The sequence below is a fragment of the Nocardioides solisilvae genome (assembly GCF_003194625.1).
Classification (GTDB): Bacteria; Actinomycetota; Actinomycetes; order Propionibacteriales; family Nocardioidaceae; genus Nocardioides; species Nocardioides solisilvae.
On the sequence record NZ_QHKX01000001.1, the window covers coordinates 1 to 55,286 of the forward strand.

Sequence of the window (55,286 nt, forward strand, 5' to 3'; positions counted from 1 at the left end):
CCACCCCCACCGCCGTCGTGGCCACCGTCGCCGCCTCCGTCGCATTCTTCGCGATCTCCCGGATGCTCGCCGTCATCTCCTCCGCAGCCGTCGCCACCGTCTGGATCGACGCCGACACCTGCACCGACGCCCCCGACGCCGACCCCGCCCGCTCCGAGGTCAGCAACGCCCCCTCACCCATCCCCTGCGACAACGCCGACAGCTGCTCGGCCGCCACCGCCAACGAGTCGGCCGTCCCCCCGATGTCACCCAACGACCCACGCAACGTCCGCAGCACCTCCCCCAGACCCTGCGCCAGCTCACCGATCGCGTCATCCCCCGAGACCGGCATCTCCCGCGTCAGATCCCCCTCACCAGCAGCCCGCACCACCTCCAGCACCAGGTCCACCTTCGACGCCAGATCCGCCGCCGCCGCCCGCTCCGCCTCGTCACGCTGGATCCGCGCCACCGCCTGCGACACCAGGTCACCGATGTTGCGCAGGGTGCCGAGCCGCTGCTCGTTGAGGAGCATGCGCTCTCCGGAGAAGAACTCCATGACCGCGACGACGTCCTTGCCAGCGCGGACGGGGAAGCCGACCGCGGAGGGGGTCTTCATCTCGGGCCAGTGCTTCCGCACGCCGGCGGGGATGTCGGTGTACTCCATCACCTCGAGCAGGCCGGCGCTGGCCCAGACCTTGCCGCCCATCCCCTCACCCCTGGCGAGGGTCTGGTCGGCGAAGTGCACCAACATCTCCTCGGGGACGCCGAGCGAGTGGGCCATCCGCAGCCGCTCGATCTCGGGGTCCACCCGCCAGGCGACGCCCGAGTCCCACTGGAACTTCTCGCAGACCGCCTCGAGGGTCCGATCGATGACCTCGTCGACCGAGGTCGCCGCGCCCAGCAGGCCGAGCACGTGGTTCATCGCGGCGGTGTCGGCCAGGGCCTGCTCGCGGTCGCGCTCGATCTGCAGCTTCTCGGTGACGATCTCCCAGGTCAGCAGGAAGCCGATCCGGTGACCCTCGTCGTCGAACATCTCGGTGATCGTGCCGTCGAGGGTCTCCGGGCCGATCTGGTGCTGCAGGGAGCTCAGCTTCCGCAGCTTCTCCTCGGAGCGGGCCAGCGTGCCCTGGGGGTCCAGGAGACCCGCGCGCTGGGCGTCCTGCTCCTCGTAGATCATCGCCAGCGGCACGCCCACCAGCTCCTCGGGACGCACCACGATGTGCTCGGCGAGCCCCTCGAGCGCCCGGAGCGAGGCCGGGTTGAGGTAGGTGATGATCCCCTCGGCATTGGCGAACATCATCTTGGTCGGCGAGTTCTCCAGCATCGCGTGGACCCGGGCGAGCTTCCGCTGCTCGCGCACCTGCGAGGTCTTCTTGATCCAGGAGAGCATGACGCCGCCGAACTGGCCGTCGGAGGTGACGCCGGTGATGCTCAGGTCGGCGACCTCGTCACCGACCTCGACCACGGTCTCGAACGGCAGCAGGCTCGGGTCGCCCCAGACCCGCTCGAAACGGCCGACGTCGCCGAGCAGGCCGAAGAGCGGGCGCACGTCGGCACCCACCCACTGGTCGAGGGGCAGCGGCAGGAACGCCTCGAGGGGCCGCAGGTCCTCCAGCGCCTTCTCGTTGACGTAGGCGACCCGCTGGTGGGAGTCGGCGAGCAGCACCGAGGCGGGGAAGCCGTCGAGCACGTGCCGCACGATGGCCGGGACGCCGGGGGCGGGCAGCCCGTCGGTCTCGACGAGAGCGGTGGGCTCGAGCGGGACGGACGGCTCGGCGAGCAGGTCGGTCATGGGGTTCCTCCAGCGGGGTTCTCGAGGGGAACGCCGACGGTGCGGTCGACGTCGAGGACGAGCAGGATGGCCTCGGGCAGGGCGACGACGCCCTGCAGCAGGTCGCGGACCGGGGCCGGCAGGTTGGCGGGGGCGGGGAGCAGCTCGTGGCCGGCGGTGTCGACCACGTCGCCGACCTCGTCGACGAGCAGGCTGACCGCCTCCCCCGCCGAACGGACGACGACGTTGAGCGGCGGGTCGCCGTCATCCGGGAACGGTCGACCCAGGCAGCGCCGCAGGCACACGGCGGTGACGATCTGCCCCCGCAGGTTGAGCAGGCCGCGCACCTGCTCCGAGGCCAGCGGCACGGGGGTGAGCGGCTGCCAGCGCAGCACCTCCTGCACCTGGGTGATCGGCACGCCGAAGAGCAGGCCGTCGACGGCGAAGGTGCAGTACTGGGTCTGGACGTCGACCGGGACCCACGGGGTCGGGGACGCGTGCAGGTGGGTCGTCGGTGTCATCACGCCACCCCCGCGGCCGTCACGACGGCGTCCAGATCGAGCAGATCGGTGACGCGACCGTCGATTACGGCCGAGCCGAGGACGCCGTCACGCCGACCCACCTCGCTGCGCCGCAGCACGGTGTCGACGACGTCGACGACGCGGTCGATCACCAGTCCGACCCGGTGCTCGCCGTCCTCGTGGACGACGACCGAGAGCGTCGCGCGCTCCTCCTCGCCGTCGGGGGCGGGCGGCAGCCCGATCAGCGACGAGAGCCGGACCAGGGGCAGGATGCCGTCGCGGTACTGCACCGCCTCGGCGCGACCCGCGCCCTCCAGACGGCCGACCTCGATCTCCTCCAGGCGCGAGACCTCGTGCAGCGGGAGCGCCGCGCGGCGCCCCGGGACGACCTCCAGCACGAGCATCGGGGTGGTCTCCTGCCGCTTGACGGCGACCTCCACCTTGGAGACCGGCACCGGCACGATGCCGTGCGCGTGGGCGAGCCCGGCCACGTCGAGGATCAGCGCCACCCGGCCGTCGCCCATGATCGTGGCGCCGGCGTACGTGCCCAGTGCCTTGAGCTGGCGGCCCAGCGGCTTGACGACGATCTCCTGGGTGTCGTGGACCTCGGCGACGCAGAGCCCGTAGCGGACCCCGTCGGCCTGCACCACGACGACGGTGACGCCGTCGCGCTCGTCGAGCGGGAGGGTCGGCGCGGCCACGTCGACGCCGAGCGCCGTCCCGAGCGGCAGCAGCGGCAACAGCTCGCCGCGCAGGCGGAGCACCGGGGCCCCGGCCACGACCTCGACGTCGGTGGCGAGCGACTCGCCCTCGACCCGGACCAGCTCGACCAGGTTGACCTGGGGCAGGGCGTAGCGCTCCGCGCCCTCCTGGACCAGCAGCGCTGGGATGATCGCGAGCGTGAGCGGGATCCGCACCCGGCAGGTGGTGCCCTCGCCGACCACGCTCTGCACGTCGACGGTGCCGCCGATCCGCTCGATGTTGGTGCGGACGACGTCCATCCCGACGCCACGGCCCGAGACGTTGGTGACCACGGCGGCGGTGGAGAAGCCGGGCTCGAAGACGAGGGCGAGCACGTCGCGGGGCTCCATCCGGGCCAGCTCCTCGCGCGTCACGACCCCACGGGCGAGGGCCGCGGCGGCGATCGCCTCGGGGTCGATGCCCTTGCCGTCGTCGGTGATCTCGACGACCACCTGGCCGCTCTCGTGGCGGGCGCGCAGCAGCAGCCGGCCGGTGGCGGGCTTGCCGGCGGCCAGGCGCGCGGCCGGGGTCTCGATGCCGTGGTCGATGGCGTTGCGCACGAGGTGGGTCAGCGGGTCCCTGAGCGCCTCGAGCAGCGAGCGGTCGAGCTCGGTCTCGTGGCCCTCGAGGTCGAGCTGCACCTGCCGCTCGAGCTGGTGGGCGAGGTCGCGCACGATCCGCGGCATCTTCGACCAGACGTGGCCGATCGGCTGCATGCGGGTGCGCATCACCCCCTCCTGCAGCTCGCTGGCGACCTGGTCGAGGCGCTGGGCCGCGCGGACCAGCTCGAGGTCCTCCTCGCGGGCCTCGGTGCGGCGCAGGATCTGGTTGCGGGTGAGCACCAGCTCCCCGACCAGCTGGACGAGGCTGTCGAGCAGGTCGACGTCGACCCGCACGGTGGAGTCGACCGCCGAGCGGGCGGCCGGCTCGAACGGCGCGTCGGGCGCGGCGGCGGACGGCGCCGCCGCGACGGGTGCGAGCAGGGACTCGGGCGCCGCCGGGACCGGTGCCGGCGCCGCCACGTCCAGCGGGACGGCGGGCGCGACGGTGACGACGGGACCGGCCGGAGCGGCGAGCACGACGGGGGCGGCCGGTACGGCGTCGGGGACTCCCTCGGCAGGCGCCGGCGCCTCGGGGGCAGACGCGGCGGCGACCTCGGTGGCCTCGGGCTCGCTCCCGGGCGCGGGCTCGGGGGAGGCTGCCGGCGTCGGGGGCGTCTCCTCCAGGACCGCCCGGAGCGAGGCGACGACGCTGTCGACGTCGACGTCCCCGGCCACGTCGGACCCGGTCGCCTCGACGGCGGCGAGCAGCCGGCGTACGGCGTCGACCATGGCGAGCAGCACCTCGGCGACCTCGGTCGTCATCGTCCGCTCGCCGTCGCGCAGCGTGGCGAGCAGGTTCTCGCCCACGTGGGTCAGCGCCTCGAGCCGGTGCAGCGCGAGGAACCCGCTGGTCCCCTTGATCGTGTGGATGGTCCGGAAGATGCTCGAGAGCAGCTCGGGCGAGCCCGGGTCGCCCTCCAGCTCCACCAGGTCGCGGTCGAGCTGGTCCAGGTTCTCGTGGCTCTCGACCAGGAACTCGGCGATGATCTCGGCATCGTCGTCCACGTGGCGACCTCCTCTCCGGACGGCTCGGGGGCGCCGCGGCACGGCGCCTCACCCGCCACATCGGCCACGGAGGAGGAGAACTGAGGAGAACGGGGCGGCCGAGAGGCCGCGGAGGCGCCTACTCCTGGCGCTTGCGCATCGCCTCGGCCAGGGACGCGACGGCGTCCTCGGGCGGCGAGGCGGCCGACTGGTTGCTGGAGGCCAGCTCGGCGAGCAGCTCGGCGCGGTGCACCTTGACCGAGCGTGGCGCGTCGATGCCGACGCGGACGACGTCCCCGCGGACCTCGAGGATCGTCACGGTGATGTCGTCGCCCAGGACGACGCTCTCCCCCGTACGACGGCTCAGCACCAGCATGGGGGTGACCCTACGGCACGGCGCGCGACCGCGCCGGGGAGTCAGGCGACGAGCGGCGTGGCGACCGAGAGCGACGGGTCGTCCAGGATCACCTGGCTGGCCCGGCGGCTCTGGGTGTTGACCAGGATCGGGGCCAGCAGGTTGGCGGTGGTCTCGGCGAGCGACGAGCCGGCGGTCAGCACGACGAGCACCAGCACCTCGGCGGCGTCGACGATGCCGAGCTGGTCGACGACGTCGTCCTCGACGAGCGGGGCGTAGTCGGGGAAGAAGCTGATCGGGCTGGTGACCAGGAAGCGCAGGTCGGGGTCCTCCAGCGAGCGCAGCGCGCAGAGCATCCCGTCGTCGTCGAGGCGGACCAGGGCGAACCGGCGGTGCTCGGGGAAGCCCGGCATCGGGTTGACCAGCTCGATCACCGGGATCTCGTCCACGACGCTCCGCTCCTCCTGACTCCTGCGCACGGCTTCGCTGTCCGGGCCGATCATGACAGATGTGGTCACCGCAGGAAGTCCATGAGGCTGGGCTGCATGACGCGGCTCGTGGCGGACAGGGCGGCCTGGTAGGCCATCTCCTGGGTCTTGAGCTCCATGACGGCCTTGGTGAGGTCGACGTTCTCGACGCCGGTGAGCGACTTGGTGAGCGCGAACTCGCGCTCGTCGGCGGCCTCCACCGCCCGGTCCAGGGCGACGGTGCGGTTGCCCACGTCGATCACCGCGACGCCGAGCCTGTCGAGGTCGCCGGCCACCGCGTCCAGGCTGGTCCGCAGCCCGGCGGTGTCGCCGGTGCGGACGGCCTCGGCCATGGCGGTGAGGTTGTCGAAGAGGGTGGCGCCCTCGGGGCCCAGCGTGGCCCGGGCGTCGAGGTCGACGCGGACCGTCTGCCCCTCGGCGATCGTCCGGGTGACCTCGCCGGGGACGCCTCGGTAGACGACCTCGGTGCCGACCTTCTCGAAGGCGATGCTCCCGGCCGTCACCCCGCCCATCACCGGGCGGTCCTGGTGCCGGGTGTTGGCCAGCGTGATCAGCGAGTCGCGGATCTGCTCGATGTCGGCGGCCAGCACCTGGCGCGAGCTGGGGCTCACCGCGCCGGGGTTGGCGGCCTGGACGCCGATCTCGCGCGCGCTGCGGGTCCGGGTGATCATCGACTGCAGCACGGTGTCGACCTGGGCCAGCCAGCCCTGCCCGTCCTCGGCGTTGCGCTTGTGCTGCGCGGCCTCGGAGAGCTGGGAGCGCAGCCGCATCGCGGTGGTGGTGTCGGCGGGGTTGTCCGACGGGCGGTTGATCGCCCGTCCCGAGGAGACCTGCTCCTGCAGCCGCGACAGCCGGGCGAGGCCGGTGTTGAGCTGCTCCAGCGACCGCGTCGCCATCATGTTCTGGGTGACCCGCGTGATGGTCATCGGCCGACCAGTCCTGTCCGGTTGATGAGGGTGTCGAGCATGGAGTCGAGGGTGCTCATCACCCGCGACGCCGCCTCGTAGCCGCGCTGGGCCGACATCAGGGTGACCATCTCCTCGTCGAGGCTGACGCCCGAGAGCTGGTCGCGCTGGCCGTCGACCTGGGCGAGCAGGGAGGCCTGGTTGGTGACCAGCCGACCGGCCGAGGAGACCTCGGTGCCGAGCCCGTTGACCAGCCGCTGGTAGGCCGTCTCGACCCCGCTGGCCGCGCCCTGGGAGGCGGCGACGTCGCCGAGCAGGGCGCCCGGCTGCGAGGAGGCGGCCAACCGGCCGGGGTCGGTGGAGACCAGGGCGAGCGAGGCCGCGCCCTGCGCGGGGTCGTAGGAGAGGAGGGGGCCGCCGGCGTTGCCGGCCCGGTCGAACCCCTGCGCCTGGCGGCCGTTGACCTCCTGCGCCAGCTGGGCGGCGACGGCGTCCAGCCCCGCGGCGTACGCCGGGAGGGTGACGCTGAGCAGGTCGGCCCCGGCGCCGACCTCGCCGCGGACGGCGGCGGTCACGGCGGCCGAGGAGCCGTCGGGCTGGCGCACCTCGAAGGTGACGGGGACGGCCCCGGGCGCGGAGACGACGAGCGTCCCGGCCTGCCGGCCCTGGACGAGGGGGACGTTGCCGACGGTGACGTCGAGGCCGCCGTCGGCGCGCTCGGTGGCGGTGCCGCCGGTCAGCCCGGCGAGCGTGGTGGCCACCTGGTCGCGGCGGTCGAGCAGCGTGTTGACGTCCACCCCCGCGGAGCCGTGCTGGGCGATCTGCCGGTTGAGCTCGGCGAGCTCGGCCGCCGCGGCGTTCACCTCGCCGACCGCGCCGTCGAGGCGGGTGCGGGCGTCGGTGGTCTCCCGGGCGACGTTGGCGGCCTGGGTGCGGACCGCGTCGACCAGGGTCCGAGCCTCGGTGAGGACCTGGGTGCGGGCGATGTCGGAGCCGGGCGCGTTGGAGAGGGCGTGCCAGCTGGACCGGAAGTCGGCCAGCGCGGCGGAGACGCCGTTCGGGCCGGGCTCGGCGACCCCGGTCTCCAGCCGCTCCAAGGTGGTGCGCCGGACGTCGAGGTAGGTGAGGGTGGCGGTCTCCTGGCGGACCCGCGTGTCGAGGAACTGGTCGGTCATCCGGCGCAGGTCGGCGACCCGGACGCCGTCGCCCGCGCCGTCGTACCGGGACCACATGGCGGGCTGCACCGGGGCGCCGACCGTCTCCCCCACCACCTGGCGGCGGGTGAAGCCGGGGGTGGCCGCGTTGGCGATGTTGCCGCTCGCGGTGTCCATCACCACGCGGTTGTAGCGCAGGGCGCTGAGCGCGGTGTTGAAGGAGGCGAAGGTCCCGCTCATGACGGCCTCAGAGGCTCGCGTCGAAGATCGGGCGACGGGCGTCGGTGCTGACCGCGGTGCCGTCGGCGCTGTAGCCGGCCGACCCGTCGCCCAGGGTGAGCAGGGTCTCCCGCGCCGAGCGGATGCCGGCGGTGACGAGCTCGCGGTTGGTCTCGGCCATCGCCGTCACCTCCCGGGTGATCGACTCGAAGGCGTCGCGGTGGTCGGCGAGGATCGAGGCCCACGGCTCGGCGACCGACTCGGCCAGGGCGCGGAGGCTGGGGTTGGGGGCGAGGCCCGCCTCGGCGGCGGACTCGTCGGCGGCGACGGCGCGGAGCACCTCGGTCTCGCGGATGCTCTGCAGCACCGCCTCGACCTCCTTGGCGGCGCGCAGCAGCCACTTGGTGCGGCCGGTCGCCATCACCAGCTGCTCGACCTCGAGCTTGAAGAGCAGGGTCTCCAGGAGCTCGCGCTCGCGCCACAGGATGAGCGAGAGCTTCTCCATGGCCGGGTCCCTTCGGTGTGTCGACGGCTGGGTGATCGGATGTCGCGGATGAACGGTGGCGAGGCCGGGCAGGGTCCTCGACCACTCCCATCGGCGGCCCCGGCGGGGACCTGAGCGTTTTTCCGTCAAGCGGTCCGGGACCTTTCCACCCACCTGCCCACGAGCGGCTGGCCGGAGTGGGCCATGCCGCCACGGGACCTTTGGCCCGACTTCTGCACACACGGAGGGTTGCTCCCCAATTGTGGGTACGCGGTGCGCTTCCCTGAACGACTCTCGTCCCCGTGAGCGAGATGAAGCAGGCCGGGCAGGCCACCGAGGAGCTGATCACGGCGACGATGCCGCTGGTCGGCCACATCGTCCGCGAGATGGCCAACCGCGTGCCGTCCCACGTCTCCCGCGACGACCTGACCTCCGCCGGCCTCGCCGCGCTGGTCCAGGCCGCCCACGCCTTCGAGGCGGACCGCGGGGTGCCGTTCGCCCGGTACGCCGCCACCCGGATCCGCGGCGCGCTCCTCGACGAGCTGCGCAGCGTCGACTGGGCGTCCCGGTCGGTCCGCCGCCGCGCCCGCGACCTCGACGAGTGCCGCCACCGGATGGCCGCGACCCTGGGCCGCGTGCCCACCAACGCCGAGGTCGCCAGCGCGCTGGGGATGAGCCTCGACGAGGTCGTCGCCAACGACGACGACATCGCCCGCGCCCAGGTCCTCTCCCTCCAGGGCGCGCCCGACGACGCCCTCGACGAGCTGCTGCCCGCCGACGGCGCGACCCCCGAGCAGCTGCTCGAGCACAAGGAGCGCCTCACCTACATGGTGGAGGCCGTCGCCGAGCTCCCCGAGCGCCTGCGCGTCGTCGTGAGCGGCTACTTCCTCGAGGAGCGGCCGATGGCCGAGATCGCCCTCGAGCTCGGGGTCAGCGAGTCCCGCGTCTCCCAGCTGCGCGCCGAGGCGCTCACCCTGCTCCGCGAGGCACTGCACCGCGAGCTCTCCCCCGAGATGGTCAAGCCGGCCGCCAAGCCCGACGGCTGCGCCGCCCGCCGCCGCGAGTCCTACTTCGCCGCCGTCTCGGCCAGGCACGCCGCCAACCTGGTGCGCCCCGCCGCCCGCCCGAGCCTGCGTCCCGCCCTGGACGCCACCGCCTGACCCTGGGCGTCCCCGTGGCAGCGGGAACCCGTCGAAAAAGTTTCGCGGGAATTCCTCAGGCCGGTCCGGCGGGGACCGATGAGAACGCCAACGGAGTCCACGGACGGACTCCAGCACGTGACTCCATTCCAGGAAGGAAACCATCATGAGTCTTCGCATCAACCAGAACATCGACGCGATGTCGGCCTACCGCAACCTCTCCACCACCTCGGGGCAGATGGCCAAGTCGCTCGAGAAGCTCTCGTCGGGCTTCCGGATCAACCGGGCCGGCGACGACGCCGCCGGCCTCGCGATCTCGGAGGGTCTCCGGTCGCAGATCGGCGGCCTGAAGATGGGTGCCCGCAACGCCCAGGACGGCATCTCGCTCGTCCAGACCGCGGAGGGTGCGCTCACCGAGGTCCACTCCATGCTGCAGCGCATGAACGACCTCGCGGTGCAGCACGCCAGCGGCACCGCCACCACCGATGTCCAGGCAAACCTGTCTGCCGAGTTCGACCAGCTCAAGGAGGAGATCTCCCGCATCGCGTTGAACAGCAAGTTCAACGGGCAGGCTCTCTTCCACGGCGGCGACGAGACCACCACCACCGCCACTGTTGGCGCGGCGGGCAACTCGGCTGATCGCGCGTTCCAGGTCGGGTTCGACTCGGCGGACGTCATCACGGTGGGCGGCGCCGACGCTCTGATGAACTTCGCCGCAGACGCCACGGCCGCCGATGACGGAAGCGTTGACTCTGCCGTCATCACGGACAGCAACACGGTCAAGGCTGCCATCGACACCGTGTCCACCCAGCGCGCGAACCTCGGTGCCATCCAGAACCGGTTCGAGCACACCATCAACAACGTCAACGTGACCGTGGAGAACCTTTCGGCCGCCGAGAGCCGGATCCGCGACACCGACATGGCGCAGGAGATGATGAACTTCACCCGTTCGCAGATCCTGTCCCAGGCCGGCACGGCGATGCTCGCGCAGGCGAACCAGGCGCCCCAGGGCGTCCTCTCCCTGCTCCGCTGATGGCTGACGGCGGTCGGTCGGACGCCCTGGTCTCCCCAGGGCCCCGGCCGGCCGCCGTCTCCACGTCCCCGCCCCGGCACGGCTGAGAGGAGGACCCCATGGCCAGCGTCTCCGGGCTGTCAGGCTTCGACAGCGCCAGCATCGTCGACCAGCTCATGCAGCTGGAGACGGTCGGCAGGACCCGCGTGCAGACCCGGGTCCGCTCGGAGGAGACCGCGCTGCGGTCCCTCCAGACCCTCAACACCAGGCTCGCCGCCCTCGCCACGAAGGCGGCCGACACCGGCCGGCCCGGCGCGTGGAGCACCCTCACCGCCACCTCCTCGGCCCCCGGCGTCGGCGCCACCGCCACGGCGGCCACCACCGCGTCGTCGTTCTCGGTCACGGTCGAGCGCCTCGCGCTCACCCACCAGCTCGCCTTCACCGCGCCGGCCGGCCTCGCCGACACCGTCACCTCGGGATCGACGACCGTCCGGCTCGACCGGCTCGACGGCACCACGCCCCTCGAGCTCGAGACCGACGGCACCCTCCAGGGGCTCGTCTCCGCGCTGAACGACCCCGCCAACGAGACCGGCGTCCGGGCCACCGCGGTCAGGGTCGCCGAGGGCTCCTACCGCCTCCTCGTCGAGTCGACGGCGACCGGCCAGGCCAGCGACTTCGCCCTCACCAACCTCGACGGCTCCGACCTGCTCGGCGGCGCGACCCCGCGCGTGGGCCAGGACGCCGCGGTCTCGCTCGGCGGCATCACCGCCACGTCGCCGACCAACACCTTCGCCGACCTCATGCCGGGCGTGACGGTCACGCTCGCTCCCCCGGCCACCGCCGGGACGGTCGCCGAGCTCACCGTCGCGCGCGACGCCAGCACGGTCAAGACCCAGGTCAAGGCCCTGGTCGACGACCTCAACGCCGCGCTCAAGGAGATCGACGCCCTCACCGCCTCCGGCGGCAGCGGCACGGCCAAGGGCCTGCTGGCCGGCGACAGTGGCGTCCGCTCGGTCCGCACGGCGCTGCTCGACGCCGTCTACCCCGGCGACGGCACCTCGCTCGCCTCGCTCGGCATCCAGACCGACCGCTACGGCAAGCTCGTCCTCGACGAAGCCGCCCTGGCGAAGGCCTACGAGGCCGACCCCGAGTCCGTCGCCGCCGCCCTCGGCTCCGGAGCCGGCGGGTTCGCAGCCCGCGTGCAGGACGTCGCCAAGCAGGCCAGCAGGTCCGTCGACGGCACGCTCACCTCGGCGATCAACGGTCGCCAGGAGGGCATCAAGCGCCTCAACGGCTCGATCGACCAGTGGGACACGCGGCTGGAGCTGCGTCGTACCACCCTCACCCGTCAGTTCACCGCCCTCGAGACCGCCCTGAACACCATGAACAGCCAGTCCACCTGGCTGGCCGGTCAGATCAGCGGCCTCCCGTCCTGGAACGGATGACCACCATGGTTCCCAGCAACGCGCGCGCCGCCTACCTCGGCGCCTCGGTGAGCACCGCCAGCCCCGAGCGCATGCTCGTCATGCTCTGCGAGCGGATGACCCTCGACCTCCGTCGCGCGGTCGATGCCCAGACCGCCGGCGACCACCTGGCCGCCCACACGCAGCTGCTGCACGCCCAGGACATCGTCGTCGAGCTCCGCTCCACCCTGCGCACCGACGCCTGGGACGGCGCCCTGCAGCTGGCCTCGCTCTACGACTGGATGTTCGGCCAGATGGTGCTGGCCAACACCCGCCGCGACGTCGAGGTGACCCGCCACGTGCTGGGCCTCGCCGAGCAGCTCGCCAACACCTGGCGCGAGGCCGCCCTGCAGACCGCGGCCGCCAGCTGATGGCCTCCCACGAGGGCGCCGCCGACCGGGCCAACGGCGTCATCGCCGCCGCCTGGGCCGCCGAGCTCGAGCGGCTCGAGGAGGACGTGCGGCGCACCGAGCAGCTGCTCGCCGACCCCGCCGAGGCGCTGCTCTCCTGGCACACCCGCCCCCCGTGGCACGCCCCCAACCTCGGGCCCGTCCCGGCCCACCTGGTCGAGCGCGCGCAGACGCTGCTCGCCCGCCAGGCCGAGGTCCGCGACCAGCTCACCCGGGCGCTCGCCGACCTGACCCGGCAGAAGGAGTACGCCGACCGCGTCAGCGACGCGACCTCCACGGGCCCTGCCACCCCGGCGTACCTCGACATCACCGCCTGAGCGCGCCCTCCACCTCCAGACAGTCCCCCACGATCTGACCACCCGGACCGGCGTGTCCTCGGTCAGACTGTGGGGGACTACCTGCATGGCCCGCGGGAGGGGCGGAGCGACGGCGCGGGTCAGCCGCGGACGAGCTCGGTGAGACGCGCGGCCAGCTTGTCGAGGGCGACGACGTCGTGGGCCAGCCCGGCCTGGACGACGGCGCCGGGCATCCCCCAGACGACCGAGGAGGCCCGGTCCTGGACGACGACGGTGCCCCCGCTGGCCTGGACGGCCCGGCAGCCCGCGGTGCCGTCGTGGCCCATGCCGGTGAGCACCACGCCGAGGGCGCCGGGCCCGTAGACGTGGGCGCCGGAGCGGAAGAGCACGTCGACCGACGGGCGGCAGAAGTTCTCCGGCGGCCCGGCGTCGATCCGGGTCAGCACCCGGTCGTCGCTGCGATGCACCGAGAGGTGGCGGTCGCCGGGGGCGACGTAGACGTGGCCCGCCTCCAGCGGCTCGCCGTCGACCGCCTCGGTCACGGTCAGGGCGCTGACCCGGTCGAGGCGGGAGGCGAACATCGCGGTGAAGACCGGCGGCATGTGCTGCACGACCACCACGGGCACGCGGAGGTTGAAGGGCAGGTCGCGCAGCAGCGCGGCGAGCGCGTCGGGGCCGCCGGTGGAGCAGCCGACCATCATCACCTCGGGCCGGGTGGCCTCCCCCGGTGCGAGCACCGGCCGCGGGGGCGGCAGCGGCTGGTCGACCGCCTGCAGCGCCTGCGCCGTCCCGACCAGGGCCGTGATCTTGGGGATCAGCTGGCCGGCGATCTCGCTCGCGCTCTCGGCCAGGCTCGCGGTGCCGGTGGGCTTGGTGACGTAGTCGGAGGCGCCCAGCGAGAGCGCCTCGAGCGTCTTGACCGCCCCGCGCTCGGTCAGGGTGCTGAACATGATGACGGGCATCCGCGGGTGCGCGGCCCGGAGCCGGCGCAGCGCGGCGAGCCCGTCGAGCACGGGCATCTCGATGTCGAGGACGACCGCGTCGGGCGCGAGCTCGTCGGCGAGCTCCAGCGCGTGCTGCCCGTCGACGGCCTGGCCGACCACGGCGATCCCCGGGTCGCTCTCCAGCGCGGCAGTCACGATGCGGCGGACCGCCGCGGAGTCGTCGACGACGAGGACACTGATCACGTCTCCCCCATCGGCAGGCAGCGCGCCGACGTGAGCAGGTCGCGCGGATTTTGCCCAGCGCCGAGGTTTCCCTCAGGAGCCCCGACCGCCGACCGATGGGGACGACGTGAGCCTCTCGTCCCTGGCCCTTGCCTACGTCTCCGACCTCGTGCGTCGTGAGACGGCGATGCTCTACCCCCCGGAGAAGGGGTACCTCGTCGAGTCGCGGCTCCAGCCGCTGGCCGCCGAGGCGGGCCTGAGCCTCGAGGCGTACGTCGGCCGCGTGCGGCGCGACGCCGGCGAGCAGGCCCGCGTCGTGGACGCGCTCACCATCAACGAGACCTCGTGGTTCCGCGACAACACGCCCTTCCGAGCCCTGGCCACGGGGATCGTGCCGGGGCTGCTGGAGCACCGCGCCGAGCGGCACGTGCGGGTCTGGTCGGCGGCCTGCTCGAGCGGGCAGGAGCCCTACAGCATCGCGATGACGCTGAAGGAGCACCTGCCGCACGACTGGACCGCCGAGATCTGGGCCTCCGACGTCTCCCCCACCATGGTGGCCCGCGTCGCCGAGGCCCGATACGGCCAGGTCGAGATGAACCGCGGGCTGCCCGCCACCTCGCTGGTCAAGTACTTCACCCGCGCCGGCTCCGACTGGGAGGTCGTCCCCGAGCTGCGCGAGATGGTGCGGCCGCAGGTGGTCAACCTGGTCCGCGAGCTGCCGCCGCTGCCCACCTTCGACGTGGTCATGCTGCGCAACGTGCTCATCTACTTCGACCTCGAGGTGCGCCGGCAGGTGCTCCACCGGGTCCGGGCCACCCTCGCGCCCGACGGCTACCTCGTCCTCGGCTCCTCCGAGACGGCGATGGACCTGGGTCCGGAGTGGGTCCGCGAGACCTGCGGCCGGCTCCAGCTGCACCGCCCGGCCTGCACGACGTCCGACCTCCTGTCCGCGAAGCAGTCCGCGGCCGCCCACGACCCGACCCTCACCGCGACGGGATCCTGACATGCACGCACTGATCATCGACGACTCCAGGGCCATGCGCCTGATCCTGCGCCGGATCCTCGCCGGCCTCGGCTTCGGCGCCACCGAGGCGGCCAACGGGCGGGAGGCGCTCGACCTGCTCGAGGTCGGCCTCCACCCCGACCTCTGTCTGGTGGACTGGAACATGCCCGTGATGGACGGCTACGACTTCGTCTCCGAGGTCCGCAAGGTCCGGGAGTGGCGCGACATCACCCTCATGATGGTGACGACCGAGAGCGAGCACGCGCAGATCGTCAAGGCGCTGGCCGCGGGGGCCCACGAGTACGTGATCAAGCCCTTCACCGCGGAGGCCATCGCCGACAAGCTCGAGCTGCTGGGACTCGTCCAGGACGGAGCGCTCGCGTGATCCTTGCGATGAACGGCGAGCAGGCACTCGTCGCAGCCAGCCCCAAGCCGACCGACGTGCGCAAGCTGACCCAGGAGGTGTGGGGCACCTTCCTCGGCGAGCACGGCCCGCTGGAGGTCGGCACCGACCTCGGCTTCGCCCCCGACTGGTCGGCCAGCGTGAGCGTGAAGGGCGAGTGGAACGGCGTCGTGGCGCTCGAGATGACCACCTCGGGCGCGCAGCGGCTCACCCGCAGCATGCTCGGGCTGGAGACCTCCGAGGAGCTCGTCGACGGAGACCTGGTCGACGCGATCGGCGAGATGGTCAACATGATCGGCGGCAACGTGAAGGGGCTCGTCCGCGGACCCTGCCGCCTCTCCCTGCCACTGGTGGCCGCCGGCCGGTTCGCCCACGGCTCGGGACAGCGCGAGGTGGTGCGGCTGGGCTGCACCTGGGCCGCGGAGCCCCTCGCGATCACCGTCCACGCCGGCCGACCGGCGAAGTCCCTGACGACGAGGCCCCTGGAGGCCCGGTGAAGATCCTCGTCGCCGACGACAGTCGCGTGATGCGGCAGATCGTCATCCGCACGCTGCGCCAGGCCGGTTTCGCGGGCCACGACGTCGTGGAGGCCGAGAACGGCCGCCAGGCGGTCGAGCTGGTCCGCTCCGAGGGGCCCGACCTGGTGCTCTCGGACTGGAACATGCCGGAGATGAGCGGGCTGGACGCGCTCTCGGTGATCCGGGCCTCCGGGTCGCGCGTCCCCTTCGGCTTCGTCACCTCGGAGGGCACCGAGGACATGCGCGCCCGTGCTGCCGCGGCGGGCGCGCAGTTCCTCATCGCCAAGCCGTTCACCCCCGAGGTCTTCGCCGCCCAGCTCTCGACGGTGCTCCCCCCGGCCCCATGAGCGTCCACCTCCCCGCCCCCAAGGAGGTCCGCGACCTGCTCGCCGAGCTGCTCGGCCGCCAGGTCGAGATCTCGTTCGCGGCGCCGCTGGCCCCCGGCCCGGAGAGCCCTGCGACGTTCGCGGTGTACGTCGACGACTACCTGCGGGTCTCCGCCCTCATGGTCCTCGACGTGCCGCTGTCGGCGTACGCCGGCGCGGCGATCGGTCTCGTGCCGCCCAACGTCGCCACCAACGCGATCCGGTGGAACGTGCTGCCGCCGCTGCTGGAGGAGAACCTCCGCGAGGTGCTCAACGTGATGGTCAACCTCTTCCACGCCGGGGACGCCGACCACCTGCGGCTGCACGTCGTCCACCCGGCCGGTGGCGCGGTCCCCCAGGACGTGCTGGCCCGCGCGCTCACGCTGGGCCAGCGCACCGACGTCTCGGTGGACGTCGCCGGCTACGGCCGCGGGACCCTCTCGGTGGTCCTCGTCGACCGCTGAGCGGCCCGGGAGCTGGCCCCTGTGGCCCCGGTGGGCCACCCCGCCTGGTCACTCCGGGTGGTCCGCGCGGTCCGAAGGTCCCGACCTCGGGCCGCGGGCCGATTTCCCCTCAGGTGGGGGGCCGGTGGGCCGAACTGACCCGCGAGCAAGGAACGCTCACCCCTCCCCGCCGAAGGACCGGCACCCCTCGAGAGAGGCATCTCCGTGTCCTTCGCCGTCACCGACGCAGTGTCGTCCGCGCTCGGCGCCGCCCTCGACGGGGTCGCGCTGCGCCAGCGCGTGATCGCCGACAACATCGCCAACGTCGACACCCCGGGCTTCCGCGCCACCTCCGTCGACTTCGAGTCCTCGCTCCGGGCGGCCATCGCCGACGGCGGGATCGCCCGCGGCGACGGCCAGGTGACGGCCTCGGCCGTCCCCACCGACACCCCGGTGGGCGTCAACGGCAACAACGTCGACCTCCGCAAGGAGTCCCTGGCGGCGCTGCAGTCCCAGTTCCAGTACCAGCTGCTGACCCGCGCGGTGAACGACCGCCTCAGCCTGGTCCGCACCGCGGCGACGGGCCAGTGATGGGCGCCTTCGACCAGCTCCGGATCGCGGGCTCCAGCCTGGGCATGCACCAGACCTGGCTGGACTCGCTCTCCCACAACATCGCCAACGCCAACACGGCCACCAGCACCGACGAGGACGCCTTCCAGGCGCGGATGGTCGTCGCCCGCTCCCGCCCCGACGGCGGCGTCGACGTCGCCGACATCGAGCTCGGCAGCGCCGAGGGCCGCCTCGTGCACGCCCCGGAGCACCCGCTGGCCGACGAGGACGGCTACGTGCGGCTGCCCGACATGGACATGGCGAGCCAGATGAGCCAGATGGTGATGGCCCAGCGCGGCTTCCAGGCCTCGGTCCAGGTCACCAAGAACGCCCAGGACTCCTACAACGCCGCCCTGCAGATCGGACGTGGCTGATGAGCATCTCCGGCATCGAGGGCATCGGCTTCACGCCGTTCGTCCCCCAGTCCTTCCCGGCCGCCGGCGCGGCCGGGGCCGTCGGCGGCGCCGGTGGCGCCGGTGGCGCCGCCGGGGTGCAGGGTCCCCAGGGCCCCCAGGGCGCCGGCGCGGCCGGCTCCGACTTCGGCGACCTGGTCCTCGACGGGCTGGAGCGGCTCGAGGGCGTCCAGGACCGCACCGACAAGCTCGCCGTCCAGGCCGCCACCGGTGACCTGGCTGCCATGCACGACTACACGATCGCGGCCACCGAGGCCGCGGTCACCACCCAGCTGACCGTCGCGGTGCGCAACAAGGCGCTCGAGGCGTTCAACGAGATCATGCGGATGCAGGTCTGATGAAGGACACGATGACGCGCAGCCTCGCGCGATTCCGGAGCACGTTCACCTCGTTCACGGCCGGCCAGAAGGCCGTGGCCGTGGTCGGCGGCCTCGCCCTGCTGATGGCCGGCTTCATGGTGTTCCGCTGGGCCGCCACCCCCAGCTACAGCCCGCTCTTCTCCAACATGGCCGCCGAGGACGCCGCCGCCGTGATCGACGAGCTCGAGGCCACCGGCGTGCCCTACGAGATCAGCAACGGCGGCGCGACCGTGATGGTCCCGAAGGACCAGGTCCACGAGACCCGGATCGCGCTGAGCGGCGAGGGCCTCCCGGCCAGCACCGACGGCGGCTACTCGCTGCTCGACGAGCAGAGCCTCTCCACCTCCCAGTTCCAGGAGCAGACCAGCTTCAAGCGGGCCATGGAGGGCGAGCTCGCCACCACCATCGAGGCGATCGACGGGGTGCGCACGGCCGTCGTCCACCTCGCGATGCCGCCCAAGCAGGTCTTCGCCAAGGAGCAGGACCCCGCCAAGGCCTCCGTGCTCGTCGCCACCGACCGCGGCGACGCCTTCCAGCCCGAGCAGGTCCAGGCCGTCGTCCACCTGGTCGCCTCCAGCATCGAGGGCCTCGACCCCGACAAGGTCACCGTCACCGACTCCACCGGCCGCGTGCTGTCGGCCGACGGCACCACCGGCGGCACCGGCTCCGGCACCCGCGCGCAGGCCGTCGAGGAGTACCAGGACGACCTGACCGCCAAGATCCAGCGGACCCTCGACACGGTCGTCGGCCCCAACAACTCCACCGTCGTGGTGACCGCCAACCTCGACTTCGACAAGTCGGTCAGCACCACCACCACCTACGAGTCCGACCCCGAGGCCAAGCCGCTGTCCCGCTCCCGCCAGCGCGAGAGCTACAACGGCGGCGCGGGCGACCAGGGCACGGCCGGCGGCGTCGTCGGCCCCGAGGGCCAGATGGAGAACCCCGGCGGCGGCGGCGACGGCTCCTACAGCAAGGAGACGACCACCGAGGACAACGCCGTCAACACCGTGGTGGAGACCCGCGAGGCCGCCCCCGGCGGCGTGGAGTCGCTGCACATCGGCGTCGCCCTCGACACCAACGCCCCGGTCAAGCCCGGCGCCGCCAACATGCGCAACCTCATCGCCGCCGCGATCGGCGAGGACCTCGAGCGCGGCGACACCATCGAGGTCACCGAGCTCCCCTTCGACCGCAGCGCCGAGGAGGCCGCCCAGAAGGAGCTCGAGGCCGCTGCCGCCGCCGACGCCAAGGCGGCGCGCAACGAGATGCTGCGCAACGGCGGGCTCGCCGCCCTCGTGGTGCTGATGCTGGTCCTGGCCTGGCTCAAGGGCCGCCGTCGGGCCAAGGCACGCGCCCAGGCCACGACGTACGTCGTCGAGCAGCTGCGCGCCGACCAGGCCGCCCGCACCCAGCAGCAGCCGCAGGTCGAGGCCGCGAGCGCCGCGATGATGGCGCTGGAGGCCGCGGAGAAGAGCGAGGCCGACGACCTCCGTGACGAGCTGGCCGCCCTCGTGGAGCGTCAGCCCGAGGACGTCGCGCAGCTGCTGCGCGGCTGGCTCGTGGAGCGTCCCTGATGACCGCCGTCGCGACCAAGGGCCTGCGCAAGACCGCGGTCCTCCTCATCCAGCTCGGCAAGGAGCGCGCCAGCGAGGTGCTCAGCCACCTCTCCCCGGAGGAGGTCGAGGCGATCTCCGCCGAGATCGCCCGGCTGCAGTACGTCAGCGGCGACGAGTCCGACCAGGTGATGGGCGAGTTCCGCGACCTGCTCACCGCCCGCGCCCACATCGCCAAGGGCGGCCTCGACTACGCCCGCCAGCTCCTCGAGGGCTCGCTCGGCGAGGAGAAGGCGGCCGAGGTGATCCAGCGGCTGCAGGCCGCCGCGGTGCAGATGCCGTTCCAGTTCCTGCTGCGCGCCGACCCGGCGCAGCTGCGCTCCTTCATCGCCGACGAGCACCCCCAGGTGATCGCCCTGGTGCTGGCCCACATGACCGCCGACAAGGCGTCGCTCGTGCTCTCCGGGCTGCCGCCGGAGCAGCAGGCCCAGATCGCCCACCGGATCGCGGTGATGGACCAGACGTCGCCCGAGATCGTGCACGTCGTCGAGACCACGCTGGAGCGCAAGCTCTCCTCGATGCTGCAGCCCGCCGAGATGTCGCGGGTCGGCGGCCTGGACCCGCTGGTCAACATCATCAACCGCTCCGACCGCTCCACCGAGCGCCAGATCGTCGAGGGCCTCGAGGCGCTCGACAACTCCCTGGCCGACGAGGTCAAGAGCCGGATGTTCATGTTCGAGGACATCGTCATGCTCGACGACCGGTCGGTGCAGCAGGTGCTGCGCGAGGTCGAGAGCTCCGACCTGGCGCTGGCCCTCAAGGGCATCGAGGACGGCCCGGTCCGCAGCAAGATCACCGGCAACCTCTCCGAGCGTGCCGCCGAGAACCTGCTCGAGGAGGTCGAGCTGCTCGGCCCGGTCCGCCTCACCCAGGTCGAGGAGGCCCGCCAGGGCATCATCCGCACGATCCGCAAGCTGGAGGAGTCCGGCCAGATCATGGTCCGCCGAGGGAGTGACGATGAGTTCGTCGACTGAGGCCGCCGTCGTGGCGCCCGTCGCCCAGGCCGGCCCCGCGGTGACCCGGATCCGCCCGCCCGAGCTGCGGCGCGGCGAGTGGACCCGGCTGGGTCCCGACAGCCTGCTCGGCGACCCCGTCGCCGAGCACACCCTCTCCGCCGTGGCGGAGCAGGCGCGGGCCGCCGCGCAGGCGCAGGGCTACACCGTGGGCTGGGCCCAGGGCCGCCGCGAGGCCGCCGAGGAGGCGACCGTCGCCGCGCAGGAGCAGAGCGAGCGCTGGGCCGAGGCCGAGCGTGAGCGGGCCGCCGAGCACGCCGCCGCCGTCGCCGCGCTGACCGCCGCCGCCGACCAGCTGCGCACGCAGGTGGCCTCGGTCGTCGAGCGGCTCGAGGTCCAGGGCACCGAGCTGGCCTGGGCACTCACCACCGAGCTGCTGGGCCGCGAGGTGGCCGCCGCCGACGGTGCCGACGTCGTACGCCGCGTGCTGGCGCTGGCGCCCGGCGGACCGGTCGCGCGGGTCCACCTGGCCCCCGGCCACCTGGGCCACCCGGCGGTCGCCGACCTCGCCGAGCGCGGCGTGGCCGTCGTCGCCGACCCCGCCCTCGGCCCCGTCGACGCGGTCGTCGAGGTCGAGGACCACGCCCTCGACCTGCGCCTCGAGCCGGCGCTGGCCCGGGTCCGGGAGGCGCTGCGATGAGCGCGCTGACCACCGCGGTGCACGAGGCCGCCCTGGCCGCCACCGCCACCCCGCGGCTGGGCCGGGTCACCGAGATCCTCGGGCTGCACCTGCTCGTCGGCGGGGTCCCCGCCGCCGTCGGCGACCTCGTGGAGATCGAGTCGACCACGGGCGTGCCCGTGCTGGCCGAGGTCGCGGCCTCCAGCACCGCCGGGCTCGTCTGCCTGCCGCTGGGCCCCACCACCGGCCTGCGCGCCGGCGCGCTGGTGCAGCACACCGGCGGGCCGCTGCGGATCCGGGTCGGCGAGGAGCTGCGCGGGCGGGTGCTCGACGGCCTCGGCCGCCCGATCGACGACGGACCGGCGCTCGACCACCTCGAGCTCGTCAGCGTCGACCACCCCACCCCGCCCGCGCTCTCCCGCCCGCGGATCACCGAGCAGCTCGGCCTCGGCGTCCGCGCCCTGGACTCGCTCACCCCCTGCGGACGCGGCCAGCGGATCGGGATCATGGCCGGCTCCGGCGTCGGCAAGTCGAGCCTGCTGTCGATGATCGCCCGCGGCACCGACGCCGAGGTCTGCGTCCTCGCGCTGGTCGGCGAGCGCGGCCGCGAGGTCCGGGAGTTCCTGGAGAACGACCTCGGCCCCGAGGGGCTGGCCCGCTCGGTCGTCGTGGTCGCCACCTCCGACGCCCCGCCCGTCGAGCGGCTCCGCGCCGCCTTCGTCGCCACCCGGATCGCGGAGTCCTTCCGCGACGCCGGCCGCGACGTGGTGCTGATGATGGACAGCCTGACCCGCGTCGCCATGGCCCAGCGCGAGATCGGCCTCAGCGCCGGCGAGCCGCCCGCCACCCGCGGCTACCCGCCGAGCGTCTTCGCCCTCCTCCCCCGGCTGCTCGAGCGCGCCGGGACCTCGGCCGCCGGCAGCATCACCGGCCTCTACACCGTGCTCGTCGAGGGCGACGACATGCAGGACCCGGTCGGCGACACCGCCCGCTCGATCCTCGACGGCCACGTCGTCCTCTCCCGCCGGCTCGCCACGTCGGGCCACTTCCCCAGCATCGACGTGCTGGAGTCGATCTCCCGGGTCACCGGCGCCGTCACCACCCCCGAGCAGCGCGCGGACGCCACCCGGCTGCGCCGGATGCTCGCGGCCCACCGCGACGTCCGCGAGCTGGTGGAGATCGGCGCCTACGTCCGCGGGGCCGACGCCGACGCCGACGCCGCGCTGGCGAAGATGCCGCAGATCGACGACTTCCTGCGCCAGCCGATGGACGAGAGCACGCCCACCTTCGCGACCTGGACGCGCCTGCACGAGCTGGTGGCGTCGTGAGCGCGCGTCCCGGCGGCCACGACCGCGGCATGCGCGCCGTCGAGCGGGTCCGCTCCGTCCGCGAGCGCGACAGCCGGCTCGGCCTGCAGGCGGCCGCCGTCGAGCGCGACCGCCAGCAGGACCGGCTCACCGAGCTGCAGGAGCGGCTCGCCGGCGCCCCCGCGTGGGGCGTGGGCGAGACGTGGTCCTACCTCGCGGAGCGCACCGCCCTGCTCTCGCTCGGCGACGCCTCGTCGCGGGCCGAGCAGGAGCTCGCCGCCGCCCAGCGGATCGCCGAGGCCGCGCACGCCCACTGGTCGCAGGACCGGACCCGGCTCGCCGCCGTCGAGAACCTGCTGGAGCGCCGGGCCGAGGCCCGCCGCGTCGAGCGCGCCCGCCGCGAGGCGCGCGAGCTCGACGACATCGCCGCCCAGCTGTGGAGCCGGCAGCAGGGGGGCGCGCGATGACCGTCGCCGACGTCACCGGGCGGATCGCCCAGATCCAGTCCCAGCTGGCCCTCCTCGCCCCGCCGCGCAGCACCGGCGGCGACTTCTCCTCCCTGCTCGGGCAGGCGCTCGGCGACTCGGCCGTCACGGCCGCCGGCTCGTCGTCCGGCCTCGGCGGGCTCGGTGGCCCCGTCCCGGTGACCGGCGCCGCGCCCGTGCCGAGCACGGCGACGCCCGGCTCGGTGAGCGGCGACGACGTGGTCGCCGAGGCCCGCAAGTACCTCGGCCTGCCCTACGTCTGGGGCGGCACCGACCCGACCAAGGGGATGGACTGCTCCGGCCTCGTCCAGGTCGTCTACAAGAACCTCGGCTACGACCTGCCCCGCGTCTCCTTCCAGCAGGCGGCCTCCGGGCGACCGGTGGAGAGCATGAGCCAGGCCCAGCCCGGCGACCTGATCGCCTGGGACAACTCGAGCCGCAACGACGGGGTCGACCACATCGCGATCTACATCGGCGGCGGCAAGATGATCGAGGCGCCGCGCACCGGGCTCGACATCCGCGTCATCGACGTGCCGAGCACCCCCGACGTGATCCGCCGGATCCTCCCCGACGCCGCGTCCGGCGACGCGGTGGCCGGCGGGGTCGGCGGGGCTGCCCCGGTGGCGGGTGCCGCGGCGGCGTACGGCGTCCCGGCGTACGGCGCCCCGGCCGCGACAGGCGGCACCCCCTTCGCCGACCTCTTCACCAGCGCCGGCTCCCGGTACGGCGTCTCCCCGACCCTGCTCGCGGCGATCGCCAAGCAGGAGTCGGGCTTCAACCCCACCGCGGTGAGCCCCGCGGGCGCCCAGGGCCTCATGCAGCTCATGCCCGCCACCGCCCAGGGCCTCGGTGTCACCGACTCCTTCGACCCGTCCCAGGCCGTCGACGGGGCCGCGCGCCTCGTCCGCGACCTGCTCGACCGGTTCGGGCGCACCGACCTCGCGCTCGCGGCGTACAACGCCGGTCCCGGCGCGGTGCTGCGCTACGACGGCGTCCCGCCCTACGCGGAGACCCAGAACTACGTCCGCTCCGTCATGGGCATGCTGGGAGGTGCCCGGTGAACGCGCTCCCCCAGCTGGGTGCCCGGGTGCCCGCGCCCCCCGCCGCGACCCCCGCCGCGACCCCCGCCGCGACCCAGGCCACCGCGGCCTCGGCCCCCTTCGGCACCACCCCGGCGACGCCCACCGGCGCACCGGTGCCCCCGGAGAACGCCGCCGGCTTCTTCGCGCTGCTGCTGGCGGCGCTGCCCGCCGCCCCCGGCACCGGCACCGTCGCCGGCGCCGGCGCCGGCGACGAAGGGACGCACGTGCACCCGAATGGCGCCGTCCTCGACGATCTCGCAGCAGTTCCGGTGCACGTGCACCGCTCCACCGAGGAGTCCGACGGGAGCACCCCGTCGGAAGACACGGAGGGCACCCTCGAGCACGAGGGCGCGGCAGGCCTGCCGCCCGAGGCCACCACGCCCGCGCCGGTGTCGGCCGAGCTCGCGCTGCTGGGGCCGTTCGGGCTCGACGCCGCCCGGGTCGCCAGCGAGAACGCCGCCGTCCACGCGGGTGGCACGGCCCCCGTCGTCGCACCGGCCACGCCGCTCACGCCCGAGACGTCATCAGGAGCGGCTGCCCCGACGACCCCGGCTGATGACGTCCGGCAGGGCGGCGCGGTGGCGGCGGACCCGATGACGGACCCGGTGGCGGACCCGGCGACAGACCCGGCGACGGGCGTGGCGGGGACGACCCCCGCCCCCTCGGCGACGTCATCAGGGCCGGTCGCCCCCGCGACCCCCGCTGACGACGTCCTGCGGGCAGGCCTCGAGACGTCATCGGGGGCGGCTGCCCCGACGACCCCGGCTGATGACGTCCCGCAGGGGGCGTCGGCTCCCTCGGCTGGCCAGGCTCCCGCGGCATCGCCTGCGCCCGCGGCTGCCCAGGTTCCCGGCGCTGCCGCGGCCGTCGGCGCCGCCGTGGCTCCCGCGACGCCCGTGGCTCCGCCCGCGGCGGCGCCCGCGGACCCGGGGACGGCGGCGCACGTGCGCGGCCAGGTCTTCCCCGAGGTGACCAGCATGGTCAGCCGCGGCGAGGGCACCCACCGGATCACGCTGACGCTCAACCCGGAGGCCCTCGGCGAGGTCAAGGTGACCCTGCTCGTGCGGGCCGGCGAGGTGACGGTCAGCTTCGCCGCGGGCGACCAGGCCCGCGGGGCCCTGCTCGAGGGCGCCCCCGAGCTCGCGCGGCTGCTCGAGCTCGCCGGGGCGCAGGAGAGCCGCGTGCTCGTCCGCGAGCCCGGCACCCCCGACCTGCTCGGCCAGCGCCAGGACGGCGCGGCGGGTCGCGACGGCCAGCCCGGCTCCCGGGCCGGCGCCGACACCCCCGGCGGAGACCGGGGGCCCATGAACCACCACGCAGGGACGCGTGAGGGAAAGCTCGCCACGGACGGCACCACCAGCGGAGCAGGGACGGTCCCTGCCCCGCACGACCCGGTCCGCCGTCCCCGTGCCACGGGGCTCGACGTGACCGTGTGAGGAGGAATCCGTGTCGATCCCGGCAACGGAGGCCGTGTCGGCCGGCATGTTCGGTCCGGCCACGACCAGCACGTCCACCCCGACGACCGCGGCTGACAAGGACATGTTCCTGCAGCTGATGGTCGCGCAGATGCGCTACCAGGACCCGCTGAACCCGGCGGACTCCGGGGAGTTCCTCGCCCAGACCGCGCAGTTCACGGCGCTGGAGAAGATGCAGGCCGTGGCCGACCAGACCGCGCTGCTGCTCTCGAGCCAGATGGCGTTCGGCGCCGCCGGGCTCGTCGGCCGCGAGGTGGCCTGGACCAACCCGGACGGCACGGCCGGCAGCGGCCTGGTCTCCGGCGTCGTCTTCGGCGCCCAGGGCCCGGTCCTCGACGTCGGCGGCACCGAGGTGCCGCTCGCGCTGGTCTCCTCGGTCACCGCAGCCACCAGCGGCGACACCCCTTCCTGACCCCCTTCCCGTCCCATCACTCGTGAGGTAACCACCATGCTTCGTTCGCTCTTCACCGGCATCTCCGGGCTCCGCGTCAACCAGACCATGCTCGACGTGACCGGCAACAACATCGCCAACGCCAACACCACCGGCTTCAAGTCCAGCACCACGGTCTTCCAGGACACGCTCAGCCAGATGATGACCGGCGCCGGCGGCCCCAACGACAACAACGGCGGCACCAACCCCGTCCAGGTCGGCCTCGGCGTGCAGCTCGCCGGCACCGTCACCAACCTCACCCAGGGCTCGGAGCAGACCACCGGTCGCGCCACCGACCTGATGCTCTCGGGCGACGGCATGTTCGTGGTCCGCAAGGGCGACGAACAGCTCTACACCCGCGCCGGGGCCTTCTCGTTCGACTCCGCCGGCACCCTCGTCACGCCCACCGGCAACCGCGTGCAGGGCTACGCCCTGGACGCCGACGGCAACGCCACCGGCGGGCTCGTCGACGTCACCCTCGACGTCGCGAACGCCGTCCCGGCCGTGCCCGCGGGCGTCGAGATGACGTCGTACACGATCGGCAGCGACGGCAAGGTCACCGGCCGCTTCTCCGACGGCATCCAGCGCGGGATGGCCCAGATCGCCGTCGCCGACTTCACCAACCCCAACGGCCTGGAGAAGGTCGGCGAGACCAGCTACCGGGTCTCGGCCAACTCCGGCGACGCCCAGCTGGGCGTCGCGGGCGAGGGCGGTCGCGGCACGGTCAAGGGCGGCTCGCTGGAGATGTCGAACGTCGACCTCGCCGCCGAGTTCACCAACCTGATCCTGGCCCAGCGCGGCTTCCAGGCCAGCTCGCGGGTGATCACCACCTCCGACCAGGTCCTGGAGGAGCTGGTGAACATCAAGCGCTGACGCGCGCGGGCGCCTCCGCGCCGGCCCGGCCGCACCTTCGTGCGGACGGGTCGGCCGGAAGGCCTCAGGTCGGGCCCCGCCCGGCCGAAGTGAAGGAACGAGGGCCACGGACGGCCCTCGGCTGGACGCACAAGGATGGTGCCGATCGTGATCATGCTGACCCGACTCTCAGGGACGCAGTTCGTCCTGAACTCCGACCTGATCGAGCGCATCGACGCCACCCCCGACACGGTCATCACGCTGACCGACGGGACGAAGTACGTCGTCGCGGACTCCATGACCCAGGTCGTCGCCGCGGTGCGGGGCTTCCGCTCCGAGATCGTCGCGCTCTCCGCGATGGTGCCGCCCGATCTGGAGCAGCTCTTCCCCACCCCGCACACGGCCCACCTGGCGCCGGTCACCAGCCTCCCGGGGCGCGAGGCCGCCGCCGAGCGGCGGGAGAGCTGACATGGATCCGGCCACCCTGATCGGCATCGTCCTGGCGTTCGGGATCATCATCCTGTCCAACATCCTCGAGGGCGGTAACCCCGCCTCGATGATCCTGCTGCCGCCGATGCTCCTCGTCTTCGGCGCGACCCTGGCCATCTGCTTCGCCGGCGGCACCCTGGCCGACGGCAAAGCGGTCCCCGGGTCGCTCAAGCGGGCGTTCACCGCGAAGGCGCCCTCCTCGGGCGACCTCGTCCCGGTGGTCGTCCAGCTCGCCGAGCGCGCCCGGCGCGACGGGCTGCTGGCCCTGGAGGACCAGCTGCGCGGCATCGACGACCCCTTCCTGGTCAAGGGCGTCACCCTGGCGATCGACGGCACCGACCCCGCCGAGGTGCGCGACATCCTCGAGGCGGAGGTCTACGCCAAGAAGTCGCAGGACAAGCACGCGGCCAAGTTCTTCGCCGACGCGGGCGCCTACGCGCCCACCATCGGCATCGTCGGCACCGTGATGGGCCTGGTGCACGTGCTGGAGAACCTCGCCCAGCCCGAGGAGCTCGGCCACCTGATCGCGGCGGCGTTCCTCGCCACCCTGTGGGGCGTCTGCTCCGCCAACGCCATCTGGCTGCCGATCGCCGCGCGGCTCAAGCGGCTCAGCGAGCTGGAGTGCCACCGGATGGAGGTGGCGATCGAGGGGGTCGCCGCGATCCAGGCCGGCGCCAACCCGCGGGTGATCGCGCAGAAGCTCAACTCGCTGCTCCCCGCCGCCGAGCAGGCGAAGGCCGCCTGATGGCCGGGAAGCGGCGCGAGCCGGAGGAGGAGCACGAGAACCACGAGCGGTGGCTCGTCACCTACGCCGACATGGTCACCCTCCTGATGGTGCTCTTCATCGTGATGTTCGCGATGAGCCAGGTCGACGAGAAGAAGTTCAGCGCCCTCAAGGAGGGCCTGGCCGCGGGCTTCGGCCAGTCGGCGCTGGTGATGGACGGCTCCGAGTCGATCCTCGACAACCCGGGCAGCGCCGCCGTCAAGACGGTCACCACCGAGCAGTACCGCGACCTCACCCCCGAGCAGCAGAAGGCCGTGGACGAGGCGGTCAGCCAGACGGTGGCCCAGCAGGAGCGGCTGCGGACGCAGCGCAGGTACGCCGAGGCGCAGGCCGAGGCGGACCGGCTCGCGGAGGTCCGGCGCCAGCTGCACCGGGCGCTGCGCGCCAAGGGGCTGCAGGACGACGTGGTCACCACGATCGACAACCGCGGGCTCGTGGTCAGCCTGGTCTCCCGGCACGTCGTCTTCGAGGCCAACCTGGCCGACCTGACGACCCGCGGCCGGCAGGTCGTGGACACCCTGGCCCCGGTGCTGGCCAGGATCCCCGACGCGCTCCAGATCGACGGCCACACCAACCAGGTCCCGGTGAAGCCGAAGTACTACCAGACCGACTGGGACCTCTCCGCCGCCCGCTCGATCACCGTGCTGCGGCACCTGAGCGAGCGACGCGGGATCCCGGGCGAGCGGCTGACCGCCTCGGCGTTCGGCCACGAGAAGCCGCTCGTGGACCCCGACCGCCCGGGGTCCCAGCAGATCAACAAGAGGGTCGACATCGTGGTGCTCTCCGCGCTGCCGGCCGAGACGCGCGAGCTCCTCGAGCAGGCGGCCCGCGAGGACGAAGGAGACCCGGCATGACCGTCACCGCGATGCAGCCCGTGGCCGCCCCCGCGACCCCCGAGGGGGGCGAGGAGCCGAAGAAGGGCGGCAAGAAGAAGCTCGTGGTCGTCCTGCTCCTGGTGCTCGCGCTGGGCGGCGGCGGGTGGTTCTTCTTCCTCAAGCCGTCGGGCCCCACCGAGCCGGTGCCCGGCGAGGTGGTGACGCTGGAGTCGATGCAGCTCAACCTCGCCGGCGGCCACTACCTGCGCCTGGGCATGGCCCTCCAGCTCGAGGAGGGTGCCCACGAGGCCGACGGGAGCAAGGCGCTGGACGCCGCGATCACCGTCTTCAGCGGCCTCGAGATGTCCAAGCTGGTCACCACGGAGCAGCGCGAGGAGCTGCGCGGCAAGCTGATGGAGAAGCTCGACCACGCCTACCACGGCGAGGTGCTGGAGGTGTACTTCACCGAGTTCGTCACCCAGTAGCGGCGGGGAGCCCCGACGGCTCCCGACCGGTCGGCAGACCGCCCGACGAATGGTCTAGTCCGAAATCCCTCAGGAGGGCACGGGTCGCGCCGATACGACCTACGTGACCCCTCCCGCGCCGTCCGCACCCGCGTCCCAGAACGGGACGTCGGGCGTGCGCGCGCGCCGTCGCAACCGCCGGGCCGAGCCGGTCGTCTACGACTTCCGCCGGCCGATCCAGCTGAGCCGCGAGCACTCGCGGATCCTGCAGCTCGGCTTCGACAGCTTCGCGCGGCAGGCCACCACCGTCTTCACCAGCTGGCTGCGCACCGTCTGCGCCGTCCAGCTGCTCTCCATCCACCAGCTCAGCTACGACGAGTACATCGACTCCCTCGCGGCCCCGACCTACATGGTCAAGCTCACCGCGGAGCCGATGCACGGCCTCGCCATGCTGGAGGTGCCGCTGCCGGCCACGATGGCCAGCATCGACCACATGCTCGGCGGCCCCGGCGGCGCGGTGCAGCCCGTGCGGCCGCTCACCGAGATCGAGTCGGGCGTGATCCGGGGCCTGGTCGACCGGCTGCTGAGCGAGATGCGCTACGGCCTGGCCGCGATCGCCGACTTCGAGCTGCTGCCGGCCGGCATCGAGTACAGCCCCCAGTTCGCCCAGATCGCCGGCGCCGCCGACGTCATGGTGGTGGTGGAGTTCGAGCTGCGGATCCTCGAGATCGCGCACCGGATGACGCTCTGCCTGCCCTTCAACGGGCTGCTCCCCCACCTCACCAAGGCCGCCGCCCCGGCCCCGGTCTCGGAGCGCGAGCTGGTCAAGCGCGAGGAGGCGGCCCGGCTGCTCCACGACCGCTTCGCCGACGTCCCGGTGGAGGCGAGCGTCCGGCTCCGGCCCACCGCGCTCCACCCCACGGCGCTCGCCGCGCTCAAGCCCGGCGACGTCCTCCGCCTCGCGCACCCGGCGTCCGCGCCGCTCGACGTCTGCGTCGACGACACCACGTTCGCCCACGCCACCGCCGGGGCCAAGGGCCCGCGGCTCGCCGCCCTCATCGTGGGCACCCCGAAGGAGAACGCATGATCCCCCAGCCGCAGACCGCGCCGGACCCGACCCTGGCCGTCACCGCCGCCACCGCCGCGGCCGGCCTGCTCCCGGCCGTGACCCCGCTCAGCGCGGTCACCGCGCAGCCGGGCAACGAGCACGTCACCGCGGCGTTCGCCGGGGCGGCCATCGCCAGCCTGGAGGGGCCCGACGGGCGCACCCACCGCGCCGCCGTCCTGGTCGGCGAGGAGTTCGTCCGCGCCCTGGTGGAGAGCCCGCTGGGCGGGCTCGACCTCGCCGCGGCCACCCAGCCCGCGATCGACGCCCTCGCCGCCGCGCTGGGCTGCACGGCCCGGGCGGCCGTCCCCGTCGACCTCTCGATGGTCGTCGCCGACCTCGGCGGCCCCTTCACCGCCGTGCCGCTCGTCGGGCAGGGCATCGAGGCCGCCGTCCTGCTCTGCGACTCCGCCCTGGTCCCCGCCACGGCCGTCCCCGCGCCCCCCGCGGCGGCCTTCGCCGCCACCCACGTGATCGCTGAGCCCGTCGCCGCGCCCGCCGCCGAGGCCGGCCCGCTCTCCTACGGCGCCCCGACGCCCCAGCCGGGCGACCACGTCGCCGCGCGGCGCGGCATCGAGATGCTGGCCGGCGTCGACATGGAGGTCACGGTCGAGCTGGGCCGGACCCGGATGGCGGTCCGCGACCTGCTGGCGCTCTCCCCCGGCACCGTGCTGGAGCTCGACCGCGCCGCCGACGGCCCGGCCGACCTGCTGGTCAACGGCCGTCTCATCGCCCGCGGCGAGGTCGTCGTGGTCGACGAGGACTTCGGCCTCCGGATCACCGAGATCGTGGACGAAGCGGGCGCCTGACCCGTGCTCGAGCTCACCCTCCGGCTGGTCTTCTCGCTGGCCGTCGTCGTCGGCCTGCTCCTGCTGCTGGCCCGTCTCGGGGCACGTCGGTTCAAGGGCGGCGCCGACGCGCTGGTCCGCGTGGTGCACCGCCAGCCGCTGAGCCGCACCACGGCGGTCGCCGTGGTGACGGTGGGCAGCCGCGTCCTCGTGCTGGGCACCACCGAGCACCAGGTCACCGTGCTGACCGAGCTGGACCCCGAGGAGCTGGTGGGCGAGGAGCTCGCCGACGCCGAGGACGACGGGGCCGCAGGCCCGGCCGGCACGGCGTACGCCGCCCCCGGCGACGCCGCCCCCGCGGGCGGCGCCCGGCGCCTCGAGCCGCAGGTCGCCCCGGAGACCACCCCGCTCGGCGGGTCGGTCCTCTCCCCGGCGACGTGGCGCCAGGCGCTGGCCGCCCTGCAGGACCGCGGCCGCGAGGGCCGCGACGACCGCGGCAGGCACCGGCCGTGAGGTGGCTGCCACGGGTGCTCGGGGCCGCGCTGGCAGGCCTGCTCCTCGCCCTTCTCCTCGGGTCGGTGGGCGGCGCCGCGCACGCCGTCGACCTCTCCCTCAACCCCGAGGGCCCCGGCGGGCCGTCGGGACCGTCCGGGCCCTCGGGCGGCAGCTCGGTCACGATCGAGCTCGACGGGCTGACCGAGACGCCGAGCAACTCGGTCGTCATCATCATCGCGCTCACGCTGCTCTCGCTGCTGCCCGCGATCCTGCTGACCTGCACCAGCTTCACCAAGATCCTCGTGGTACTCGGGCTGACCCGCAACGCCCTCGGCCTGCAGCAGACCCCCAACAACCAGGTCCTGGCCGGGCTCGCGCTCTTCCTCAGCCTGTTCATCATGGGACCGGTCCTCTCCCAGATCAACGACGTCGGCCTGCAGCCCTACCTCGACGGCGACAAGACCTCGACCGCCGCCTTCACCGACGGGATGGAGCCGCTGCGGGAGTTCATGCTCGACCAGTCGGGCGACGAGGAGCTGATCCTGCTCACCAACGTCGCCGGGCGGGACCTGCCCGAGGACCGCGACGACGTCGGGATGACGACGCTGGTGCCGGCGTTCGTGCTCAGCGAGCTCAAGCAGGCCTTCATCATCGGCTTCATCATCTTCATCCCCTTCCTGGTGATCGACATCGTGGTCAGCGGGGCGCTGATGGCGCTCGGCATGATGATGATGCCGCCGGTCATGGTGTCGCTCCCGTTCAAGCTGCTGCTCTTCGTCCTCGTGGACGGATGGGGGCTGGTGGTCACCTCCCTGGTCTCGAGCTACGGAGGGCCGGGATGACCGACACCGTCGTCATCGAGATCGCGCTGCGCACCATGGTGGTGGCGCTCAAGCTCTCCGCGCCGATCCTCGTCACCTCGCTGGTGATCGGCTTCGCGATCTCCCTCTTCCAGTCGATGACCCAGATCCAGGAGTTCACCCTCGCGTTCGTCCCCAAGCTGGTCGGCGTGGGCGTGGCCCTGCTGGTCAGCGGCAACTGGATGCTGCACACCCTGGTGACCTTCACCCTGGACCTCTTCGAGGCGCTGCCCTCGATGCTCGGCTAGGGGCCGTGCCGTGGTCCTCTCCCTCGCCGGGCCCGAGCTGCTCGCCTACCTGATGGCCTCGCTGAGGATCGGGGCCTGGCTGGCGGTGGTCCCGCCGTTCTCGTCCCGCTCGGTGCCGACCATGGCCAAGGTGGTGCTGGCGCTGGGGCTGGCGTTCACCGTCGCCCCCTCGCTGCGCGGCCAGGTGGCCACGGGCACGTGGGACCTCGTGGTCGTCGCGGTCACCCAGGTGCTCGTGGGCGTGGGGATGGGCTTCGTGACCTTCCTGCTCTTCCAGGCGATCTCGGCGGCCGGGGCCTTGGTCGACATCTTCGGCGGCTTCGCGCTGGCCGCCGCCTTCGACCCGCTGGCGATGAACATGAACACCGTCTTCGGCAAGTTCCACCAGATGCTGGCCACGATGCTGCTCTTCGCCACGGGCGGTCACCTGCTGGTGATCGGCGGGCTGCTCAGCACCTTCGAGCTGCTGCCCCTCGGCGAGGTGCCGGACACCGCGGGCGCGCCCGGCGTCCTCACGACGGCGTTCGGGATGTTCTTCGTCACCGCGGTGCAGATCGCGCTGCCGATGATCGCCGTGCTCTTCGTCGCCGACCTGGCGCTCGCCCTGCTCACCAAGGTGGCGCCCCAGCTCAACGCGATCAACGTGATGTTCCCGGCCAAGATCGGGCTCACCCTGCTGCTGCTCGGCCTCTCCTTCCCGGTGTTGCCCGAGGCGATGGAGCGGCTGGTCACCCTCGCAGGTGAGGCCATGGCCGCGATCGCGGGCGGGGGGTGAGGGGCCGGTGAGCGAGGAGAAGACAGAGAAGCCCACCCCGAAGAAGAAGAAGGAGAACCGCAAGGAGGGGCAGGTCCCGCGCACCCAGGAGCTGGGCGGCTGGGCGTCGATGCTGGCGGTGGGGATGGCCCTCCCGATGCTGCTGGGGCGCGAGCTCTCGGCGCTGCGCGACCTCATGACCGCCTCGCTGACGGCGGTCGAGGCCGCCGACCCCGCCCTGGCGATGGAGCTGCTCAGCCGGGGGCTGTGGCACGTCGCCCTGGCCCTGCTCCTGCTGGCCTCCGGCGTGATGGTGATCGGCGTCGCCGGGGCCCTCGCCCAGGGCGGCTTCTACCTCGCCACCAAGGCGGTCAAGCCCAACTTCAAGAAGCTCAACCTCATCCAGGGCGCCAAGCGGGTCTTCGGCCCCCAGGCCTTCTGGGAGGCCGCCAAGATGATCCTCAAGAGCTCGGCCGTCGGCCTGCTGGCCTACCTCGTCGTGAAGTCGATGATGCCGCTGCTCGGCGGGCTGATGCCGATCCCGCAGGTGCTCGACGTGATCGCCGAGGAGTCGCTCGGCCTGATCCGCAACGTCGCGCTCGCCGGCCTGGTGATGGCCGCCGCCGACTACGCCTTCCAGCGGCGCAAGATCGGCAAGCAGACCCGGATGACCAAGCAGGAGGTCAAGCAGGAGCACAAGAACTCCGAGGGCGACCCGCTGGTCAAGAGCGCCATCCGCTCCCGCCAGCTCGCCGCCGCCCGCAACCGGATGATGGCCGACGTGCCCACCGCCGACGTCGTCCTGGTCAACCCCACCCACGTCGCGGTGGCGCTGCGCTACGAGCCCGAGCGGGGCGCCCCCGTCGTGGTGGCCCGCGGCGCCGGGGCCGTCGCCGCCCGGATCCGCGAGGAGGCCACCGGCCACCGGGTGCCGCTCGTGCGCGACGTCCCGCTGGCCCGCGCCCTGCACTCCTCGACCCGGGTCGGGCAGGAGATCCCGCCGGAGCTCTTCGCGGCCGTCGCGCAGGTGCTGGCCTTCGTGATCAGCCGTCGCACCCGGGGCCACCGGGGCGGCGAGCACCGCAGCCCGCGCACCGAGGCCGAGCTGCCGAAGGTGCTGCCGGCAGGACGTCGCAGAAAGTCCTCAGAAGTCGTGGCCGAGGGCCGATAGGTCCTCCGAGGCACCAGGACGGTGCCCGTCGCGCCACGGAGGGCGCACCGGATGAGGTGACCCTTCGAGAGGATCCTGCGTGAAGCGCTTGACGCAGCTGGGCGTGCCGGTCGGCATCGTGCTGATCGTCGTGATGCTGGTGGTGCCGCTGCCCGCCGTCGTGCTCGACCTGCTCATCGCCCTCAACATCACCGGTGCGCTGCTCATCCTCATGGTGGCGATGTTCGTCCAGAAGCCGCTCGACTTCGCCGCGTTCCCGGCGGTCCTGCTGGTGATGACGCTCTTCCGGCTGGCGCTCAACGTGAGCGCCACCCGCCTCGTGCTGCTGGACGGGTACGCCGGCAAGGTGATCGACACGTTCGGCCACTTCGTCGTCGGCGGGTCGCTCGTGGTCGGCATCATCGTCTTCGCGATCCTCCTGGTGATCCAGTTCGTCGTCATCACGAACGGTGCCGGCCGGGTCGCCGAGGTCGGCGCCCGCTTCACCCTCGACGCGATGCCCGGCAAGCAGATGGCCATCGACGCCGACCTCAACTCGGGGCTGATCACCGAGGACCAGGCCCGACGGCGGCGCGCCGAGGTGCACGCCGAGGCCGACTTCTACGGTGCGATGGACGGCGCCTCCAAGTTCGTCAAGGGCGACGCGATCGCCGCCATCGTCATCACGCTGGTCAACCTGATCGGCGGCTTCGCGATCGGCGTGGCCCAGATGGGGATGCCCTTCGGCGAGGCGATCCAGACCTACAGCCTGCTCTCCATCGGCGACGGCCTCGTCTCCCAGATCCCCGCGCTCCTGCTCTCGGTCGCGACCGGCCTCGTGGTCACCCGGCACGCCGGCGACGACGACATGGGCAGCGACATCGTGCGGCAGATCACCGCCAACCAGATGCCGCTGCGGATCGCCGGCTTCGCGGCGTTCTCCCTCTGCCTGATCCCCGGCCTGCCCAAGCTGCCGTTCCTGGTCGCCGGCGGGGTGATGCTGCTGGCCTCGACCCGGGTCCCGGAGAAGGCGGACCCCGAGGAGGCCGCCCAGCTGGCCGCCGTCGAGGCCGCCCCCAACCCCGACTCCCCCGAGCTGCTGGCCGCCGAGATCCAGGTCGACCCGCTCGGCCTCGAGCTCGCCCCCGACATCATCGACCTGGTCGACCCCAGCGTCGGCGGCGACCTGCTCGACCGGGTCAAGGCGCTGCGCCGCAAGGTCGCCGGCGACATCGGCATCGTCGTGCCGCCGGTCCGCACCCGCGACAACATCGACCTGCCGTCGCGCACCTACGCCATCACGCTCTTCGGGATCGAGGTGGCCCGCGGCGAGGCCCCCTCGGGCCACGTCATGGCGATCGGCGACTACCTCGGCAACCTGCCCGGCCAGGTCGGCGTCGAGCCCGTCTTCGGGCTGGAGGCCAAGTGGATCCCCACCGAGCTGCGCAACCAGGCGGAGCTCACCGGCGCGACCGTCGTCGACCGGGCGTCGGTGATCACCACCCACCTGGCCGAGGTCGTCACCCAGCACGCGGCCCGCCTGCTCGGCCGCGAGGACGTGCGGCTGCTCACCGACGTGGTGAAGCGCAACCACCCCGTCGTGATCGAGGAGCTCACCCCCACCCAGCTCAGCCTCGGCGAGGTGCAGCGGGTGCTCCAGTCGCTGCTCGACGAGAAGATCTCCGTCCGCGACCTGGTCCGGATCTTCGAGGCGCTCTCGCTGCGGGCGGCGGCGTCGAAGGACCACGACGGGCTCGTCGAGGCGGCCCGCCAGGCGCTCGGCCCCGCCGTCGTGGCGCCGTACCTGCAGAACGGCGACGTCCACGTGATCAGCCTGGAGCCCCAGCTGGAGCACCGGATGCTCGAGTCGATGCGCGCCACCGACCACGGCGCCGTCCTCGCGCTCGACCCCGACGTCGGCCAGGCCGTGCTGATCCAGCTCACCGGGCTGACCCAGGAGTCCGAGAACCGCGGCGAGAGCCCCGTGCTGGTCTGCGCGCCCCAGATCCGCGCGGCGCTGCGCCGCCTGGTCCGGCCCACGCTGGACCGGCTGCCGGTCCTTTCCTACTCCGAGCTCGGCGGGAGCGGGCAGGTCCGGTCCGTCGGCGTCGTCACCGGTGACCGCGCCCTCACCCGCACGGGGGCGACCGGATGAGCATGGGTCCCCTGCACGGAGCTGTGCTGGGAGCGGCCGCGGTCGTCTCCTCCCCCGCCCTGTGGCTCAGCCTGGTCGAGGGGACGCTGCCGCTCGCCGACGCGCTCACCCGCTACCTGGTCTGCGTGGGGATCTGCTGGGCGCTGCTCAACGCCGTGGCAGCGCTCGTCATGGCGGGGCCGGTCCCGGCGACCGACCCGGGTGGCGCGGTCGACCCGAGCGACCCGGCCGTGGCCGCCGAGGCGGGGCGGGCGCACGACGTCGACTGACGGCGCCTAGCCCGAGCCCGGCAGCGGCACCCGCCACCGGGCGACGGTCCCGGTGCCTGCGCCGGGGACGTCGTCGCCGCTCGCCGGTCCCGCCTCGAAGGTGCCGCCGAGCAGCGACGCGCGCAGGCCCACGTTGTCCAGCCCGCTGCGCGGCTCGCCCGGGTCGAGGCCCCGGCCGTCGTCGGCGACGCGCACCTCCAGGCACCCGTCGCCCCGGCACAGCAGCACGTGGCAGCTGGTGGCCCCCGCGTGCCGGGCGACGTTGGAGAGCAGCTCGCGCAGCGTGGCCAGCAGGTGCTCGACGAGGACGGCGTCGTCGAGGGAGTCCAGGTCGCCCTCGCTGCGCAGCACGGGCGTGAACCCCAGCGTCGGGGCGTACTCGGCCAGCAGCGCGCGAGCATCCTCGCGCAGCCGCGGCGCCCGGTCGCGGTGCAGGTCGAAGATGGTGGAGCGGATGTCGCGGATCGTGAGGTCCAGGTCGCCCACGGCACCCTTGAGGCCCTTCCGCACGCGCTCGAGGTCGTCCTCCCGGAGCAGGTTGCGGATCTGCAGCCCCGAGGCGAAGATCCGCTGGATCACGACGTCGTGCAGGTCCCGCGCGATGCGCTCCCGCTCGCTGACCACCGCCAGCCGCTCCCGGTCCTGCACGGAACGCGCCCGGTCGAGCGCCACGCCCGCCTGCTCGGCGAAGGTGGCCACCACCTCGTGCTCCTCGGGGGTCACCGGTGCGGTCCGACCCGTCCACCAGACGCCCAGCAGGTGACGCTGCTCGACGCGCCAGTCCACCGGCTGCACCGCGATCACGTCGCGCCCGAAGACCAGGACCTGCGCCCGGCCGGTCGCCAGGACCTCGTCGAGCGCCGGACGGGCGGCCGCGAAGAGGGTGCGGCTGCGGGTCAGGTAGCCGCGCCGCACCTCGAGCGCCCGGACCTCGTGCATGCCGCCCGGGTCGGGGACCAGGACGCCCGCCCCCGTGGCCCCGAGCGCGTGGCGCACCGACCGGGTGACGAGGCCCAGCACCTCGTCGAGGGAGACCGGGTCCGGGGACCCGATCGCGTGGGCGACGCCGCTCGTCGCCTCCAGCACGACGCGGCGCCGCTCGCTCTGGGCGTGCATCCGGGCGTTGCGCAGGGCGGTCTCGGCGGTCCGCGCGACGGCCTCGACCTGGGAGGCGTCGAAGGGCCCGAACGCCGCCCCCGCGGGCTCGGAGACGGTGACCCGGGCGACCGGGGTGCCGCCCACGACCAGCTCCTGGCGCAGGACCGGGGCCTCCGGCCCGGGCGGCGCGACCGGGTGCCGGCTGCGGCCCCGCTCGGTGACGACGCCCTCCACCTCCCCGTCGTGGCCCAGCAGCTCGACCACCGCGCGGCCGGCGCCGGTGACCGTGCGGGCCCCCGCGGCGGTACGGCGCAGCACGCGCTCCTCGTCCAGGTCGGAGCCGAGCCGGATGATCGTCCACAGCAGCTGGGTCAGGTCCTCGAACATCTGCGGGGGCAGCTCCTCGACGGTGCGCGGCAGCCGGTCGGGCCGCGCCGCCGACGGCAGCGGCCCGTCCTCCGCCGGCCGTCCCCCCTGCTCCACCCGGCCAGCGTCTCACGCCGGGACGGGGCCGGGACGCAGGCGGACCGGGACGCAGGCGAGTCAGGACGCAGGCGACCCGCAGGCTGCTCGCGTGGAGCCTGGGCCGGTCGGACGTCCGGAGCCTGCGGGTCGGGTGACTGCGGTGGACTAGCTGCTAGCTCGCAGCCACCTCACGCATCCGGAAAGACTTCATCTCTCGGACCACCTCCTTTCCCGTGTGGTTCCACGGTAGGTCGGCGAACCGCCGCGGCCAAGGGGTTTTTCAGGCAGAGGGGTCTTCAGGCAGAGGGGTCTTCAGGGCGAGGGGTCTTCAGGGCGAGGGGTCGTTCAGGGGGCCAGCCGGCGGCGCACCCAGGCGGCGGGGTCCGTCCCGGGGCGGAGGTACTCGATCCGGTCGTGCATCCGCCCCGGCCGCCCCTGCCAGAACTCCCAGGCCAGGGGGCGCACCCGGTAGCCGCCCCAGCGCGGGGGCACGGGCACGTCGGAGCCGGCGAACCGGGCCTCGGCGTCGGCGTAGGCCGCGGCCAGCTCGTCGGCCGACGCCACCGGGTCCGACTGCTGCGAGGCCCAGGCGCCGAGCTGGGAGCCGCGGGGCCGGGAGGCGAAGTAGGCGGCCACCTCGTCGGGCGGCAGCGACCACGCCTCGCCGGTGACCCGGACCTGCCGCTCCAGCGGGTGCCAGTCGAAGAGCAGGGCGCACCGCGGGTTGCCGGCCAGCTCCACCCCCTTGCGGGAGCCGCGGTTGGTGTAGAAGACGAAGCCGCGCTGGTCGAACCCCTTGCACAGGACCGCCCGGGCCGAGGGCTGTCCGTCGGTGCTGACCGTGGCGACCACCATCGCGTTGGGCTCGTGCAGCCCCGAGGCGATCGCCTCGGCGAGCCAGCGGCGGAAGAGCGCGACGGGGTCGTCGCCCGCGTCGTCCTCGCCCAGCCCGCGGTCGCCGTACTCCCGGCGCAGCTCGGCCAGCGACGGGGTGGGCGGAGGACGCGGGGGCTGCGGGGGTTCCACGCAGGCGACCCTAGACCGGCCGGGTGCGCCGCCGGAACCGGCGCGGGTGCAGAATTGGTGTCCGGTGCCACACGCAGCGCAGCGCACCCCCCATCCCCCGACGAAGGAGTCGAAGCCGCATGACCGAGGTTCACCACGGACTGGAGGGCGTCGTCGCCTTCGAGAGCGAGATCGCCGAGCCCGACAAGGAGGGGTCGGCCCTGCGCTACCGCGGCGTCGACATCGAGGAGATCGTCGGCCGGGTGCCCTTCGAGAACGTGTGGGGGCTGCTGATCGACGGCAGCTACACCCCCGGTCTCCCGCCGGCCGAGGCCTACAACCTTCCCGTGCACACCGGTGACGTCCGCGTCGACGTGCAGGCCGCGATCGCCATGCTGGCCCCCGCGTTCGGCTTCGGCCAGACCTACGACATCAGCGACGAGCAGGCCCGCGAGGACCTCGCCCGGGTCGCCGTCATGGTGCTGTCGTACGCCGCCCAGTCGGCGCGCGGGCTGCACAAGCCGGTCGTGCCCCAGAAGCTGGTCGACGAGGGCGCCACCCTGGCCGAGAAGTTCCTGCTCCGCTGGAAGGGCGAGGCCGACCCGAAGCACGTCAAGGCGATCGACGCCTACTGGTCGTCGGCGGCCGAGCACGGCATGAACGCCTCCACCTTCACCGCCCGCGTCATCACCTCCACCGGTGCCGACGTCGCCGCGGCGTTCTCCGGGGCCATCGGCGCGATGAGCGGCCCGCTGCACGGCGGCGCCCCCTCCCGCGTGCTCGGGATGATCGAGGACGTCGAGAAGTCGGGCGACGCCCGCGCCTACGTCAAGCGGCTGCTCGACGACGGGGAGCGGCTCATGGGCTTCGGCCACCGCGTCTACCGCGCCGAGGACCCGCGGGCCCGCGTGCTGCGCCGGACCGCTCGCGAGCTCGACGCGCCCCGCTACCAGGTCGCCGAGGAGCTGGAGAAGGCCGCGCTGGCCGAGCTCCGCGAGCGCCGTCCCGACCGCGTGCTGGAGACCAACGTCGAGTTCTGGGCGGCCATCGTCCTCGACTTCGCCGAGGTGCCGGCCCACATGTTCACCTCGATGTTCACCTGCGCCCGGACCGGCGGCTGGTCGGCGCACATCCTCGAGCAGAAGCGCACCGGGCGCCTGATCCGTCCGTCGGCCGTCTACACCGGCCCCGCGACGCGTCCGGCGTCGGCGATCGAGGGCTGGAACCCCGACTGGTCGGCCTGAGCCACCCGCACCACCCCGCACCACCCCGCAGCACGCATCGCGCCCCGGGGATCGGGTACGTCGTCGCACGACACCGGAACGACACCGGCACGACAGCGAACCCGATCCCAGGAGCGACGATGACCGAGACGCCCGACAGCGAGTCCTACCACGGCTACAGCGTGGACGACGAGGACCAGCCGCAGGGGGACGGCGACAGCCTCGTCGACGACCGCGGGCTCGCCGAGCCCTTGGACGAGGGCTACTCGCCCCCCGAGAAGTGGTCGGCGGCGCAGGGCTACGGCAACACGCCCTACGAGGAGGCGACCGGCGAGAGCCTCGACCAGCGGATCGCCCAGGAGGTCCCCGAGCCGGACCCCTACGACGAGGCCGCCCGACGCGAGGCCGACGAGGAGCTGGACGACGGCGAGGTCGGCGACCGGCGGGCCGGCCGGCTGGTGGACCCCGACCGCGGCATCGGCGAGGACACCGAGAAGGACCTGGTCGGCGAGGACGTCGGCATCGACGGGGCCGGGGCCAGCGCCGAGGAGGCCGCGATCCACGTCGTGGAGGAGTAGCCCCCGCCCGGAGGCGGGCCTCAGCCCGCCCGGGCCGGCGGCCCGTAGCGGACGGTGTACCCGCCCGGGACGGCGTCGAAGACGGCGTACTCCAGTCCCTGGACCTCCCGCACGTCGTGCGGGAGGTCCTTCCCGTGGTGCAGCACCCGCCGGACCACGCCGTCGCGGGTGCGCAGCGGCATCATCGCGCGCAGCATCCCCGGACCGCCGACCTCCGCGGCCGAGGGCCCCCGCACGCGGAAGTGCACGTGGCGGTCGTCCCGCTGGGGGTGTCCGTACGTCGTGGCGGCCCGCGCGTCGGTCCACGCGAGCAGCTGTTCGGCGGAGACCACGGGGACCCGCAGCCCGCGGGCGACCGAGACCAGGTCGTCGGCGAACGAGTCGGTGAAGTCGACGTGGGTGCCGAAGGCGCCGACCCAGCCCTGCGGACCGCGGGCCCGGGAGACGAGCCGGCGCAGGGCGTCGGCGTCGCCGTGGAAGACCTCGTCGACGAGGTGCGTCTCCTGCTGGTGGACGTCGAGCAGGCCGCCGTCGAGGTCGCTGAACCGCATCGGGAGGCCGGAGCCGGTCATGAACCCCTCGCGGCGGTCCACCCACTCGGGGGGCCACCGGTAGTAGTTCATGTCCAGCCGGATCCCCCACGCGCGCTCCACCCGCGGCTGGGTGAGCGGGTCGGAGGTGACCACGCAGTGCAGGCGGCTGCCCCGCTGTGCCGGCAGCGCGGGGAACCGGGCGCGGAACGCCCGCAGGCCCCGGGCGTAGGCGAGGTCGAGCGAGCGCGGCGACCAGTTCTGGCAGCTCGTGGTGACGTGGGCCCCGAGGTCGAAGCCGGCCGCCACCAGCTCGTCGGCCTCGGCAGGCGTCAGCTCCGCCTCCGGGTAGATCCAGGAGGTGCCCCGGGCGCACTCCCAGCGGGCCACCACGCAGCCCGGCGGGTCGCCGGACACGAGCCGGCGGAAGTGCGCCAGCGTCCCGTCCTCGACGCCGTGGTCGTCGGCGGCCAGCACCACGGCGGCCGCGTGGTCCCGGGGCAGGTACCACCACCGCGGCAGCGGACGGCCCGCGTCGGCCGAGGCCTCGACCAGCTGGCGGGAGAGGAGACGCATCTGCTCGTCCGCGTGGGGCACCTCCGCGGTGCCGGGGTCCACCCAGTCCTCCCCCTCCCCCGGCGGGGCCTCGAAGAGCTCGTTGGGGCGCAGCGGCGGGTGGCCGTCGTGCTCCCGCCCGGCCCAGGCGGGGTTGCCCTGCCGGGTCAGCACCACGGCCCGGGCGAGGTCCCAGGTGAAGGCCGTGACCCGCCCGCCCCGCTCGCCCAGCCGTCGGACGGTCACGCCCGGCACGGCCCGGGCCCCGGCACCGGCTCCCGGCAGGACCTGCGCCACGACCTCGGCCCCGCGGCCGACGCGCACGACGTCGGCGGGCCCGTGCAGCGGGTGGGCGGCGGCCCACGCCGGCTGGCCGGTGCTCACACGCCCGTCCGGCACCGGCGCCCTGCCGGCCGGCACGTGGCCGGCGAGCCGGGCGAGGGCGCCCCGGGGACGGAAGAGCACGGCGTGGCCCCCGCGGCGCACCCACCCGGCGAGGGCGTCGGCCGCCGGCCCGGGCGGGGTCCGCGACAGCAGGACGGCCTCGTGGCGACGCAGGACGCCCGGGTCGAGGCCGGCGACGTCGACCGTGGTGAAGGCGGTGAGCCCCTCCGCCCGGAGCACCTCGGCGAGGAAGTCGTCGTACGGGTCCTCGGCGTCGAGCGCCAGCAGCACCGGACCGCCCGGGCCTCGGGTCAGGGGCGCGCGGGACGGCACGGTGAAGGACCACTCCACCGGCTCCACCACGCCCGGCACCTCCACCACCGCCCGGTGGCGTCCGGACGCGAGCGGCTCCCGCGGCTCGAACTCGACGCCGCGCATCGCCGGGTCGAGGTGGACGGCGCCGGGGACGGCCTCGCCGTGGGCGTCGACCAGCGAGAAGCGCAGCCGGTCGGCCACCCCCGAGAGCGAGCCGTTGAGCACGACGTCGAGCCGCGCCCGGGGCGAGACGTCCTCGGCCCCGTCGGGCGGGTAGTGGCCCAGCACCCGCGGGGCCGGCTCGTCGCGCAGCACGGCGCGGCCCACGCCCCACGCCGTCCCCGCCAGCAGGAGCAGCACGAGCACGCCCGCCGACCGGCGCCCCCACCGCGACCTCGTCCCCACGGGTCCACGCTAGGCGAGGTCTAGGCACCGGACCCGGGACGTCCGGCGGGATCCCCCAAGTGGGTTACGGCGTGGGGGTGGCGTCCGGCGGAAAGGTCTGGACCGGCAGGGCGGGCTGCTCGAGGTACCAGCTGGTCAGCCCGCGCGCGGCGCGCCGGGTCAGCGAGACGTGCACGTGGTCGCGGTGGCGCAGGGTGGGCGAGCAGCGCCGCCTCGTGCGGCAGGACGAGCTGAGGTAGGGGCGCGGCACGAAGCCGTGGTACGCCGACCAGATGGTGTCGTCCCAGATCACGTACATGATCCCCATCCGGCGGGCCAGGGCGTGCGGGTTGCCGAGGTGGTCGGGGGCCAGCACCTCGGCGAGGAACTGGGTGGCGAGCGCCTCCTGGGCGGGGTCGCGCACGTCGAGCATCCAGTCGAAGGCGCGGGCCTCGTGGTGCTCGGAGCTCGCCGCGCCCGAGCAGCTGCGGCCGATCGGGCCCTGGCCGCCGCCCCGGGCGACGAGCACCTCGGCCAGCAGCAGCACGCCGGGCCTGGACCGCGGCCGGCAGCGCCGGGGCGGCTGGTAGCGCGCGTAGGGCTCCAGCGCCGAGGCGTAGACCAGGGCGGCGCTGAGCACCGGCACCCGCGCGGCGACGGCGGGGCGGCCGGCGCGGTCCGCGCGGTCGGGTCCGGGATCGGACGCCGGGCCGGCCTGGGCCGGGCCCGGCGTCGTCACCGCCGTGGCCAGCAGGAGCACCATGAGCGCCCCGACGATCCCTCGCCGAGCCGCCGTCCTGTCCGCCCTGCGGCGCCCTCCCCGAGTCCCTCCAGTCACGTCCGTGACGCTACGTCGGGGTGGCCCCGCGTGTCCGGCGTACCCCCGAGAAAGTGCGAGAAGATCGTGCTGCTACGGCGTGTCGGCTGGACTCGGGGCCAGATCCTTGCCGAAGCACCGGGAGAGCTCGGCCTCGGCGTAGTAGCCGTACCCCGGGATCACGTGGTAGCCGGACGACTCGTAGAGGGCGATCGCCTCGGGCTGCCGCAGCCCCGTCTCCAGCACCAGCGTCCGCACGCCGGCCGCGGCCGCGGCCTCCTCGAGCTGGGCCAGCACCTGCCGGGCAAGGCCGAGGCGCCGGTGCGACGCCGCGACGTACATCCGCTTCACCTCGGCGACCGGTCCCGGGCCGGTGCCCGGCGGCGGCGCGACCTGCCGCCAGGCGCCGGTCGCGACCGGCACCCCGTCGAGGTAGCCGACGTAGAAGCCGCCCCGCTCCCCCTCGAACTGCGACGGGTCGATCGGCGCCTCGTCGGGCCCGCCGTAGCGCTGGACGTACTCCGCCTGCACCTCCTCCACCAGCCGCACGGAGTCGGGGTGCGTGATCGGCCTCCGGGCCAGCCGCAGGGCGGGTCGGAGGTCGTCGGGTGCTGCGGTCGTCATGGGGCGGAATCCGTTTCGCTGCGCGCGTGGCCGGGTGACAGACTAGACGCCGTGACCTCCACGTCCCCCGACGCGCTGACCATCCCGGCCGACCTGCTCCCCGCCGACGGGCGCTTCGGCTCCGGGCCGTCGAAGATCCAGCCGGGGCACGTCGAGGCGCTCGCCGCCACCGGCACCTCCCTGCTCGGCACCTCGCACCGGCAGGCGCCCGTGCGGGACGTCGTCCGCCGGGTCCGCGACGGGCTCCGCGACCTCTTCTCCCTGCCCGAGGGCCACGAGGTGGTGCTGGGCAACGGCGGCGCGACGGCGTTCTGGGACGTGGCCGCGTTCGGCCTGGTCCGGCAGCGCAGCCAGCACCTCGTCTTCGGCGAGTTCGGCGCCAAGTTTGCCGGCTCGGTCGCGGCGGCCCCGTGGCTCGAGGAGCCCACGGTGGTCGAGGCCGCGCCCGGGTCGCGGTCGGAGCCCCACGCCGAGGAGGGGGTCGACGTCTACGCGTGGACCCACAACGAGACCTCGACCGGCGTGATGGCGCCGGTGCGCCGCCCCGCGAGCGTGGCCGACGACGCCCTCGTCGTGGTCGACGGCACCTCCGGCGCCGGCGGGCTGCCGGTCGACGTCGCCGAGACCGACGTCTACTACTTCGCCCCGCAGAAGTGCTTCGCCTCCGACGGCGGGCTGTGGATCGCCCTGATGTCCCCGCGCGCCCTGGCCCGCGCCGACGAGATCGCCTCGAGCGGGCGCTACGTGCCGCCGTTCCTCGACCTCCCGACGGCCATCGACAACTCCGCGAAGGACCAGACCTACAACACCCCGCCCGTCGCGGCGCTCTTCCTCATGGCCGAGCAGCTCGACTGGATGAACGGCGCCGGCGGGCTCGACGCGATGGTGGAGCGGACCACCGCCTCGGCCGAGGCGCTCTACGGGTGGGCCGAGAAGTCGTCCTTCGCGTCGCCGTACGTCGCCGACCCCGAGCACCGCTCGCTGGTGGTCGGCACGATCGACTTCGACGAGTCGGTGGACGCCGCCCGGCTCGCGGCGGTGCTGCGGGCCAACGGGATCGTCGACACCGAGCCCTACCGCAAGCTGGGCCGCAACCAGCTGCGGATCGCGATGTACCCCGCGGTCGACCCCACCGACGTCGAGCAGCTCACCCGCTGCCTCGACCACGTCGTCGAGCACCTCTGACCCCCTGAAACCGAGATAGTCCCCCACGTCCTGACCAAGGACACGCCGTGGCGTGCGGTCAGAACGCGGGGGACTATCGGCCCGCCCTGCGTGAGGGCGGGCGAGGGGGTCGTCGCTCAGGGGAGGACGAGCGTGATGGTCTCGGCCACGCAGACGGGCCGCTCGCTGCCCTCGGCCTCGACGGTCCACGAGGTGCGCACCTGGGTGCCCGACCCGACGGCGTCGACCGAGGTGAAGGTCGCGGTCGCCCGGATCGGGGTGCCGGTGCGCAGCGGCGCGGGGAATCGGATCTTGTCCACCCCGTAGTTGAGGCGGGCGCTGCCCGCGTCGATGCGGAAGAGCCTGAGGCCGAAGCCCGGCAGCATCGAGGCGGTGAGGAACCCGTGCACGATCGTCCCGCCGAAGGACGAGGACGCCGCTCGCTCGGGGTCGACGTGGATCCACTGGTGGTCGCCGGTGAGCTCGGCGAAGGCGTCGACCGCCGCCTGGTCCAGCGTCACCCACTCGGTGGGCCCCATCGCCTCACCGACCGCGGCCTCGATCTCGGCGACGCTGCCGAGGACCCGCATCAGGAGACCCGCTCGAAGATCGCGGCGAGGCCCTGGCCGCCGCCGATGCACATGGTCTCGAGGCCGTAGCGGGCCTCGCGACGCTGCAGCTCGCGGGCGAGGGTGGCGAGCATCCGGCCGCCGGTGGCACCGACGGGGTGGCCCAGCGAGATGCCCGAGCCGTGCACGTTGGTGCGGTCGTGGTCGGCGGCGCCGAACTTCCACTCCCGCATCACCGCCAGCGCCTGGGCGGCGAACGCCTCGTTGAGCTCGATCAGGTCGATCTCGTCGAGCCGCAGCCCGGCCTTGTCGAGCGCGACCTGGGTCGCCGGCACGGGGCCGATGCCCATCACCTTGGGCTCGACGCCGGCGACGCCCCAGCTCACCACGCGCACCAGCGGGGTCAGCCCCAGCCGGGCGGCGTTCTCCGGGGTGGTGACGATCGACAGGGAGGCGGCGTCGTTCTGGCCGGACGCGTTGCCGGCGGTGACGGTCGCCTCGGGGTCGGACTTGCCGAGGATCGGGCGGAGCTTCGCCAGCGACTCCATGGTGGTGTCGGGGCGCGGGTGCTCGTCGACCGTGACGACCGTCGACTCGCCCTTGCGGCCGGGCACCGTCACCGGGACGATCTCCTCGGCCAGCACGCCGGACTCCTGCGCGGCCACGGCCCGCTGGTGCGACTGCACGGCGAGGGCGTCCTGCTCCGCGCGGCTGATGGAGTACTCGCGGCGCAGGTTCTCGGCGGTCTCGAGCATCCCGCCCGGCACCGGGTAGTGCCGGCCGCCCGCGGTGGAGCGGGCCCGGACCAGGCTGTCGTGCATCGTGACGCCGCTGCGGGCGCCGCCCCAGCGCATGTCGGTGGAGTAGAACGACGCGTTGCTCATGCTCTCGGTGCCGCCGGCGACCACCAGGTCCATCGCGCCGGTCTGCACCTGCATCGCGGCGTTGAGGACGGCCTGCAGGCCCGAGCCGCAGCGGCGGTCCAGGTGCTGACCCGGGACGGTCACGGGGAGACCGGCGTCGAGGGCGACGACGCGGCCGATGGCGGGCGCCTCGCTGTTGCCGTTGCAGTGGCCGAGGATGACGTCGTCGACCTCCTCGCCCGACAGGCCGGTCCGCTCCAGCAGCCCCTTGAGCGCGGCGACGCCGAGGTCGACGGCGGTGAGGGAGGCGAACATCCCCCCGTAGCGGCCGATCGGGGTGCGGACCGGCTCGCAGATGACTGCTTCACGCATGGCTTCACTCATGACGAGTGCCTTTCTCGAGGGGGTGGACGTCCAGGGAGGTGCGGGGAGCGCCGTCCGCGCCGGAGAGCAGCGCGGTGGTCCCGGACGGGTGCGGGTCGTGGGTGACGCGGGCGGGCTGCCCGCAGAAGAGGGGGGCTCGGTTGCGGTGCCGCAGCACCACCGGGCCGTCGAGCGCCCCGGCCCGGCGCAGCGACTCCGCGAGGAGCAGCGTCATGAGGGGGCCGTGGACGACGAGTCCGGGGTAGCCCTCCACCCGGGTGGCGTAGGGCCAGTCGTAGTGGATCCGGTGGGCGTTCGCCGTGGCGGCGCTGAAGCGCAGCAGGACGGTGGGGTCGGTGACCACGTCCCAGGCCGGCATACCGTCCGGGACCGCCCGCAGCGGCGGCCCGGTGGGCGCCTGGTCGGTCGGCGGCTCGGGGAGCTCGCCGCCGGCCGGCGCCCCGGCCTCGCGGTAGAGGACGTCCTGGCGCTCGACGAGGCACAGGTCGCCGTCGGCGCCGCGCACCTCGGTCTCCACGACGACGAGGACGAGCGGGCCGGAGCGGCCCGTCTTGTCCGTCACGGAGACCACGCGGGCCTCGCTCCGGACCTCCTCGCCGACCCGGGGCGCCCGGTGCCAGGCGACCTCTCCCCCGGCGAACATCCGCCGGGGCAGGGCGACGGGCGGCAGGAACGAGCCGGTCCGCGGGTGGCCGTCGGGCCCGAGCACCGAGGACGCCGCCCAGCGGGGCAGCGCGACCCAGTGCCACAGCGGCGGCAGCGGGTCGCCGGTCTCCGGCGCGGGCCCGTCGTCGAGCAGCGCGGCCAGCGCCCGCACGGGCGCGGGGTCGACCAGCTCGGTGCGGACCAGCGGCGTCGGCTCCCAGCCGTCGTACGCCGGCACGGGCACGGTCACATGAACCGGCCGCCGGTGACCTCGGCCACCGTGCCGGTCATGTACGACGAGAGGTCCGAGCCGTAGAAGAGCGCCACGGAGGCGATCTCCTCGGGCTCGCCGGGGCGGCCCATCGGGATCTCGGCCATCTTCTGGTCCCAGGCCTTCTGCGGCATCGCCTCGGTCATGGCGGAGCGGATCAGCCCGGGCTGGATCGCGTTGACCCGGACGCCGTGGTGGGCCATCTCCTTGGCCGCGGCCTTGGTCATCCCGACGATCCCGGCCTTGGCGGCGGAGTAGTTGGTCTGCCCGACCATGCCGACCTTGCCCGAGAGCGAGGAGATGTTGACGATGGCGCCGGACTTCTGCTCCCGCATCCGCGCGGCGGCCAGCCGGGTGCCGTTCCAGGTGCCCTTGAGGTGGACGCTGATCACGAGGTCGAAGTCCTCCTCGCTCATGGTGCGCATGGTGGCGTCGCGGGTGATCCCGGCGTTGTTGACGAAGACGTCCAGCGAGCCGTAGGTGTCGACCGCGGCGTCGACGAGCGCCTGCACCTGGCCGGCGTCGACCACGTCGCAGCGGACCCCCAACGCCCGGTCGGCGCCGAGCTCGGCGGCCGCCTTCTGGGCGGCGGTCTCGTCGAGGTCGCCGATGACGACGCGGGCGCCCTCCTCGACGTAGCGGCGGGCGATCGCCAGGCCGATGCCCTGGGCGCCCCCGGTGACGACGGCGGTGCGGTTCTCGAGCAGGGACATGGTCAGGCTCCTTCGTTGCTGCGGTCGCGGGCGACCAGCTGGGCGGCGATGACGTTGCGCTGCACCTCGTTGGTGCCCTCGCCGAGGATCATCAGGGGGGCGTCGCGGAAGTACCGCTCGACCTCGTACTCCTTGGAGAAGCCGTAGCCGCCGTGGACGCGCATCGCGTCGATGGCGACCTGCATGGCGGTCTCGGAGGCGAAGAGCTTGGCCATCCCGGCCTCCATGTCGGCGCGGCGGCCGGAGTCGAGCCGCTCGGCGGCGTCGGCGGTCATCAGCGCCGCCGCCTTCGTCTTGGTCGCCATGTCGGCGAGCAGGTTGCCGACCGACTGGTGCTTCCAGATCGGCTTGCCGAACGACTCGCGCTGCTGGGCGTAGGTGACGGCGTCGTTGAGCGCCGCCTGGGCCACGCCGACGGCGCGGGCCGCGACCTGGATCCGGCCGAGCTCGAGGCCGCGCATCATCTGCTGCCAGCCGACGCCGGGCTCGCCGCCCAGCACCGAGGAGGCCGGGACGCGGAGGCCGTCGAAGGTGAGCTCGCAGGCCTCGACGCCGCGGTAGCCGAGCTTGGGGATCTTGCCCGAGACGCTGAACCCCTCGCCGGGCTCGACGAGCAGCACGCTCATCCCGGTGTGCGCGGGGGTGGCGTCGCGGTCGGTCTTGCACAGCAGCCCGATGAGGCCGGAGTGCGCGGCGTTGGAGATCCAGGTCTTGGAACCGTGGACGACGAGGTCGTCGCCGTCGCGGACGGCGTACGTGCGCATCCCCTGCAGGTCGCTGCCGCCGCTGGGCTCGGTGAGGGCCATGGTGGCGCGCACGCTGCCGTCGGCCATCCGGGGCAGCCACTTCTCCTGCTGCTCGGGCGTGCCGAAGGTGCGGATCAGGTAGGTGATGACCGAGTGGCCCCCGATGGCGCCGGCCAGGCTCATCCAGCCGCGCGCCAGCTCCTCGGTGACCCGCGCGAAGCAGGCGGTGCTCACGTCGACGCCGCCGTGCTCGGCGGGCACGAGGAGACCGAAGAAGCCGAGCTTCTTCATCTCCTCGATGAACTCCTCGGGGTAGACGTCGTCGGCCTCGTACTCGCGCACGTGGGGGCGGACGCGGTCGTCCACGAACTCCGCCACCAGGCGGACCATGTCCTGCTCGTCGGGGGTCAGCTGGCTGCTCATCGGGTCTCCTCCTGGGGGGACGGGGTCTCGGCTGAAGCGTGAGGTGCGGCTTGAGGTGCAGCGGGCGGCAGCGCGCGGGAGAGCACCCGGCGCGCCCGGTCGACCACGGGCTTGTCGACCATCCGGCCGTCGACGACGGCGACGCCGTCGTCCTGCGCCGCGGCGAGCACCCGCTCGGCCCAGCGCACCTCGTCGTCGGCGGGCGCGAAGGCGGCGCGGACGACGGGCACCTGGCGGGGGTGGATGCAGAGCTTGCCGGCGAAGCCGAGCCGGGCGGACGCCGCGGTGTCGCGGGTCAGCAGGTCGGGGTCGTCGAGGGCGGCGGTGACGCCGTCGACGGGGCCGGCCAGCCCCGCGGCGGCGGAGGCGAGGACGAGGGCGCCGCGGGTGGCCGCCAGCGCCGTCGCGTCCTCGGGGTCGACGCCGAGCTCGGCGGCGAGGTCGAAGGTGCCGACGGCGAGCCGGACGACGCCGGGGACGGCGGCGAGCGCGGGCGCCGCGAGGACGCCCCGCGCGGTCTCGACGAGGGCGACCGCCGTGGATCCGGACGGCAGGGCGGCCAGCAGGCCGGCCAGGTCGTCGGGGTCCTCGGCCTTGGCCGCCACGACGACGACCGGACCCGGCAGCCCGGCCAGCGCCGCGACGTCGGCGGCGCGGTCGGCCCCCGCGTTGACCCGCACGGCGCAGGAGACGCCCGCGGTCGGCAGCCAGGCGGCGACGGCGTCGCGCGCGTCGGGCCGCTGCGCGGGGGCCACGGCGTCCTCGAGGTCGAGGACGACCACGTCGGCGCCCGCGGCGGCGGCCTTGTCGAAGCGCTCCGGACGGTCGCCCGGGACGAAGAGCCAGGTGGCGGCCGCCGCCACGAGCTCGGAAGTGCTCATGCCGGCACCCCGCTGCCGTCGCGGACGACGCCGGCACGGACCAGCTCGTCGATCCGTCCGGCGGCCAGGCCGAGGCGCTCGGCGAGCAGCTCGGTGCTGTGCTCGCCGACCCGGGGGGCGCGGGCGTCGCTCGTGCCGGCCGAGCCGACCCGCACCGGCGAGCCGGGGGCCAGGTAGGCGCCCACGCCGGGCTGGTCAACGGTGGCGAAGAGGGGGTTGTCCCGCAGCAGGGCGGCGTCGTCGGCGGCCAGGTCGGCGAACGTGCGGTACGGCGACCAGAGGATGCGGGTGCGCGACAGCGCGGCCGAGACCTCGGCCCAGCTCCGGGTGCCCACCCAGGAGCCCACGAGCCCGAACAGCGCGGCCCGGTGCCGGTAGCGGTCGCCCTCGTCGGTGAAGTCCGCGCCCACGGCGCGCTCGAGGCCCGCGACCACCTCGCCGAGGCCGGTCATCTCCAGCAGGTCGCGCCACTGCCGCGGGGTGAGGGCGACGAACATGAACCGGACGCCGTCGGCGGTGACCAGGTCGGTGCCGAAGGTGCCGTGGACGTCGTTGCCCTCGCGCTCCCGCCGGCCACCGAGCTGGGCCTCGGCGAGGTAGCCGAGGTTGCCGGCCAGGGCGAGCGCGACGTCCTCCAGCGCGACCTTGACCGCGCTGCCCTCGCCCGTCCGCGCCCGGTGCCGCTCGGCGGCCAGCAGGCCGGCCGCGAGGTAGAGGCCGGCGGCGACGTCCCAGGCGGGCAGCACGTGGTTGACGGGGGACGACTGGCCCGCGGGGCCCGTGACGAGCGGGAAGCCGGTGCCGGCCTGGACGGTGTAGTCGACGGCCGTGCCGCCGTCGTGGCGCCCCGTCAGGGTCACGTGGACGACGTCCGCGCGGCGCGCGGCCAGCGCCTCGTGGCCGAGGTCGGGCCAGCGCTCGCTGTTGGTGACGAGGATGCCGTCGCCCTCGACCACCAGGTCGGCGACCAGCGCGCGCCCGGCGGGGTCGGCGAGGTCGACCTCGAGCGCGCGCTTGCCCCGGTTGAGGCCGCTCCAGTAGAGGCTGGTGCCCGACGGCGCGAGCGGCCAGCGGCCGCGGTCGGGGCCCCCACCCAGCGGCTCCACCCGGATCACGTCGGCGCCGAGCTGGGCCAGGGTCAGGCCGGCCAGGGGGGTCGCGACGAAGCTGGAGAGCTCCACCACCCGCATCCCGGCGAGCGGACCCGCCGGTCGCTGTGCGTCACCCATCACTGTCTCCTCGTCCGTCCGCATGACTGTGAATATAGAATATATTATGCATCATGGCTAGTGCGGCCGACCCGGCCGACCTACATTTGGTCCGCGGCGAGGTGGACCGCCCGACAGCAGCCCAGGAGGAACGATGGCCCGACCCCAGCTGAGCGACGAGGCGGCCGCCTACGTCCGCGAGCTCGTGCTCACCGGCCAGCTGCGGGCGGGCGAGTTCGTCCGCGTCGAGCGCGTCGCCGAGGAGCTCGAGATGTCCGTGACCCCGGTGCGCGAGGGCCTCCTGGCGCTGCGCGGCGAGGGCTTCCTGGAGCTCGCGCCGCGGCGCGGCTTCGTGGTCGCCGAGCTCACCGAGGACGACGTCCGCGACCTCTTCTGGGTCCAGGCCCGGCTCGCGGGCGAGCTGGCGGCCCGCGCCACCGCCCACCTGACCGCCGAGCAGGTCAAGGAGCTGGAGGCGCTGCAGACGTCGATCACCACCGCGCTCGAGCGCGGCGACCTCGACGAGGTCGAGCGCTGCAACCACGCCTTCCACCGCACCATCAACCTGGCCGCCCGCTCCCCCAAGCTGGCGTGGTTCCTGCGCGCCTCGACCCGCTACGTGCCCAACCGCTTCTACCACCGGATCGGCGGCTGGCCCGACGCCTCGCGCCACGACCACACCGAGGTCCTGGCCGCGATCCTGGCCGGCGACCCCGACCAGGTCCGCCGGGCCATGGAGGAGCACATCACCCACGCCGGCCAGCTGCTCGTCGAGCACGCCGACCTGCCGGTCGCCGCCACCGGCGGCGACTGACCCGGCCGGCGCGGCGACGCGGCGGGGCGCGGTCACGTCCCCACCGCCGGGGCGCCGGGGGCCCGCACCTCGGCCCGGGTCGGGGCGTCCTCGACGGGTGCGGCCGGGGGGCCCACCAGGACGACGGCCAACGCCACCGCCGCCAGCACCGCGGGGCCGGCGAAGACGAGCAGGAAGTGGCCCGTCGGGTAGCTCAGGGCCACCCAGGCGTAGCCGGCCGCCAGCCCCGAGAAGCGCACCATGTTGTGGATGCCGAGGGCGGTGCCGTTCGCCGCGGCGGGGCTGCGCATCACCCCCAGCGCGGCCACCGACTGGACCGAGCCGATCGCGCAGCCGGTGGCGGCGAGGACCACGAAGCCCGCGACCAGCGGCAGCGCCGGCCCCTCGAGCGAGAGGGCGAGCGGGAGCAGCAGCGGGGTGCAGACCAGGAAGGCCAGCCCCAGGTGCATGACGCGGCGCGGGGTGATCCGCTCGCCGATCCGCGACGACACGGGGGCGAAGAGCGCCATCGAGGCGGCCAGTGCGACGGTGATCGCGCCGATCCGGCTGGGCGAGAGCCCGAACTCCTGGCCCAGCTCGAGCGGGGTGGCCACGATGAAGATGCCGAGGATCGCCATCACCGCACCCGCCGCCACCGTGCTGCGCAGGTAGCGGCGCTCGACGAGCAGCCTCGGCTCGACGAGGGCGTGGGTGCTGCGCCGGGAGACGACGAGGTGCAGGAGCACCCCGACCACGCCGAGCGCCACCAGCGCGGCGGTCAGCGACCAGGTGCCGCCCTGGCCGACCACCGTGACGGCCCCGACCAGGCCGCCGACGCCCACGACCAGGGTGAGCATCCCGGAGACGTGCATGGCGGGCCGTCCGGCCGGGGCGGCGGGGACGAACCGGAGCACGAGCAGCCCCAGCACGCCGCAGAGGACCGCGTGGGTGACGAAGACGCCGCGCCAGCCGACCAGGTCGGCCACGACGCCGCCGAGCGGCGGGCCGAGCGCCTGCCCGATGCCGATCGCCGAGGCCCAGGCCGCCATCACCCGGCCCCGGTTGCGGACCCAGAAGACGCCGAGCGTCTGCTGGACCGCCGGGGGGATGCCGGAGCAGCCGAAGCCCTGCAGGGCGCGCATCGCGACCAGGACGGGGAGGTTCGGGCTGAGCGCCGCCCCCACCCCGGCGACGAGCATGAGGACGAGCGAGGCCAGCAGGAAGCGGCGCGGCCCCAGGCGCTCGCAGAGCCACCCGGCCAACGGCGCGAAGAGCACCATGGCCAGGGTGAACGCCGCCACCGCGAAGACGATCTCCCGCGGGGACGCCCCGAGGCTCGAGGCGATCCGGTTGATCGGCGAGGTGATGATCGTGCTCGACAGCGTGCCCAGGGTGGTGCACGCGACGAGCGCGACGTAGGCGACGCGGCCGGGCTCGGAGACCTCGGAGGGGGTGGTGGTCATCGCAGGGTCATCGCTGGGTCATTCGCTGGGTCATTCGCTGGGTCATTCGCTGGGTCATCGCAGGTAGAGCCGGACCGTGTCGATCTCCTCGCGCAGCAGCCGGACGTCCTCCTCGCGCGGCCAGGGGGTCACCG

General features: G+C 73.9%; 62 protein-coding genes (1 of these 62 running past the window's edge). 39 read left to right on the forward strand and 23 right to left on the reverse strand.

The window, feature by feature from the left end; genetic code table 11:
* The 8 genes from DNK53_RS00005 to DNK53_RS00040 all read right to left on the reverse strand — a co-directional run.
* Positions 1-1,771: GAF domain-containing protein (locus DNK53_RS00005; RefSeq protein ID WP_110180298.1), on the reverse strand; the 1,771-nt coding region annotated here is incomplete at its 3' end.
* A complete protein-coding gene (locus DNK53_RS00010) occupies positions 1,768-2,271 on the reverse strand; it encodes a chemotaxis protein CheW (RefSeq protein ID WP_110180299.1) in 504 nt (167 codons plus the stop codon). The genes DNK53_RS00010 and DNK53_RS00005, both read right to left, overlap by 4 nt.
* Positions 2,271-4,619, reverse strand: a complete 2,349-nt coding sequence (locus DNK53_RS00015) for a chemotaxis protein CheA (RefSeq protein WP_110180300.1) — start codon at positions 4,617-4,619, stop codon at positions 2,271-2,273. Before DNK53_RS00015 ends, DNK53_RS00010 begins: the two co-directional genes overlap by 1 nt.
* A gap of 118 nt (positions 4,620-4,737) precedes the next feature.
* The gene (gene csrA, locus DNK53_RS00020; protein WP_110180301.1) at positions 4,738-4,974 is read right to left on the reverse strand and encodes a carbon storage regulator CsrA; all 237 of its coding nucleotides are present in this window, start codon (positions 4,972-4,974) and stop codon (positions 4,738-4,740) included.
* A 41-nt stretch (positions 4,975-5,015) separates the two neighbouring features.
* Positions 5,016-5,471 carry a flagellar assembly protein FliW gene (gene fliW, locus DNK53_RS00025; RefSeq protein WP_239456278.1) on the reverse strand — a complete coding sequence of 152 codons (456 nt, stop codon included), beginning with the start codon at positions 5,469-5,471 and terminating at the stop codon, positions 5,016-5,018.
* On the reverse strand, positions 5,468-6,367 hold the full coding sequence (flgL, locus tag DNK53_RS00030) for a flagellar hook-associated protein FlgL (RefSeq protein ID WP_110180303.1): 900 nt from the start codon (positions 6,365-6,367) through the stop codon (positions 5,468-5,470). The genes fliW and flgL overlap by 4 nt, the downstream gene beginning before the upstream one ends.
* Positions 6,364-7,740 carry a flagellar hook-associated protein FlgK gene (gene flgK, locus DNK53_RS00035; RefSeq protein WP_110180304.1) on the reverse strand — a complete coding sequence of 459 codons (1,377 nt, stop codon included), beginning with the start codon at positions 7,738-7,740 and terminating at the stop codon, positions 6,364-6,366. The genes flgL and flgK overlap by 4 nt, the downstream gene beginning before the upstream one ends.
* Positions 7,741-7,747: 7 nt before the next feature.
* A complete protein-coding gene (locus DNK53_RS00040; RefSeq protein ID WP_110180305.1) occupies positions 7,748-8,224 on the reverse strand; it encodes a flagellar protein FlgN in 477 nt (158 codons plus the stop codon).
* Positions 8,225-8,514: 290 nt separating this feature from the next.
* Between DNK53_RS00040 and DNK53_RS00045 the strand changes: the two genes are divergently transcribed.
* The 5 genes from DNK53_RS00045 (at position 8,515) to DNK53_RS18250 (ending at position 12,544) form a co-directional block, all read left to right on the forward strand.
* Complete coding sequence (locus tag DNK53_RS00045; RefSeq protein ID WP_110181298.1) at positions 8,515-9,363, forward strand: sigma-70 family RNA polymerase sigma factor; 849 nt, start codon at positions 8,515-8,517, stop codon at positions 9,361-9,363.
* A 145-nt stretch (positions 9,364-9,508) separates the two neighbouring features.
* A complete protein-coding gene (locus tag DNK53_RS00050) occupies positions 9,509-10,375 on the forward strand; it encodes a flagellin N-terminal helical domain-containing protein (protein WP_110180306.1) in 867 nt (288 codons plus the stop codon).
* A gap of 98 nt (positions 10,376-10,473) precedes the next feature.
* Positions 10,474-11,799, forward strand: a complete 1,326-nt coding sequence (fliD, locus tag DNK53_RS00055) for a flagellar filament capping protein FliD (protein ID WP_110180307.1) — start codon at positions 10,474-10,476, stop codon at positions 11,797-11,799.
* Positions 11,796-12,188, forward strand: coding sequence for a flagellar export chaperone FliS (gene fliS / locus DNK53_RS00060; RefSeq protein WP_239456279.1), 393 nt, complete (start codon positions 11,796-11,798; stop codon positions 12,186-12,188). The genes fliD and fliS overlap by 4 nt, the downstream gene beginning before the upstream one ends.
* Positions 12,188-12,544, forward strand: a complete 357-nt coding sequence (locus DNK53_RS18250) for a hypothetical protein (RefSeq protein WP_110180308.1) — start codon at positions 12,188-12,190, stop codon at positions 12,542-12,544. Before fliS ends, DNK53_RS18250 begins: the two co-directional genes overlap by 1 nt.
* 119 nt (positions 12,545-12,663) lie before the next feature.
* Here DNK53_RS18250 and DNK53_RS00070 read toward each other — a convergent pair whose 3' ends face one another.
* A complete protein-coding gene (locus tag DNK53_RS00070; protein ID WP_110180309.1) occupies positions 12,664-13,710 on the reverse strand; it encodes a protein-glutamate methylesterase/protein-glutamine glutaminase in 1,047 nt (348 codons plus the stop codon).
* A gap of 106 nt (positions 13,711-13,816) precedes the next feature.
* On the opposite strand from DNK53_RS00070, the gene DNK53_RS00075 reads away from it, so the two are divergent.
* The 30 genes from DNK53_RS00075 to DNK53_RS00225 all read left to right on the forward strand — a co-directional run bounded on the left by DNK53_RS00075 (position 13,817) and on the right by DNK53_RS00225 (position 37,051).
* Positions 13,817-14,692, forward strand: a complete 876-nt coding sequence (locus tag DNK53_RS00075; RefSeq protein ID WP_110180310.1) for a CheR family methyltransferase — start codon at positions 13,817-13,819, stop codon at positions 14,690-14,692.
* Position 14,693: 1 nt separating this feature from the next.
* A complete protein-coding gene (locus DNK53_RS00080; RefSeq protein WP_110180311.1) occupies positions 14,694-15,077 on the forward strand; it encodes a response regulator in 384 nt (127 codons plus the stop codon).
* Positions 15,074-15,592 (forward strand): chemotaxis protein CheX, encoded by a 519-nt coding sequence (locus tag DNK53_RS00085; RefSeq protein WP_162599675.1) that lies wholly within the window; start codon positions 15,074-15,076, stop codon positions 15,590-15,592. The genes DNK53_RS00080 and DNK53_RS00085 overlap by 4 nt, the downstream gene beginning before the upstream one ends.
* Complete coding sequence (locus DNK53_RS00090) at positions 15,589-15,960, forward strand: response regulator (RefSeq protein ID WP_110180313.1); 372 nt, start codon at positions 15,589-15,591, stop codon at positions 15,958-15,960. The genes DNK53_RS00085 and DNK53_RS00090 overlap by 4 nt, the downstream gene beginning before the upstream one ends.
* On the forward strand, positions 15,957-16,442 hold the full coding sequence (locus tag DNK53_RS00095; protein WP_110180314.1) for a hypothetical protein: 486 nt from the start codon (positions 15,957-15,959) through the stop codon (positions 16,440-16,442). The genes DNK53_RS00090 and DNK53_RS00095 overlap by 4 nt, the downstream gene beginning before the upstream one ends.
* A gap of 204 nt (positions 16,443-16,646) precedes the next feature.
* Positions 16,647-17,012, forward strand: a complete 366-nt coding sequence (gene flgB / locus DNK53_RS00100) for a flagellar basal body rod protein FlgB (protein ID WP_110180315.1) — start codon at positions 16,647-16,649, stop codon at positions 17,010-17,012.
* Complete coding sequence (locus DNK53_RS00105; protein ID WP_110181300.1) at positions 17,012-17,404, forward strand: flagellar basal body rod protein FlgC; 393 nt, start codon at positions 17,012-17,014, stop codon at positions 17,402-17,404. Before flgB ends, DNK53_RS00105 begins: the two co-directional genes overlap by 1 nt.
* On the forward strand, positions 17,404-17,781 hold the full coding sequence (gene fliE / locus DNK53_RS00110; protein WP_110180316.1) for a flagellar hook-basal body complex protein FliE: 378 nt from the start codon (positions 17,404-17,406) through the stop codon (positions 17,779-17,781). The genes DNK53_RS00105 and fliE overlap by 1 nt, the downstream gene beginning before the upstream one ends.
* 11 nt (positions 17,782-17,792) lie before the next feature.
* Positions 17,793-19,373 (forward strand): flagellar basal-body MS-ring/collar protein FliF, encoded by a 1,581-nt coding sequence (gene fliF, locus DNK53_RS00115; RefSeq protein ID WP_239456280.1) that lies wholly within the window; start codon positions 17,793-17,795, stop codon positions 19,371-19,373.
* A complete protein-coding gene (fliG, locus tag DNK53_RS00120; protein WP_110180318.1) occupies positions 19,373-20,386 on the forward strand; it encodes a flagellar motor switch protein FliG in 1,014 nt (337 codons plus the stop codon). The genes fliF and fliG overlap by 1 nt, the downstream gene beginning before the upstream one ends.
* Positions 20,370-21,065, forward strand: a complete 696-nt coding sequence (locus DNK53_RS00125; protein ID WP_162599676.1) for a FliH/SctL family protein — start codon at positions 20,370-20,372, stop codon at positions 21,063-21,065. The genes fliG and DNK53_RS00125 overlap by 17 nt, the downstream gene beginning before the upstream one ends.
* Entirely contained in the window at positions 21,062-22,372 is a 1,311-nt protein-coding gene (locus DNK53_RS00130) for a FliI/YscN family ATPase (RefSeq protein WP_110180320.1), read from the forward strand. The genes DNK53_RS00125 and DNK53_RS00130 overlap by 4 nt, the downstream gene beginning before the upstream one ends.
* On the forward strand, positions 22,369-22,818 hold the full coding sequence (locus tag DNK53_RS00135; RefSeq protein WP_110180321.1) for a flagellar FliJ family protein: 450 nt from the start codon (positions 22,369-22,371) through the stop codon (positions 22,816-22,818). Before DNK53_RS00130 ends, DNK53_RS00135 begins: the two co-directional genes overlap by 4 nt.
* A complete protein-coding gene (locus DNK53_RS00140; RefSeq protein ID WP_110180322.1) occupies positions 22,815-23,897 on the forward strand; it encodes a transglycosylase SLT domain-containing protein in 1,083 nt (360 codons plus the stop codon). Before DNK53_RS00135 ends, DNK53_RS00140 begins: the two co-directional genes overlap by 4 nt.
* Positions 23,894-25,354: a flagellar hook-length control protein FliK gene (locus DNK53_RS17285; protein WP_162599677.1), complete on the forward strand. Its 1,461-nt coding sequence runs from the start codon at positions 23,894-23,896 to the stop codon at positions 25,352-25,354. Before DNK53_RS00140 ends, DNK53_RS17285 begins: the two co-directional genes overlap by 4 nt.
* Positions 25,355-25,364: 10 nt before the next feature.
* A complete protein-coding gene (locus tag DNK53_RS00155; protein ID WP_162599678.1) occupies positions 25,365-25,805 on the forward strand; it encodes a flagellar hook capping FlgD N-terminal domain-containing protein in 441 nt (146 codons plus the stop codon).
* Positions 25,806-25,841: 36 nt separating this feature from the next.
* Positions 25,842-26,696, forward strand: coding sequence for a flagellar hook-basal body complex protein (locus DNK53_RS00160; protein ID WP_110180326.1), 855 nt, complete (start codon positions 25,842-25,844; stop codon positions 26,694-26,696).
* A 153-nt stretch (positions 26,697-26,849) separates the two neighbouring features.
* Positions 26,850-27,143 (forward strand): flagellar FlbD family protein, encoded by a 294-nt coding sequence (locus tag DNK53_RS00165; protein ID WP_239456281.1) that lies wholly within the window; start codon positions 26,850-26,852, stop codon positions 27,141-27,143.
* A 1-nt stretch (position 27,144) separates the two neighbouring features.
* Positions 27,145-27,909: a motility protein A gene (locus DNK53_RS00170; RefSeq protein WP_110180327.1), complete on the forward strand. Its 765-nt coding sequence runs from the start codon at positions 27,145-27,147 to the stop codon at positions 27,907-27,909.
* On the forward strand, positions 27,909-28,802 hold the full coding sequence (locus DNK53_RS00175; protein WP_110180328.1) for an OmpA/MotB family protein: 894 nt from the start codon (positions 27,909-27,911) through the stop codon (positions 28,800-28,802). Before DNK53_RS00170 ends, DNK53_RS00175 begins: the two co-directional genes overlap by 1 nt.
* Positions 28,799-29,248 carry a flagellar basal body-associated FliL family protein gene (locus DNK53_RS00180; RefSeq protein WP_110180329.1) on the forward strand — a complete coding sequence of 150 codons (450 nt, stop codon included), beginning with the start codon at positions 28,799-28,801 and terminating at the stop codon, positions 29,246-29,248. The genes DNK53_RS00175 and DNK53_RS00180 overlap by 4 nt, the downstream gene beginning before the upstream one ends.
* 154 nt (positions 29,249-29,402) lie before the next feature.
* Positions 29,403-30,314: a flagellar motor switch protein FliM gene (locus DNK53_RS00185; RefSeq protein ID WP_239456282.1), complete on the forward strand. Its 912-nt coding sequence runs from the start codon at positions 29,403-29,405 to the stop codon at positions 30,312-30,314.
* Positions 30,311-31,141, forward strand: a complete 831-nt coding sequence (gene fliN, locus DNK53_RS00190) for a flagellar motor switch protein FliN (RefSeq protein WP_110180331.1) — start codon at positions 30,311-30,313, stop codon at positions 31,139-31,141. Before DNK53_RS00185 ends, fliN begins: the two co-directional genes overlap by 4 nt.
* A 3-nt stretch (positions 31,142-31,144) precedes the next feature.
* Positions 31,145-31,633, forward strand: a complete 489-nt coding sequence (locus DNK53_RS00195; RefSeq protein WP_110180332.1) for a flagellar biosynthetic protein FliO — start codon at positions 31,145-31,147, stop codon at positions 31,631-31,633.
* Positions 31,630-32,457 (forward strand): flagellar type III secretion system pore protein FliP, encoded by an 828-nt coding sequence (gene fliP / locus DNK53_RS00200; RefSeq protein ID WP_239456283.1) that lies wholly within the window; start codon positions 31,630-31,632, stop codon positions 32,455-32,457. The genes DNK53_RS00195 and fliP overlap by 4 nt, the downstream gene beginning before the upstream one ends.
* On the forward strand, positions 32,454-32,723 hold the full coding sequence (locus tag DNK53_RS00205) for a flagellar biosynthetic protein FliQ (RefSeq protein WP_110180333.1): 270 nt from the start codon (positions 32,454-32,456) through the stop codon (positions 32,721-32,723). Before fliP ends, DNK53_RS00205 begins: the two co-directional genes overlap by 4 nt.
* Positions 32,724-32,733: 10 nt before the next feature.
* Complete coding sequence (locus tag DNK53_RS00210) at positions 32,734-33,498, forward strand: flagellar biosynthetic protein FliR (RefSeq protein WP_110180334.1); 765 nt, start codon at positions 32,734-32,736, stop codon at positions 33,496-33,498.
* A gap of 7 nt (positions 33,499-33,505) precedes the next feature.
* On the forward strand, positions 33,506-34,648 hold the full coding sequence (locus tag DNK53_RS00215; RefSeq protein WP_110180335.1) for an EscU/YscU/HrcU family type III secretion system export apparatus switch protein: 1,143 nt from the start codon (positions 33,506-33,508) through the stop codon (positions 34,646-34,648).
* 79 nt (positions 34,649-34,727) lie between these two features.
* A complete protein-coding gene (gene flhA / locus DNK53_RS00220; RefSeq protein ID WP_110180336.1) occupies positions 34,728-36,782 on the forward strand; it encodes a flagellar biosynthesis protein FlhA in 2,055 nt (684 codons plus the stop codon).
* Complete coding sequence (locus DNK53_RS00225; protein ID WP_162599679.1) at positions 36,779-37,051, forward strand: hypothetical protein; 273 nt, start codon at positions 36,779-36,781, stop codon at positions 37,049-37,051. Before flhA ends, DNK53_RS00225 begins: the two co-directional genes overlap by 4 nt.
* A gap of 6 nt (positions 37,052-37,057) precedes the next feature.
* Here the strand turns inward: DNK53_RS00225 and DNK53_RS00230 are convergent, their stop codons facing one another.
* On the reverse strand, positions 37,058-38,632 hold the full coding sequence (locus DNK53_RS00230; RefSeq protein WP_110180338.1) for a GAF domain-containing sensor histidine kinase: 1,575 nt from the start codon (positions 38,630-38,632) through the stop codon (positions 37,058-37,060).
* A 327-nt stretch (positions 38,633-38,959) separates the two neighbouring features.
* Positions 38,960-39,640: a pyridoxamine 5'-phosphate oxidase gene (gene pdxH / locus DNK53_RS00235; RefSeq protein ID WP_239456284.1), complete on the reverse strand. Its 681-nt coding sequence runs from the start codon at positions 39,638-39,640 to the stop codon at positions 38,960-38,962.
* A 119-nt stretch (positions 39,641-39,759) separates the two neighbouring features.
* Here pdxH and DNK53_RS00240 point away from each other — a divergent pair, with 119 nt between their 5' ends.
* Both DNK53_RS00240 and DNK53_RS00245 read left to right on the forward strand, forming a co-directional pair.
* Positions 39,760-40,863, forward strand: a complete 1,104-nt coding sequence (locus DNK53_RS00240; RefSeq protein WP_110180339.1) for a citrate synthase 2 — start codon at positions 39,760-39,762, stop codon at positions 40,861-40,863.
* 119 nt (positions 40,864-40,982) lie between these two features.
* The gene (locus DNK53_RS00245) at positions 40,983-41,420 is read left to right on the forward strand and encodes a DUF5709 domain-containing protein (protein WP_110180340.1); all 438 of its coding nucleotides are present in this window, start codon (positions 40,983-40,985) and stop codon (positions 41,418-41,420) included.
* A 20-nt stretch (positions 41,421-41,440) separates the two neighbouring features.
* Here the strand turns inward: DNK53_RS00245 and DNK53_RS00250 are convergent, their stop codons facing one another.
* From DNK53_RS00250 to DNK53_RS00260, 3 genes are all read right to left on the reverse strand, one after another.
* Entirely contained in the window at positions 41,441-43,609 is a 2,169-nt protein-coding gene (locus tag DNK53_RS00250; RefSeq protein ID WP_162599680.1) for an Ig-like domain-containing protein, read from the reverse strand.
* Between the two features lie 64 nt (positions 43,610-43,673).
* Positions 43,674-44,351, reverse strand: a complete 678-nt coding sequence (locus DNK53_RS00255) for a VldE C-terminal domain-containing protein (RefSeq protein WP_110180342.1) — start codon at positions 44,349-44,351, stop codon at positions 43,674-43,676.
* A 147-nt stretch (positions 44,352-44,498) separates the two neighbouring features.
* Positions 44,499-45,029, reverse strand: coding sequence for a GNAT family N-acetyltransferase (locus DNK53_RS00260; protein ID WP_110180343.1), 531 nt, complete (start codon positions 45,027-45,029; stop codon positions 44,499-44,501).
* Between the two features lie 51 nt (positions 45,030-45,080).
* On the opposite strand from DNK53_RS00260, the gene serC reads away from it, so the two are divergent.
* A complete protein-coding gene (serC, locus tag DNK53_RS00265; RefSeq protein WP_110180344.1) occupies positions 45,081-46,214 on the forward strand; it encodes a phosphoserine transaminase in 1,134 nt (377 codons plus the stop codon).
* A 116-nt stretch (positions 46,215-46,330) separates the two neighbouring features.
* Here the strand turns inward: serC and DNK53_RS00270 are convergent, their stop codons facing one another.
* From DNK53_RS00270 to DNK53_RS00300, 7 genes are read right to left on the reverse strand one after another with little or no spacing between them, the layout of a single operon-like run.
* Positions 46,331-46,783 carry a MaoC family dehydratase gene (locus DNK53_RS00270; RefSeq protein ID WP_110180345.1) on the reverse strand — a complete coding sequence of 151 codons (453 nt, stop codon included), beginning with the start codon at positions 46,781-46,783 and terminating at the stop codon, positions 46,331-46,333.
* On the reverse strand, positions 46,783-47,997 hold the full coding sequence (locus DNK53_RS00275) for an acetyl-CoA C-acetyltransferase (RefSeq protein WP_110180346.1): 1,215 nt from the start codon (positions 47,995-47,997) through the stop codon (positions 46,783-46,785). The genes DNK53_RS00270 and DNK53_RS00275 overlap by 1 nt, the downstream gene beginning before the upstream one ends.
* A 4-nt stretch (positions 47,998-48,001) precedes the next feature.
* Positions 48,002-48,898, reverse strand: a complete 897-nt coding sequence (locus tag DNK53_RS00280) for an HTD2 family dehydratase (protein ID WP_239456285.1) — start codon at positions 48,896-48,898, stop codon at positions 48,002-48,004.
* A gap of 2 nt (positions 48,899-48,900) precedes the next feature.
* The gene (gene fabG / locus DNK53_RS00285) at positions 48,901-49,638 is read right to left on the reverse strand and encodes a 3-oxoacyl-ACP reductase FabG (RefSeq protein WP_110180347.1); all 738 of its coding nucleotides are present in this window, start codon (positions 49,636-49,638) and stop codon (positions 48,901-48,903) included.
* Between the two features lie 2 nt (positions 49,639-49,640).
* Entirely contained in the window at positions 49,641-50,807 is a 1,167-nt protein-coding gene (locus DNK53_RS00290) for an acyl-CoA dehydrogenase family protein (RefSeq protein WP_110180348.1), read from the reverse strand.
* Positions 50,804-51,688, reverse strand: coding sequence for an HpcH/HpaI aldolase/citrate lyase family protein (locus DNK53_RS00295; RefSeq protein ID WP_110180349.1), 885 nt, complete (start codon positions 51,686-51,688; stop codon positions 50,804-50,806). Before DNK53_RS00295 ends, DNK53_RS00290 begins: the two co-directional genes overlap by 4 nt.
* A complete protein-coding gene (locus DNK53_RS00300) occupies positions 51,685-52,917 on the reverse strand; it encodes a CoA transferase (protein ID WP_110180350.1) in 1,233 nt (410 codons plus the stop codon). Before DNK53_RS00300 ends, DNK53_RS00295 begins: the two co-directional genes overlap by 4 nt.
* Before the next feature lie 133 nt (positions 52,918-53,050).
* Between DNK53_RS00300 and DNK53_RS00305 the strand changes: the two genes are divergently transcribed.
* On the forward strand, positions 53,051-53,710 hold the full coding sequence (locus tag DNK53_RS00305; RefSeq protein WP_110180351.1) for a GntR family transcriptional regulator: 660 nt from the start codon (positions 53,051-53,053) through the stop codon (positions 53,708-53,710).
* 32 nt (positions 53,711-53,742) lie between these two features.
* Here DNK53_RS00305 and DNK53_RS00310 read toward each other — a convergent pair whose 3' ends face one another.
* A complete protein-coding gene (locus DNK53_RS00310; RefSeq protein WP_110180352.1) occupies positions 53,743-55,152 on the reverse strand; it encodes an MFS transporter in 1,410 nt (469 codons plus the stop codon).
* 54 nt (positions 55,153-55,206) lie between these two features.
* Positions 55,207-55,286, reverse strand: the final stretch of a protein-coding gene (locus tag DNK53_RS00315; protein ID WP_110180353.1) for a CoA-transferase subunit beta. The gene runs 754 nt beyond the window's last position; 80 of the gene's 834 nt are visible here — the last part of the coding sequence; the start codon falls outside the window, past its right edge; it ends in the stop codon at positions 55,207-55,209.

Coding starts and splice junctions, on each gene's coding strand:
- DNK53_RS00290 (WP_110180348.1), bottom strand. CDS start 50,807: ATGAGCAGCCAGCTGACCCCCGACGAGCAGGACATGGTCCGCCTGGTG.
- DNK53_RS00310 (WP_110180352.1), bottom strand. CDS start 55,152: ATGACCACCACCCCCTCCGAGGTCTCCGAGCCCGGCCGCGTCGCCTAC.
- DNK53_RS00105 (WP_110181300.1), top strand. CDS start 17,012: ATGGGCGCCTTCGACCAGCTCCGGATCGCGGGCTCCAGCCTGGGCATG.
- DNK53_RS00165 (WP_239456281.1), top strand. CDS start 26,850: ATGCTGACCCGACTCTCAGGGACGCAGTTCGTCCTGAACTCCGACCTG.
- fabG (WP_110180347.1), bottom strand. CDS start 49,638: ATGTCCCTGCTCGAGAACCGCACCGCCGTCGTCACCGGGGGCGCCCAG.
- DNK53_RS00050 (WP_110180306.1), top strand. CDS start 9,509: ATGAGTCTTCGCATCAACCAGAACATCGACGCGATGTCGGCCTACCGC.
- DNK53_RS00175 (WP_110180328.1), top strand. CDS start 27,909: ATGGCCGGGAAGCGGCGCGAGCCGGAGGAGGAGCACGAGAACCACGAG.
- DNK53_RS00275 (WP_110180346.1), bottom strand. CDS start 47,997: ATGCGTGAAGCAGTCATCTGCGAGCCGGTCCGCACCCCGATCGGCCGC.
- flgK (WP_110180304.1), bottom strand. CDS start 7,740: ATGAGCGGGACCTTCGCCTCCTTCAACACCGCGCTCAGCGCCCTGCGC.
- DNK53_RS00240 (WP_110180339.1), top strand. CDS start 39,760: ATGACCGAGGTTCACCACGGACTGGAGGGCGTCGTCGCCTTCGAGAGC.
- DNK53_RS00225 (WP_162599679.1), top strand. CDS start 36,779: ATGAGCATGGGTCCCCTGCACGGAGCTGTGCTGGGAGCGGCCGCGGTC.
- DNK53_RS00255 (WP_110180342.1), bottom strand. CDS start 44,351: ATGGTGCTCCTGCTGGCCACGGCGGTGACGACGCCGGGCCCGGCCCAG.
- DNK53_RS00095 (WP_110180314.1), top strand. CDS start 15,957: ATGAGCGTCCACCTCCCCGCCCCCAAGGAGGTCCGCGACCTGCTCGCC.
- flgL (WP_110180303.1), bottom strand. CDS start 6,367: ATGACCATCACGCGGGTCACCCAGAACATGATGGCGACGCGGTCGCTG.
- csrA (WP_110180301.1), bottom strand. CDS start 4,974: ATGCTGGTGCTGAGCCGTCGTACGGGGGAGAGCGTCGTCCTGGGCGAC.
- fliE (WP_110180316.1), top strand. CDS start 17,404: ATGAGCATCTCCGGCATCGAGGGCATCGGCTTCACGCCGTTCGTCCCC.
- fliS (WP_239456279.1), top strand. CDS start 11,796: ATGACCACCATGGTTCCCAGCAACGCGCGCGCCGCCTACCTCGGCGCC.
- DNK53_RS00205 (WP_110180333.1), top strand. CDS start 32,454: ATGACCGACACCGTCGTCATCGAGATCGCGCTGCGCACCATGGTGGTG.
- DNK53_RS18250 (WP_110180308.1), top strand. CDS start 12,188: ATGGCCTCCCACGAGGGCGCCGCCGACCGGGCCAACGGCGTCATCGCC.
- fliG (WP_110180318.1), top strand. CDS start 19,373: ATGACCGCCGTCGCGACCAAGGGCCTGCGCAAGACCGCGGTCCTCCTC.
- DNK53_RS00305 (WP_110180351.1), top strand. CDS start 53,051: ATGGCCCGACCCCAGCTGAGCGACGAGGCGGCCGCCTACGTCCGCGAG.
- fliD (WP_110180307.1), top strand. CDS start 10,474: ATGGCCAGCGTCTCCGGGCTGTCAGGCTTCGACAGCGCCAGCATCGTC.
- DNK53_RS00010 (WP_110180299.1), bottom strand. CDS start 2,271: ATGACACCGACGACCCACCTGCACGCGTCCCCGACCCCGTGGGTCCCG.
- DNK53_RS00180 (WP_110180329.1), top strand. CDS start 28,799: ATGACCGTCACCGCGATGCAGCCCGTGGCCGCCCCCGCGACCCCCGAG.
- DNK53_RS00270 (WP_110180345.1), bottom strand. CDS start 46,783: ATGCGGGTCCTCGGCAGCGTCGCCGAGATCGAGGCCGCGGTCGGTGAG.
- fliF (WP_239456280.1), top strand. CDS start 17,793: ATGACGCGCAGCCTCGCGCGATTCCGGAGCACGTTCACCTCGTTCACG.
- DNK53_RS00080 (WP_110180311.1), top strand. CDS start 14,694: ATGCACGCACTGATCATCGACGACTCCAGGGCCATGCGCCTGATCCTG.
- DNK53_RS00245 (WP_110180340.1), top strand. CDS start 40,983: ATGACCGAGACGCCCGACAGCGAGTCCTACCACGGCTACAGCGTGGAC.
- DNK53_RS00260 (WP_110180343.1), bottom strand. CDS start 45,029: ATGACGACCGCAGCACCCGACGACCTCCGACCCGCCCTGCGGCTGGCC.
- fliN (WP_110180331.1), top strand. CDS start 30,311: ATGATCCCCCAGCCGCAGACCGCGCCGGACCCGACCCTGGCCGTCACC.
- DNK53_RS00160 (WP_110180326.1), top strand. CDS start 25,842: ATGCTTCGTTCGCTCTTCACCGGCATCTCCGGGCTCCGCGTCAACCAG.
- DNK53_RS00045 (WP_110181298.1), top strand. CDS start 8,515: ATGAAGCAGGCCGGGCAGGCCACCGAGGAGCTGATCACGGCGACGATG.
- DNK53_RS00040 (WP_110180305.1), bottom strand. CDS start 8,224: ATGGAGAAGCTCTCGCTCATCCTGTGGCGCGAGCGCGAGCTCCTGGAG.
- DNK53_RS00170 (WP_110180327.1), top strand. CDS start 27,145: ATGGATCCGGCCACCCTGATCGGCATCGTCCTGGCGTTCGGGATCATC.
- DNK53_RS00125 (WP_162599676.1), top strand. CDS start 20,370: ATGAGTTCGTCGACTGAGGCCGCCGTCGTGGCGCCCGTCGCCCAGGCC.
- DNK53_RS00130 (WP_110180320.1), top strand. CDS start 21,062: ATGAGCGCGCTGACCACCGCGGTGCACGAGGCCGCCCTGGCCGCCACC.
- DNK53_RS00295 (WP_110180349.1), bottom strand. CDS start 51,688: ATGAGCACTTCCGAGCTCGTGGCGGCGGCCGCCACCTGGCTCTTCGTC.
- DNK53_RS00300 (WP_110180350.1), bottom strand. CDS start 52,917: ATGGGTGACGCACAGCGACCGGCGGGTCCGCTCGCCGGGATGCGGGTG.
- DNK53_RS00140 (WP_110180322.1), top strand. CDS start 22,815: ATGACCGTCGCCGACGTCACCGGGCGGATCGCCCAGATCCAGTCCCAG.